This window comes from Vibrio spartinae (genome assembly GCF_024347135.1).
Lineage (GTDB): Bacteria > Pseudomonadota > Gammaproteobacteria > Enterobacterales > Vibrionaceae > Vibrio > Vibrio spartinae.
Window position 1 is genome coordinate 1,842,445 of record NZ_AP024907.1, and the last position, 57,671, is coordinate 1,900,115.

A 57,671-nucleotide genomic window follows, 5' to 3' on the forward strand; every position below is an offset into this window, starting at 1 on the left:
GAAGGTCTGGCGCTTGCACTGGCAAATATCGATGACATTATCGAGTTGATTCGTCGTGCACCAACACCGGCAGAAGCAAAAGCGGGTCTATTGGCGCGTGGTTGGTCTTTGGGGAATGTTGCAGCGATGCTGGAACGTGCGGGAGGGGATTCTGCACGACCTGACTGGCTGGAACCACAATATGGTATCCGTGATGGGCTGTATTTCCTGACTGAACAACAGGCGCAAGCGATTCTTGAGTTAAGACTGCACCGACTGACCGGTCTTGAGCATGAGAAAATTCTGGATGAGTACAAGGTACTCCTGGAGGAAATCGCTGAATTAATGTTGATCCTTTCCAGCACTGAACGTCTCATGGAAGTCATCCGGGAAGAACTGGAAACGGTCAGAAATGGTTTCGGTGATCAGCGTTTGACAGAAATTACAGCGGCCTCACATGATATTGATCTGGAAGAGCTGATTGCACGTGAAGATGTGGTCGTGACCTTATCTCATGAAAGATATGTGAAATATCAATCACTGAGTGATTATGAGTCACAGCGTCGTGGTGGTAAGGGTAAAAGTGCCACGAAGATGAAAGACGAAGATTATATCGAACGTCTGCTCGTGGCGAATACACATGATAACATTCTGTGTTTCTCGACACGGGGTAAAACTTATCGTCTCAAAGTGTATCAGTTACCTCATGCGACTCGGACTGCACGAGGAAAGCCAATCAATAATATCCTTCCGCTGGAAGAAAATGAGCGGATTACTGCTATTCTTCGAGTTGCTGAATATTCTGAAGATAAGTTTATCTTTATGGCAACCGGTGATGGGACGGTGAAGAAAACGCCGCTTGATCAGTTTGCCAATGTTCGCTCCAACGGCTTGATTGCTGTGAACTTGCGAGATGACGATTCATTGATTGGTGTCGATATTACGGATGGGAACAGTGAGATTATGTTGTTCTCTAAATTCGGTAAAGTCGTTCGCTTTAAAGAAGCAGAAGAAATCGCCGTCGTGGATGAAAATGGTCAACCAGTGCTGGATGAAGATGGCCAGCCGGAGATCAAATTCAAAGGCGTGAGACCAATGGGTCGTACTGCATCTGGTGTGCGAGGCATGAAACTGGCTGATGGTGATCAGGTGGTATCGTTAATTGTACCGAAGACCGATGGTGATGTACTCACAGTCACTGAAAATGGTTATGGTAAGCGCACCAGCCTGTCTGAATACCCAACGAAAGGCCGTGGTACTCAGGGGGTTGTTTCAATCAAAGTGTCTGACCGTAACGGTTGTGTCGTCGGTGCCGTACAGGTGGACTGCGGTGATGAATTTATGATGATCACCAATGCTGGCACACTGGTTCGAACCCGTGTCGGAGAAGTGAGTCAGGTTGGTCGTAATACTCAGGGCGTGACACTGATTCGTACATCAGAGGACGAAAAAGTTGTTGGCCTACAGCGAATTGAAGAAGTAGAAGTAGAAGTAGAAGACGCAGATATCGATATTGACGTCGAATCTGAAGGTGTTCTGACAGGTGAAGGTGATGCACCTGAGGAAGCATCTTCGTCATCAGAAGCGGTATCGCCAAATGAGGATAATGATTCAGATGAGCAAGATCTGTCTGAAGATGATTAATTCTGACTAATCGCGATAACTCTCATGAAACCGGGCTTTTTGCCCGGTTTTTTTATCCTATTGGCCGCTTGTTATAGCTCTGTCTGGGATTGACAGCGGAATGAATAATGAAATTAACAAGTTAATCAGTTGCTCTTAGCAAAGAAAAGTGACATTAAATGTGACGGTCATTCCAATAATTTAATTTTCATAGGACAATAAATGAGAAAGTGATAAAATTTTTTCACTTGTTACCGATAATGGATAGATGCAGTGGACTCTCAAGTAACTCAGTTGAAGAAAGACTTCTACCAGCAGATTATGTCGCAGCACGCGTATACATTTCCAGATACGTCTTCAACATTGTCACTTTTAACTGATGAAGAGCTGGAGCAGATTGAAAGAGTCTGGATCGAGCTTATCATGTGGAAGAAATCGCAGACGCATTAACAGGTAGCGACTCATGTATATAAGAAACCCGGTGAATCAATAGATTACCGGGTTTTTTATGTTGAAAACTTTCAGTGATGCAATATATGGTGCTGTTTATCAGTCGGTTCAATGGCGTTTGATGCGTATGATCTGAAAGGATTGCGCAGCAATATAGAATAATCTCTTTTTCTCTCGGACATCTAGTGGTATTTTCTATTTGTAATATTATAACGTCACCTCGGATTCGCGAGGGAGACGTAAATGCGAAATGTTTTGATTGTTATCGATATGAATATATCTGAGTAAGAGAGTACTGATATGGCGGATGTCCGAGCCAGAGTGGATTTAAAAGTTGGAGCAAAAAGTGATATTGATGCTGAGATCCTCTCTTTTAACGGTTTGAATACAGAGAAAGAACACGTTGCTTTGATTTTTAAATCTGCAGACTTAAATCAAGAAATTCCTTTAGTGAGAATGCATTCAGAGTGTCTGACAGGTGATGTGTTCCACTCATCAAGATGTGACTGTGGTGAACAACTAGAAGAAACTATCACGAAAATGGGAGAGCTGGGTGGAATTATCCTTTACCTTCGTCAGGAAGGACGAGGAATTGGTTTATATAATAAAATTGATGCGTATCGCCTTCAAAGTCAGGGGTTGAATACTTACGAAGCAAACCGAGAGCTTGGTTTTGATGACGACCTCAGAGAGTTTTCTGAAGCAGCCCAAATGCTGAAGGCACTGAATATCACTAAAATTCGCTTAGTCACGAATAACCCCAAGAAAGTGAATGATTTGAAAACATACGGCATTGAAATTGTCGAGATAGTCCATACGGCAGCCCATATAAAAGCAGGTAATGCCAACTATCTGAAAGCAAAAGTCAGTTATGGTAAGCATAAACTCTCATTGTAAGTGAGACCATTATCACTGATTATCCACCTCATCGCCTCATCGATGTTTATATGTTTTAGCGTTATTCCATCTCATGGAAATCATATTGCCTCTGCGTTCATTACGACAGGAAAGAGTGGCTCTCAGACTGGCGTTTGTGGTGAGTGCAGGAGGCATTTTGAATGTACGATTCGCTTCGTAGCCGCTCCTTGTCAAACCTATCTTGGAGTGTCATAGTTCACTGACATTGGGTTTTATAAGGAAAAATATGTCTCTTCAATATCAAATTGTCCCCGTAACGGCTTTTGCTCAGAATTGCTCAATTGTTTGGTGTGATGAAACAATGAAGGGCATCGTGATTGATCCCGGTGGTGATGAAAAGCATCTTGCAGAAGTGATTCAGGGGTTAGGTGTACAAATTGTACATATCGTTTTAACGCATGGACATCTCGATCATGTTGGTGGGACGCAGGCGTTGCAACAATCGCTTGGCGCTGTCGATATTATTGGCCCTCATCTGGCCGATCAATTTTGGCTACAAGAGCTGGAAAATCAAAGTCAGATGTTTGGTTTTCCCCGGACGATATCGTTTGACCCCGATCAGTGGTTGAATGAGGGAGATTCGGTTTCTTTTGGTCGGCAAGAGCTTCAGGTTTATCACACGCCGGGTCATACACCGGGTCATGTTTGTTTGTTCTGTGAATCAGCAAAGGTTGCTTTTGTCGGTGACGTTTTGTTTCAGGGAAGTATCGGAAGAACAGACTTTCCTCAAGGTGACTTCGAGACATTAATTCGTTCGATCAAAACTAAGCTTTGGCCATTGGGCAATGATGTTACGTTTATTCCCGGGCATGGTCCACAATCAACTTTTGGTCATGAACGTGCTTCAAATCCCTTTGTTGCTGATGAAATGCCACTCTATTGACGGGATTGCTCCGGTTCCGCTGCTGCAATATAGCGCCGGGCCATGCCAATCAGTTCATCTCCTTGAATGCCCAAATCACTCATGGGGATGAATATATCATACCCATGATAATTTCTTTGGTAGCTCATTCGGTTTGCCAGCATCGCCAGTAAACCGGAATATAGCTGTCCGTCTGCTGATTTATATACACTCGGATCCAAAACAATATCTTCAAACTCAGAGAGTCGGATATGATGTTGTTTCATGCCCAGATAGAGCAGTCCACGCTGAGACAGTAACATCTCACTGATAATACGTGGGCAAATACTGTTAAGATAAGGTGAGTAGGACTTCAAGCGGATACCAACCCATGGTAGCGGTTGATGCCAGCCATCAATATTATAGGTGCATTGGTTAATCTCTTGGATATTGTTCCATTTGACCACCCAACCGCCCCGAAACGTATGTTGTTGAAAGTGGGTTGCGGTCAGCGTATAGCGCACCTGACTTTTGCGGATCAGCCAATAGAGCAGCACTGCGGCTCCGGAGAATAATGCGGTATAAACCAAAGCCAGAGAGAATGTGTTTGCCGTCATGATGATAAGCAGGGCGACCGTGGCATACGCAATCATCATTAAACGTACAGATCGCTGCTGAAAATCAAATTCAAAATTCGAAAGATGAACTGTCTGCATATCTGTTCCACAATCATTTGGCTCTATGCTCTTTCTTCAGTCGGTGATTATCCAGAAGAAATAACGACTTGGGAGCTGACACTTGAAATTATCTGAACATAGTATCGCCAAGTATTCACAAGATACAATGCTCTTGCCTCATTGTTGTTTTATTCATGCCAATTTGCTTGGTTTTTAATCGCTTTCGGCCTAAAAGTGGACTTTTCATGCCAAATCATTTCTGCTGTCTATAAATTAAGACAAAATTTTGATATAAACCGCACTTTGTTTAATGAATACTGTCTCGGCAGTTGTAATGGAGAATATTCGATGAGACTTGCTCACAAGCGTAATGTGCAGAATAAACTGCAAAAGCGCATGAAAGCCTTTGCTGTAAAACCGACTTTAAAACAGTCTGAAACCAAGCCGCAGCTCCCCGTTTCTGCGAGTCAGCCAAAGGTAGCGAAAATCGTCAATGAAAATCTCACCCCGAAGCAGGCTCAAGTGCTAGACATTGTGACTCAATATGCGGATGGAATTAATCCGAAAAGCATAGGACTAGAAGCGGGCCAAGAAGAAACAAAAGCGGCTAGTTGGGCAACAGGGGCACTGAAAAAACTTTTAGAAGACAATCTTGTTGAGAAAGTGCAACTGGCGGGGAATAAGGTGCTTTATAAACGCACTTAAACCTGAGATATACTGAAAAGATCCAGTCATGATGTCATTGGCTGGATCTTTTGGGAAAATAAGTGGTTGTTCTACAAGTTATGCTTTACTCGTGATTCAAAATACTACCGATTTCTAACATCGGTGCTACATCTATATTATCTGCTTTCATCATTGCTGAAAGACGCTGAATCGAAGATAGTAGTAACGTCTGTTCCCATTCTTCCAACTGCTGAAACTGAGAAACAAAATTATCCTGCAAGGGTTGCGGTGCTTTATGTAACAGCTCCAGACCGAATTCCGTCAGATGAGCGTGAACTTTTCTCTTGTCTGTCACGCTACGAACGCGGCGCACATAACCATTTCTTTCCAGACGATCAAGAATAGTCGTTGCTGTTGCCTGACTCATATTCGTATTACGAGAAAGCTCACGTATTGTAACTTCACCTAACTGTTCGATAGAGCGCATCAGTATCAGTTGTGGTCCCGTGAGTCCTGCAATTTTGCTTAATTTCTTTGAATGAAGGTCAATAGCTCGGATGATCTGGCGTATAGCAACCAGTACTTCTTCATGTTTTTCCAAAATCAATACCCAGACTTTGAGTGATTTAATAATATAAATAACGCGGACATTACCTTACTTGTTTACAGAAGAAAAGTATTGATGTCATCGTTTTCTTTGCAATTTTCTCCAGAAAAGGAGGTTACTGAAAAGTATCTTGCTGAATTGTTCAGATAAAGGATGACATGAATGTCATTCTGTTGCAATGCAGTCGTTTGCGAAACTGTAGCATAAGATTTTTTACGATATTGTAATCTACATAAAATATTAGTGTACAAAACAATTTTGTCAGTGAAGCACGCTAGATGTGTTTTAGTTTTAACCATAAAACTCTGTATTATCTATTTTTTAGGCTATATTTTAACCATTTGATGGCGTTATTGATTTTTTTAAGATAAATTATTCTATGACCATTACGTATTTGTTTATGGCGTATTCAGATGATTTTTAGCTGATTTTCCTATGGATAGGTAATAATAATTTGAAGGCTAAATCATAAAGAGGGGAATTATGACCAAAGGTATTGATAAGTATAGTATCGACAGTACCGATTACACTGTCGGGCAGGATAATGTGCAGAAGTGGGGTTTTGATGTCCATAACCCTGTATTTGGCATTAGCGCGGGGCTGATCCTGTTGTTCCTTGTTGCAACACTAGTTGCTGATCCTGAAACTGCAAAATCTGTTTTAGACGGTATCAAATGGAAAATCATCGGTAACTTTGACTGGCTGTTTATTTGGGCTGGTAATATTTTTGTGGTTTTCTGTTTGATTCTTGTGGTTTCACCATTCGGCAAAATTCGTTTAGGTGGACAATCGGCAACGGCCGATTACTCTTATGTCTCTTGGCTGGCGATGTTATTTGCTGCCGGTATGGGGATAGGCCTGATGTTCTGGAGTGTTGCTGAACCTGTGGCATATTATACCGGATGGTATAATACACCGTTAAATGTTGCAGCATATTCACCGGAGGCTGCGAAGCTTGCTTTGGGGGCGACCATGTTCCACTGGGGTTTGCATCCGTGGGCCATTTATGGCGTTGTCGCTCTTTCTCTAGCATTCTTCTGCTATAACAAAGGGTTGCCGTTATCAATCCGCTCAATCTTTTATCCGTTGCTCGGGGACCGAGCTTGGGGATGGCCCGGACATCTGGTTGATATCCTTGCCGTCGTTGCAACGTTATTTGGATTAGCGACATCATTGGGACTTGGTGCACAACAGGCAGCAAGTGGTATTCATCATGTCTTCGGCATTGAAGCAGGTCTTGGGTTGCAGGTGATTGTCATTGTCGTCGTCACCATGTTAGCTGTTGTTTCAGTGGTTCGTGGTATTGATGGTGGTGTGAAAGTCATTTCGAATATCAATATGATAATCGCTTTGTTGCTGTTGGTTGCCGTGGGATTGATTGGCTACGCAGTAACGTTTGACTCCATTAAAACTACGTTACTCGCCTATATTGAAAATATTGTTTCCTTGAGTAACCCTCATGGTCGTGAAGACGAAGCATGGTTCCAAGGCTGGACTGTATTCTACTGGGCTTGGTGGATCTCTTGGTCACCATTTGTCGGTATGTTTATTGCCCGGGTTTCAAAAGGTCGTACTGTCAGAGAATTTATTACAGCGGTGCTTTTTGTTCCGACACTTGTCACAGTGGTTTGGATGTCTGTATTCGGTGGTATGGCAATTGATCAAGTGGTTCATCAAGTTGGTGAACTGGGGCATAAAGGGATTACTGAAGTTTCACTGGCTATGTTCCAGATGTTTGATGTCTTGCCTTACGGCAAAGTACTTTCTTTAATTGGTGTTGTATTAGTTTTGGTATTTTTTATTACCTCTTCTGACTCAGGTTCATTGGTTATCGATAGTATTACCGCGGGTGGTAAGGTTGATGCTCCTGTCCCTCAGAGAATCTTCTGGGCTTCGATTGAGGGGGCCATTGCGATTGCATTGTTATGGGTTGGTGGAACGGAAGCGGTTCAGGCATTGCAAGCGGGTGCCATTTCGACGGCACTGCCATTTACATTTGTCCTGCTGATGATGTGTGTCAGTCTGGTGATGGGCATGAGAACCGAACGATTAGATTAATTGATGGGTTTGGTTGTACTGAAAAAGCCGACGGATGTCGGCTTTTTTCTGTCTGGACAACGCCCCTTGGGCGAGGGGAGATATAAAAAGTGAACATGCGGCTTCGTGATTTTTGTACCCTCTTGATGAGATGAGAGTTTTATATCCAAAAATCACTAACCGGGCGAGAGCGATCATAGTGATTGGCGATCTGTGCCTGAAGAAGTTCAGCCGTAGCGAGTGCATCAAGCAGTGCATCATGTAGTGGATAGAGTGGTAATCCGTAGCGCTCTCTGGTATTTCCTAAGCGTACTGACGGCTTTTTCTTAAAACTATTCATGAGATTGAAAATGCCACCGGATTGCTGTGCCAAAATTCTTTCTTCGATATTCATGGTATCAACGACCGGAAACTCAATGCCTTCCTTAATTCTTTTTTTAAGTGCCTGGTCGAGAAACTGTCGTTCTATCGGATAGTAATGTACGACAGTTATTTTTCCCGCCATTAGATGGAGAATTTCATCAATAAAATCATTTAAATCAGGAGCATCCATGATATCCGTATGGGTGATGCCATGAATAATGATGGATGATTCTTTCAAAGGACGACGAGGTTTCACCAGCCAATGTTTACACTGACTCAGTTTAATTCGATCCAGCGTGAAAGGTACCGCGCCAATCGTCACGATTTCATCTTTAGCCGGATTTAACCCTGTGGTTTCAAAATCAAGAGCCAGAAACTCGATTTCCTCAATCGGGGTATCTGCATTTGGTAGTAATTGTTGATAAAAATAGTCGAGAGACGGGTGTGTAACCCGTTTCTGTTTGAGTTGATATTTCTTTTGCCAGTCAATGCTGGGGGCTTTCAATAGTTTTTTTAGCATTTTATGATGAACGTGGTGAACTGTTAGCTTTATAACGATATTTCAAAAAGTTTTGCGCATTGCTCAAAATTTGAAATGCATCTTTTAGGTTACGTCGTTCAAAATCTGAGAGATTTTCCGGCTCAATATTGTTGTCCGGCTCAATGCGATTCTCAACATCGTAGGCCTGATGACGAATACGCACCATTGAAATAAATTCAAGCGCATCTCTGAGGTTTTCACCACCGCCTTTCGGGAGCAAACCCGATTCGATAATATCATCCAATCGCTCAAATGAATTTTTCGCATGTGAGCCAATGGCAAGGGCGTGAACCCGGATGACATCGGCTAGCGGTGCCGTTCCTCGTCGTTTTAAGTTGATGGAGTTATTGTGGCGACCATCTTTTTCCATCACAAAGTTTTTGAAAAATCCCAGTGGTGGGGTGCGGTTCAACGCATTACGGGCTAGACAAGCGAGGAAACGCGGACTTCTTTGGGCGCGTCTGACAATAAACCGATTGAGTTGTTCTGCCCAGCGAGTTTGTCCATAGACGCCATCCAGATCGAAAAAAATCGATGCATTCAGCAGCGCTTTAGGGTTCGGATCATCAATCCAATCGGAGAAGCAAACTTCCCATTCCTGACGGGTCATCCGCCAAATCGGATTCGTTGCCATTATCCCACCGGTACAATAGCTGTAACCGCAGCGTGCGAGTGCGTCACAAACAAACTGAGAGAGTTTACTGAAATAGGTATCATGTTTGTTAGCATTATAACGATTGTCGAGAATAATCGCGTTATCCTGATCCGTGACCACCAGTTGTTCATCTCTTCCCATTGAACCCAGTGCCAGAAAACAGTAGGGGATCGGTGGCGAACCATATTCTACTTCCGCCAGCTCAATAATCCGTTGTTTAAAGCTTCTGCCAATCACTGACATCGCAGTGCCAATCATATGGGCATTTGCATCTTCATTAACCAGACGAACAAAACTCTCTTTCACCTGCTCGGCAATCGTAACCAAATCGTCCACACTATTTTGATGGAATATGCTACTGACTAATAATAGTGAGTTTTGCGACTGATAACGAACCAAATCGGTTGTTTCGAGTATGCCTAACGGTTTGTTCTCTTTCAGAATAGGGAGATGGTGAATTTTTTGACGCAACATCACCATCATGGCTTCATAAACATAAGCATTATGATCAAGTGTTAACAGCTCAGTTGTCATCACTTCACGAATCGGACGCTGTGGAGAAATGCCATTGGCCAATACTCGACTACAAAGGTCTCTGTCTGTAATGATACCTAACTGAGATTTGTCATCATGGCTGTCTACTGTGGGTTGCTCGGGATTCAATATCAGCAGGGCAGAGACATTTTCTTCGGCCATTTTTTGCGCTGTTTCATGGATCGATGTTTCAGGGGAAATCCAGATGGTTTCCCCTGTCAGTAAATTCTTAACTTTGGCGGTGGACAGATCATTGGTTTCTACGGTACTGGAAACCGCATGACGGAGCCTAGTTTTATCATTGACCTCAACAAAGTCGGCAAAGATCTCGTAATTATCATACAGAGACTGGAACAGCGATTCTGGAACTCGATAGACCAATGTATCTTCAATTGCAGTGACAGGAAAAACGACTTTGTTGTTGGTCAATAATCCCATTTGACCAAACAGATCGCCTTGTGAGAGACGGTTATAGAGTTCACCTTTGCGTCGATAAACCTCAACCGCGCCACTTCGGATCATGAACAGCTCCTGAATCGCACCACCGTTTTGAATGATCGGCGTTCCTTTTCGAAAATAGGTGATTTCTATCTGTTGAACGATCTCTTCAAGAACTACGTCTTCAAACTCGTTGAATGGTGGATATTGGGCAAGAAATTGTTTAATTTCCAATAATTCTGTATGCATGTAGGTTTCCCTATAACGAGATAACGAGCTTTTTTATCATCATAGCAGGAAGTTACGTGGGGTTCGATGGAAGAGAATGAAATTGTTAAAAAAAAGTAAATTCAGGAGTGATAAAAAAAGCCCGGCTTGTGCCGGGCTGTATATCAAATTCAAGAGTGATGTAATGCGGTTTTCCGTGTTTTCAGATGACTGAACATGGCACTGATAAATGGACTTATCAGTAACAAGACTGCCAGTGATGTGAATGCTAAAGTAATCGGTCTTTCCCAGAGAAAACTGAGTTCGCCATCATTGATCATCAGGGCACGCCGAAGATTTTCTTCCATCAACCCACCGAGAATGAATCCAAGTAATAATGGCGCCAGTGGAAAGTTCGCCAGTCGTAACAAGATAGCTCCGATCGCAATTAAAATCATGATGAAAACATCCATCGTATTGAATGATACGAGATAGACACCGGTAATAGAGAAAAACAAAATCATCGGTAGCAGAACGGTTCTTGGTACGGCAAGCAGGCGTGAAATATAAGGAATCAGCGGAAGATTCAAAATAATTAACACGATATTGCCAAAGTACATTGAAATAATCACTGACCAGAACACATCCGGATGGTCAACGAATAAGCGTGGCCCGGGTTGAATCCCATAAGCAATCAGTGCACCGAGCATGATCGCTGTTGTGCCTGAACCGGGAATACCAAGAGTCAGTAACGGTACGAATGAACCACTGGAAGAGGCATTGTTGGCCGATTCAGGCGCAACGAGCCCTCGAATTGAGCCATGACCGAATAATTCTTTCTTATCTTTAGGGGCCAGATTTCGTTCCATACCATAGCTGAGGAATGCCGCAATAGTGGCACCTGCACCGGGTAAAACACCGGTAAAGAAACCCAGAATCGAAGAGCGTATTGCAACCGGAGCCGCCTCTTTAAACTCTTCTTTACTGATTTTCATGCTCCCGAGGTCGCTCATTTTTTGGGTTTCAGTATGACTTGAATCAGCGTCTGGCTTCAGAATTCCCATTAACGTTTCGCCTAAGGCAAACGTTGCCATCGCGAGCATCAGAAAACTAAATCCGTCCATCAGATCCGTTAAACCAAAAGTAAATCGTTCAACACCGATCCCTTTATCAATTCCTACGGTAGAAAGCATCAGGCCTAAGACTGTCATCATCCACGCTTTCAAAACTTGTCCTTTGCCGGCAAAAGCAGCGACGGCTGACAGCCCCACTAACATCAGTGCAAAATAGTCGGCTGATTGAAAACTGAGTGAGACCGTGGCGAGTGCCGGGGCTGCAAACAGTAACATGATGGCGGAGAGTGTTCCCCCCGTAAATGAAGAGTAGGCCGCCAGCGCTAATGCTTTGCCTGCCTGTCCTTTTTGCGCCATCGGGTATCCGTCAAAAGCGGTAACGACTGTGGATGAGCACCCGGGGGCATTAATCAAAATGGATGAGGTTGAGCCACCAAAGATTGCACCGTAGTAGACACCGGCCATCAGAATCAAACCGGAAGAGGGTTCCAATCCATAGGTAATAGGGATCATGAGAGCAATCGCTGAAATAGGCCCTAATCCCGGTAACATCCCGATAAATGTACCGACAAAGCATCCGATAATCACCATCATCAGATTCATCGGTAGGACTGCAGTGCTGAGCCCCTGAAGAATTCCATCTAACATTGCAGTCTCCTTACCAGATGGTGAAAATGACACCGGGCTCCAGATAAATATCCAGACCTTGGGTCAGCAATAGATAAAAGCTTAAGACAAAGGGAAATGACGCCCCGAACAGGACTTTTTTACGTCGTTCGCCTAAGAGATAAAACCCGATAGCCAGAAAGAGTGTTGTGGCGATGACAAAGCCGACATAGGTCAGTCCAATGCCATAGAGCGTCATTAAAACTAAAAAGCTGATTAGTAATTTCCAGTTGAATTGGAGGACCGCACCACTTTTTTTATCGGGTTGTCCGGTAACGAGCAGTGCCACAGAAAGAATGGTGCCAATATAAGTGAGTAGTATCGGTAAGGTTCTGGCGGTAAAGGGTTCGTATTCGTCACCGGGAAACAGGGGAATATTGAATGTTTGATAACCATAAACCAGACAAAGTGCGAGAAAGATCAATGCACCGACTCTGTCTCGACATAACAAATATTGACTTGAGAGCATTGGATTTCTTTTAGTAGACATCTATCCGACTCCATTGGGGGTGAGGGGCGTCATATACAGGTAGCCTGGACGGGGGAACCTCAACAAAGGATTCAGCAAACCTGTATATGACAGTTTGTGTTCTTATTTAGGGAATTATTGAATAAAGCCTAATTCACGCATCAGGGTTCTCATCTGTTTTTCCTGTGCTTCAAGAAAAGCATTGAATTCTGGTGCTGGTTTATAGTTATCGACCCAGCCGTTGCGATCCCGAAGCGTTTTCCATTCCGGTGTTTGGTACATTTTTTCTAGAACTTTGTCCCATTCAGCTACTTTTTCTTTGCTCACTCCCGGCGCTGCAAAAAAGCCGCGCCAGTTGGCAAACACAGTTGGATTGCCATTCTCTGTTAATGTCGGAATATCCGGTGCAGAAGAGAGACGTTCCGGTGCGGTGACGGCCACAATTCTGATTTGTCCTGCTTTTGACATTTCAAGCACTTCACCTAAACCGGTTGAAAGGAGCTGTGTTTCTCCGGATAGCAGGGCCGCCATTGCTTTACCCCCGCCATCATATGCGATGTAACGAACTGCTCTCGGATTCAATTTTTCCCCTTTGAATGCTTCAGCAACGACCAGATGATCCGTGCTTCCCCGGGCTGAACCACCTGCAATCTTGATTTTCCGCGGGTTGTCTTGGAAATCGGCAACAATATCTTTCCAGGTTTTATATTTTGAATCGGCACGCACGACAATGGCACTGTAATCAGAAACAATTGATGCGACAGGGGTCATGTCTCGAAATGACTGAGGGAAAACCCCGGAAAGGGAGCGGACAACAATCGGACTTGAGTTGACCATCAGAGTATCTTGCTGCCGGTCTGCGGTTTCAATCAGATGAGCAATGGCTTTGCCGCCACCGCCACCGGACATATTTTGAAAAGAAACGTGATCAATCAGCTTGGATTTAAATAACACATCACCTGTTCCCCGTGCCGTCATGTCCCAGCCACCACCGGCACCACCGGGAATCAGAAAGTGGATATCCTCAATATCCGCAGCCAGTGTACTGATGGAAAAGCCAGCTGCGAGCATGGATATGATCAGGCGGGTTTTCAGTTGCTTCATAATTCACGTTCCTTTTGCAGTGTGCAATTAATGCTTTATCGGTTTTATGCTTGGTTTGTTTTATTGTTGTCCTTATGGGATCACTTCATCCGCGATGACATGGTAAAAGTTATACAAATGTTAATTATTTGTCCTGTTTGTGGTGATAAAAGTGAATAATGAGCATTAGTCATATTTTGTTCATATTGGTCACAGAATGTAATGCGTTGAATCAATCACAGTTATTCGTTATGTAACTCTTAACAATGTTAGATAAATGTTAATGTACAGCTTCGTTTCTGGAGGTGCATATGACATGGAATGAGATTAGTTTCCGTAAACGGATGTTGATCATCATGACGTTTTCAGGGCTCGTTGAGTTGCTGATTCTGGCATTGGCCGGTTTTTCTTATATTCGCCATCAGCAAGAAGAAGATATGGGGCAGAAGGCATTGCGTGTTGCCACGTTTTTGTCTGAATCCCCAGCGGTGATTGAGATGATTCGTCAGGAAGATACCAGTCAGCAACAGTATTACCGTGATCTGACTTATATGATCGGCGCAGCATTTATTGTCATTGGGAATCATCAGGGGATTCGGCTGGTTCACCCGCTAGAGCAGCGAATTGGTCTGCCGATGGTTGGCGGAGATAACCAGAAGGCATTGCGAGCAGGGCAGTCTTATATCTCGTTTGCCCGTGGTTCTTTAGGCCGTTCAGTCCGGGGAAAGTCCGCGGTGATTGATGCATCTGGCCATATCATTGGTGTCGTGTCGGTCGGCTATCTGATTGAGCGATTACAAGATAGGGTTCAACCCTATTTGCACTATCTGTTGATTATTGTGGTCTTGGTGGTGGTGGTGAATGGACTCATTTCTGGATATATCTCCCGACGTTTTCAAAAAGCAATTCTCGGCTTCGAGCCTGAAGAGATTGGTCGTCTCTACGGAGAACTCGATGTCACGATGAGCACGTTAAAGGAAGGCATTCTGAGTATCGATGAAAAGGGTTATCTTCGCTCTATCAACCGAAGTGCCTGCGACATTCTGGGGATTGATAAAGACACAGCACTGAACCATTTGTTAACGGATTCGTTGCACGACAGTAATCTCTATACTCTATTGGAAACCGGGGAAATCGATAGTGATATTGAATTATATCTCAATCACCAATGGTTGATCGCCAACCGGAGCCCGATTGTTGTCGATGGGCGGGTCGTTGGTGCGGTTGCCAGCTTTCGATTGCGTGATGAAATTAATGATTTAACCGAGCAGCTTTCCCAGACAAAAGCTTATGCGGAACTGTTGCGTTCGCAGACGCATGAACATCGGAATAAACTCAATACAATCAGTGGATTAGTTCAAATGGGAGAGCTGGAATCAGTTCAACAACTTATTGGTCAGGAGACCGAACATTATCAGACCTTGATCGAATTTTTGCGGGGGGCGATCAAAGATCCGTTGATTGCGGGAATGTTGCTGGGTAAAAGTGAACGGGCGCGGGAATTGTCGCTGGAGCTGCGGGTTGAAGAGGGAACGACGCTGGATATATTACCTGATCATCTCCATGCCGAAGATGTTGTGACAATATTGGGGAATTTAATTGATAATGCCTTTGAAGCGGTATTGACATCGGTGCGGCAAAGTAAACATATTGCTTATGAACGGCGTATCATTGATGTATCGATCAGTGACTATGGCAATGAGATTATTCTGGAAGTGGATGACCAAGGATGTGGCCTACCGGAAGGCGTCAGGGTTGATATGCTGACAGAGAGAGGGGTATCCAGTAAAAGCGCTCAGGGGCGAGGCGTCGGATTGTTTCTGGTGCAGCAGTTGACGGACAGATATCACGGACAGTTGGAAATGTTCGATAAAAAAGGAAATGGTACAAGAATGACGGTTTATTTGCCCAAGGAACCATTGATATGAATACCAGAGTCATGATTATTGAAGATGATCTGGTGATTGCTCAGCTTCATCAGCGTTATTTGGAACAAATCGGTGGCTTCGAGGTTGTCGGCATTGCAACCAATAAAGTCGAGGCTGAGATGCAATTGTCACTTCTTACACCGGATTTGGTTCTTTTAGATGTTTATTTACCGGATGGAACTGGATTGGATATTTTGCAGCAGTCGAGAAACAATCAGGATCAGTGTGATGTGATTTTGATTACGGCAGCTAGAGATGTCGGCACATTACAACAGGCTATGCGTTATGGTGTGGTTGATTATTTACTGAAACCTGTCGTGTTTTCCCGACTTGAATCCGCAATGCAAAAATATCAGCAACTGCGGCAACAGTTGACCGAAGCGGGAGGGCTTGATCAGGGGTTAGTCGATAAAATGCTTTCTAATTCAGTCAGGGCAGCAACGACATGTGTCGAAAAACTCCCGAAAGGCATTGATGCCGTAACTTTGGATAAAATCCGCAAGCTCTTTCAAGACAATGTCTCGCTGACCGCGGATGAGGCCGGAGAACAGATCGGAGCAAGCCGAACCACTGCCAGACGCTATCTGGAGTATCTGAATGGTACCGGAGAACTGCTCTCTGATGTCAATTATGGGACTGTAGGCCGTCCTGAACGGTGTTATCAGCGTAAGAGATAAAAGAGAAGAGATAAAAAGATAGTCATATGCAGTGAGCCGTTGACCCACTGCATATATTTACAAGATGAACTACAGATTTTTTAACCAAGGCAGAGCTGCGTTAAGAAATGGTCAATATGCTCTCCCACCTCTGCCGGCGTTGAAGCCCGTCTCATCTGTTCCATCGAAGGGAGCTGATTATTTTGATAATATTCCGCTGAAACAAAGGCATCACTGGCACGATAGCGTAATGTATCCTGATCAGCTGAGCCGTCACCAACAATGATAAACTTACCCGTGGTTTTATTCTGACTTTTCCATTGTTCAATGACCTGGACTTTCCCCTTTGAGGAAAGGAGTGGGGAAGGTCGTATACTGAGCACTCTATTTCCCAGCCAGATAAAACGATTCGCAGTGAGTTGATCATATTGAATGCCCCATGCATCTAATAACGGGGCGATCCATTCCGTATAACCGCCAGAAATCACATGGAGCTTGATACCTTTGTCGGTTAACGAACGGAATGTATCTTTTAATACGGGATCCAAAGCATCCACTCGGCTTGCAACATACTGATCGATTGTTTGCTTGGTGACAAACATCGCAGTTCTGAGCATGAGCAGTTTCTCTTGCCAAGTTGCACGTCCGGCAAATGCCCGCGGTGCGATTTCTGCCAGATACCGCATTGTTTCATCACCACCTTTTTTATGACTCAATGCAATTTTCAAGACTTCTACCGTACTCTCTTCCGGAAGTATCGTATTATCAAAATCAAAGATGACGTTCATAACTGCTTTAACTGCTCTCTGTAACTATATTTATCATCTCTGGTCCAGTGGGTTGCCGGTATCTTCAGATAATCGGCGATATCCTGTTGAACGGAGTCGGCAAATGCTTGCGGTGTCTGCTCCCGAGAGTAGTAATGAAGCTTATCCAAATAGGCCACTTCGAAATGGATATAGGGCATCATGAGAATGGTCATGAAGCGGATATACCCCGGAGACATCATTGGACTGGGAGACAATCCGAAAGGAAGCTTGACTTTTAAAGCGATCGGGACGACGGGTTGTCCTCGGATCATAAACTCAGGACGAAACCGGAATAGCGCTTGCCCGTTATTGAGCGTGGCTTCTGGCGTAATGTATAGCGCGTGTTTTTCCGGGTCTTTATGCCATTCCCTGAAACACTGCACTAACTGCCGTTGATTTCTGACGAGCCAATAACTGGAATTCGAGCCTTTAAATAAGATGTAGCCGACAAATTTACCGAGAGGACTATCCGCTTTATCAATCATCAGTGTCGCGTGCGGCATTGCCAGTCCGGGAATATGATCAAAAATACTGACGTGGGGGGATGCAACAACGCATCCTGCAGTATGATGCCCCACCGCTTCCGGTGTCATATTACAACGAACTCGTATGCCTAACAGGCGGATGAAGCCCCGGTATACAGACTTTCTTTTCGCACGAGGAAATATCGGAAACACCAGTCCGTAAGCGCCAATCAGCAACAGACGGAACAGCAGTAATAACAATCCAAATGGTATATATAGCACTGTCAACACTGAAAAGTGGTTCCATAGTTTCACATCACATAATGTCGAGATAGGGACATCCCGACATAACGTGGATTGCTCAATATTTTGCATGTACTGTTTCCCGTGTTTCTTGTTTCTGAATGTACTGATAAAGTTTTTGAGCAGTACTTTCGTTTTTGTCTCTGACCTTGAAGAAGTTATCTCGGTCATAGTCAATCTTGAGGTGATCACCGAATGGGGTGGAAATAATTCGGCACTGTTCACGGTCAAGGTTGAGGTATTTCAGATTCATCTGAATGGCACGGGTGTGTTTAATGTTCGTGAGTGTATAAACGGACGTGAATCCCAGTACATCAAAGGCCCAGCATAATGCTGTATGCCCTGCTAAATATGTCCAGGGCGTTCCCCAGTATTTTGGTAAATAACGCATTCCGAAGTTAATACCAAATTGTTTCTCTTCAAATCCAGCGTATCCCATGAAAGGGGCATTGGCTCCTTGAGAAACAACCCAGCGAGCCCATCCTTTTTGTTCTTGATTCTGTCTAAATCGTTCAACTTCATCGTTGATAATATCGATTGTTCTTACCTGCCCAGAAGAAATAAACTTCATATTTTCTTCATCGGAAGCCAATGTCGCATATCCCTGAATATCATCATCATTCCACTTACGCAGCGTGATGCCGTATTTGCTACATATTACGTTATTCATCATATTTACCTACCGCCAAACTTCAGTTGTTCAATTGTTTATTATCGCCACATTGTTCAATGTGATGTTTCTACATCTCGTTCTAATACGTTGTGTTTTCCGTCCTTCTGTGGGTTCATATAACTGAGAACAGATGGAAAAGCTATGAACACTGGGTGAGGAGCTGAACTCTCTTCATCTTAGTATGTTTTCAAACATACTTATTACATCAATTATTATTGATATATAAACATCAACTCATCCAACCAGTGACTAAGTGCTACATGAGAAGCGTAAAAGTGACGGAAAATTTTATTGAGTGAATAGTACTTCGTTAAAATATTCCTCTTTTTAATTATCAATATAAATTTAAGTTATTTGCTCTTTGTTTTAATGTAAATAGTTGCTTATCGTCATAATTATCAAAAGAGGGAGTCGTGATCTTGATACGGCTAGCAAATCGCTAGGAGGAGAAAGGCACAGTGGATAAAATATAAAATAAAATAAAATCATCTAAAAAAATAAAAAATATACTCTTTAGTCTCTAATATGAGAAATTTTTCTTAATTTTTCTTTTGTGAGACTCACACTGTAGAGCAGAGTTATATAAGAATGTTAGCGCTTTCATGTGAATCAATTGGACATATATGATGCTTAATAGTTTTAAATTAGGAAAAAATGTGGACATCGTGCTTTTCTACGATTTTCCATTTATAGATATCGATTTTATCAATATGATTGACACAGTTAATCAAACACCAATAGTAAGTTGTTATTTATCAGTATAATATACTTTAAAAAGGTTGTTATGGTATTCGTAACCGCAACGAAACATCTTATGACACATTGTGATTTCTAGTGTGACAACTTTGCAGTGATGATGATATCCAGGAGGAAGATATGACCCAAACGTTAGTGATCGTCGATGTTCAAAATGATTTCTCACCATCTGGCGCCTTACCTGTGCCTGATGGCGATTGTGTGGTTACAGTGATCAATCGGTTAATGTCTTGTTTTGAGCATGTTGTTGCGACGCAAGACTGGCATCCTGCTGGCCACGGTAGCTTCGCGTCCGTACATCATATGTCTCCCGGTGAGATGATTGAACTGAATGGCATTCAACAGCTTCTATGGCCCGATCACTGTATTCAATCATCTTGGGGATCCGAATTCATTCCCGGATTAGCACAGAACAATATTGAATATATTGTCTATAAAGGCAGCAATCCTGAGATTGATAGTTATAGTGGATTCTTTGACAATGGAAAACAGCAATCAACCGGACTTTTGGATTATTTGAAAAAAATCAATTCAGATGAATTGTATATTGTCGGACTTGCGACAGACTACTGTGTGCTATTTACAGCACTTGATGCCGTTGAACTTGGCTTTCAAACTTATGTTGTTCAGGATGCCTGTCGTGCTGTGAACCTAGCTCCTGATGACGAAGAGAAAGCGCTGGCGAAAATGGCGCAAGCGGGCTGTCAGATTATACAGTCAAGAGATGTGCTGAACGAATGATGATATATAGATAAATGATGATATATAGATAAATGATTGTATATAAAACCGCATTTATCAATGCTGCTGCTCAGCAAAACCGATGATGAAAGGTCAGGAGGCAACACGTCAGCGCATCGGTATGAAAAGAGCCAGTAACCAGACTGACCCATCCATGGTTTTACTTCCGACGGTATAGTCTTTCGGGCCTGCCAACTCGACCATGTTGGATAATCGCTTCAAGGAAGCTGGTGGAGGTGCAATATTCCAGATATCGGCGAGCGGTTGTTTTACTGATACCAACCAACTTACCCAGTGACTCAGCAGTGTGTGTCACATCTTCTTCTTGATAAATGACCTTGATCTTATCCAGTGTCAGTTCATCAATCCCTTTGGGGAGATTATCTTGATGGTATTGTGCTTTTGATTGAAAGTTGAGTAATTCATCGACATGCCTTTGATTGAAGTTATCTGCGGCTTTCAGTGAATTGTTATACTTTAAATAGCGTTCAAGTGAATCCTGTAGTCGGTCATAGGCAATCGGTTTGAGCAGGTAGTCAAAAACACCGCAGCGAACTGCCTCACGGACGGTTTCCATATCTGAGGCTGCGGTGACAAAAATGACGTCCGGCATGCTTCCGCCTGAAATCATCTCCTTCAGTAAATCCAGACCACATCCATCGGGAAGAAAGTTATCTAATATAATTAATTGTGGTTTTAAAAAACGGAGCATGCTACGCGCTTCAGCCAGAGAGCGGGCAACACCAACCGGACGAAACCTAGGCATTTGATTCAGGTAGTAAGTGTGAAAATCAGAGATACTGACTTCATCTTCAACAATCAATACATCAAATACATCCATTATTATGTACTCACGTTAGGGATGAAAATAGAAAAAATGGTACCTTTGGGTTCAGCATGGTCAATCAATATCGTGCCATTGGCCTGAGTGACCAGACGATGGACGAGATATAAACCGATACCATGTCCCGGCTGTTCCTTGCTACTGACGCCCTTGGTAAAAAGTGAATCAGAAATTGCTTCGGGGATACCAGTACCATTGTCCGCTACCTCAATGACGAGTTCATCTGAGGCATCGGTTAAAAGCAGTGTAATTGTTTTATTACTGCTATCGCTTTTTAAAGTAGCTTCAAAGGCATTGTCAAGTAGATTCCCCAAAATTGCGGCCAGTTCGTCGGATGACATACATTGTGGTTGTTTTTTCATCTGACAGAGTGGATCAAAATCCAATTGTAGGCCGAGTTCTTTTGCGCGGCTATATTTTCCCAGAAGGAGTCCGGCAATAATACGCGAGCAGAAAGTTTGGGTAATATAATCGATCAGTTGTTGTTGATTTTGGGTTTCTTTCTGAATGGCTTGAATGGCCTCATCATAAGCGCCAATTTGTACTAATCCTCCGATAGTGGATAACCGATTGGTATATTCATGACTGAGCACACGAAGGTTTTCCGTATGCTGGCGAATTTGTGAAATTTGTGATGTCAGGGTATTGATGTCATCGCGTTTCCGGAAACTCACAACCCAGCCAATATGTTTTTCGTGATCCCAAATGTTGATTCGGTTGGCAACCAATGTTTCACCGTTGCAGGTGATCAGCTCATCTTGTTGGTCATTGATGTCAACTTGACCATGTGGGTCGCTACCCATAAAAAATGAAGCGGGCGTGACGAATTCAGTAATGGATCTGCCAAGTAAATACTTGGGCGGATGTGCGATGCCCAATGTTTTGAGTGCGCGGCTATTGACCGATAAAATTTCGCCTTGAGTACTGACAGCGATAATGCCTTCATAAACACTTTGTAAGATTGAACTCTGTAAGCGCAGAGAGAGCGCAATTTCTTCTGGTTCCATTTCGAACATTTGTCGTTTGATATGTTTGGTAAATAACCAAGCACCGAGCATGGATAAAATCAGCAGGGCAAATAAGGCATAAAAAAGCGGATAGGAATATAATGCCATCCAATCACTGATGCTATTCATCAAGTAACCAACGGAGATGACACCGATAATCTCATTGTGTTGATTAATAATGGCGGATTTCCCGCGGATCGCAAAGCCTAAACTCCCTTTTCTTAAAGACGAATAATATTCCCCGTATTTTAACGCACGAACGTTATCCCCCCCTTGCATTGGAAAACCGACTTTATTTGAGTCAGGGTGTGCCAGCCGAATCCCTTTTTTGTTGCCGACAACAATGAAGTCTGCATCCGAGATCGCTTGTAGCTCATGGACGGTGTGCTGAATCGCTTCAATATTGTGTTGCTCGATGTTGTGAATCAATACCTTATTATGTGCAATCTCTCGGGCTTGGATGACAGCTTTGGTTCTAAACTGATGTTCGAGACTTTTAGTGAGTGTGAGATGAAAAAAGACAGTAACCAATATTAATTGAATCGAAATAACAAAGATAAGCAGAAGGGCAACCCTGAGCTGGAATGATAGCTTCTGACATATATGTGTATGAGCGGCTTGAAAAATCGGTTTGAGCATAACGGGTATATTAAGGCTAATTGTTATTCGTGATTATATCGATTCTATGGATGAATAGAATTGACGTGAGTGGTTCAATATCCATTTTTAGACGTTGAATATCTTGTGTTTCTTATAGCCGTGCGTTCTGCATCACAATTGTGAGATATCAATACAATGCAGTTTGTCAGTCGGCTGGTGATTATTATGTGATGATTGTTGTTATATTCATGAGTGATTTAAGATGAGCAGGCGGTCTGGTTAGAGCGCGTCGGATGACGCGCTCTAAGGAAAGGCGAATTACATAAATATCCCGAATACGACACTGGCGATGATGAGAACAATACCACCACCAAGACGCGAAGAGATTTGGGCATAAGAGAGTAAGTTCATTCGGTTAGAGGCGGCCAGCACTTCAAGGTCACCTGATCCCCCACGGTTTGCCATACACAGACCCGCCGTGATTGAAGATTCAACCGGATAAAAGCCCATCATCCAACCACCGAGTGCAGAGCCAAAAATTGCGCCCGTTACAATGAGTGTCGCAATAATGACATTGGTGAGCGTCAGTGCATTCATCACTGCACCCAGATCGGTGTAAGCAATACCGACACCGACCATCAAGACCCAAAGCAACTGTTTAGAAAAGAAGGAAGAAAGACGTTTTGCACCTTCTTTGATTTCATCCGAGCAAAGACCTGCACCGTTGATGATTGCCACAATAATGACCATGTAAGCGAATGTATGAATTTTGATATCACCAAATCCAGGGAGAATATGCTTGGAAAGTGAGGCTGAGAATGTATAAACACAGGCAGCAAGCATCAGACCAATAGCTATTTCACGAGGTGTAATCGTCAATGTCTTGGTTTCTTCGCTCACATTGAAATTTGATTTACGTATCAGTTCTCCGTTACCGGTTAGTGAAGGGATTTTATCGCCTAAACCATTTAGAATGGCTGCAGCAACAATTGCAACGATATTGGCAATCGTAAGAATTGCAATCGCAACTGAGTAGTACTGCTCTTTTGAACCGCCTGTGACGGACTCGTAAATTTCAGACAGCGGAATCGCGCCTGCGCCATTACCACCGCCCATAATTGGGAGTACATACAGCATCATAATCCGGTCCACCGGAATGCCGAAAATCATGCCCCCTAAGATACCAAGAATCGATGCCCCGGCCACTGCTGCGAGAATTGTTGGAATATAGCCAACTAATGAACGCAGCAGAAGTTTTCGATTGACTGCCAGAATCGAACCGGTAATCAATACCGCGATAAATAAGTCAAGGAAGTCCGTTTTTTTCATGACATCGGTGACCGCGGTAATTTCTCTTTGGGTCAACAATCCGGTATGGACGAACCAAGCTGCGACAAGAAAAATCATCACTGGCGCGCCACCTATATATTTATTGAATATCGGTAGACGCTTACCGAATTCACCAAATATTGCCCCGACGACAAACATAAAGCTGAAGCCACCAACAATATTGTTAGGCAGCGTATCTGTAATATGTGCAGTCAGAACTACAAGAAAGAGTAGGGCAAAAAGATGGAATGGTATGCCGAATATTTTTATTTGTGACAGCAATGAGTGAGATCCCTGAGCGTCACTTGTTATTCGTAACGTTTTTTCATTCATAATCAATTTCCGTAGGTTGATGTTCAATTTAACAATTTAGATAAAAAATTGATCCATAATTGTGAAAAAGTTCATTGAATGAAGTGACGTTAAAAACGTCAATGGCGTTAATGATTTTTATTGAATTTTATAATCTAAAAACAATGGGATAGATGATTTAATTCATTAAATTCATAAAGAGTTTTTAAGCTCGCATATAAAGTGATTCATATCATCATTTTATGAATACAAACACCGCAAACTATGTCGTGACAAATTGATTTATAGAGGCAGTACGGCATGTTAGACGAGGTGTTTTTTTCTCGAGTCCCAATTACGAATCGCTATAAAATGGGTAAAATTCAAACCTTTTTGACGCGTAACGGGTTGGATATTGATGATGATGTAGAATATTTCGTTGTCGGCAAGCATGTCTCTGGACCGATACTGGCATGTGGTGCCATTGCCGGGAAAGTTTTAAAGTCGGTTGCGATTGATAAGACACATCGGGGCAGTGGGTTATCACTGACACTCATGACTGAATTGACCAACTTCGCTTATGAGTTAGGACGCTACAATTTATTTTTATTTACCAAACCTCAAAACTTTAACTTATTTCGCCAGTCTGGTTTTTTCCCGCTTGCACAAGTCGATGATGCCATGGTTCTCATGGAAAATAGCCCCAATCGTTTTCAATCATATTGCCAGCAACTCAAACTGATGAAAGTTGCAGGTGACCGTATCGGTGGCATGATTATGAATGCGAATCCATTCACTCTGGGGCATCAATATTTAGTTGAAAAAGCCTGTGCCGAGTGTGATTGGGTCCATCTGTTTGTGGTTCGCGAAGAAGGTAAGGATTTTTCTTATCTTGAACGACTGAGCATGATTCGGGCCGGCACACAACATCTGAAAAATGTAACCGTCCATCCGGGGTCGGATTATATGATCTCCAGAGCCACATTCCCGACTTATTTCATCAAAGATCAGAAGAAAATCAATTACTGTCATGCTGCACTGGATTTACAACTGTTCCGTGACGGCATCGTTCCCGCTTTAGGGATCACCCACCGATATGTGGGCACTGAACCACTGTGTCCGGTCACCAATCATTATAACGAGTCGATGCATTACTGGCTGGCCTCAGCAGTTTCTCGACCAAATCGCATTGACATTATAGAAGTACCAAGAAAGGCCATTGGTGGTGAGCCCGTTTCAGCGTCCAGAGTCCGACGGTTATTATCTCAGCAACACTATGAGCAGGTTGCGAAACTGGTACCGACAACGACCTACCAAATCTTATTGAGCGATGATGTTCTGTGCAATCGACTAAAATCAGTTGCGGCCTGAACGCCATCCTATATAAAAATCAAAATCAGAAAGGCCCAATCCCATGGAAATTAAACAACCAGCGTTTGCAGGAACTCTGGAGTCCAGTGATCTTCAGGTTCGAATCTCTCCCAATAATGACGGAGGTATCATTATTCATCTCGATAGTACAGTTCAGCAACAATTTGGTGAAATTATCAGACACGTTGTGCTCGATGCGTTACAGCAACTGAAAGTGACCAATGCCATTTTAACGATTGAAGATAAAGGGGCTTTGGATTGTGTGATTCAGGCTCGGGTACAGGCTGCAGTGATGCGTGCTTGTGGTGTCGAACAGATTGATTGGAGCCTATTGTCATGAGTCGATTACGCAGAAGTATGTTATTTGTGCCGGGTGCGAATGCCGCAATGTTGAGTAATACGTTTATCTACAAGCCCGATGCGATTATGTTCGATCTTGAAGATTCGGTTTCATTACGGGAAAAAGATACTGCGCGCATGTTGGTGTATCGTGCATTACAACATCCGTTATATCAGGATATAGAAACCGTTGTCCGGGTGAATCCGATTGACTCTAAATTTGGTATCAATGATTTAAATGCCGTGGTCAGAGGTGGTGCGAATGTCGTCCGTCTTCCGAAAACCGATACTGCGCATGATGTGACGTTGATGGCGAACCAAATTGAAGAAATTGAAAAAGCCTGCGGCCGTGCTGTCGGTAGTACTCAATTGTTGGCCGCGGTTGAAAGTGCCCAAGGGATCAACAATGCTGTCGAGATCGCGCATAGTTCCCCTCGACTGATCGGGATCGCGCTGGGAGCGGAAGATTATGTTCGTGATTTGCGCACAAACCGCTCACCAGAAGGGACGGAACTCCTGTTTGCCCGATGTAGTATTCTTCAGGCTGCACGAGCTGCGGGGATTATGGCATTTGATACTGTCTATTCGGATGCGAACAATGAGGCCGGATTCCTTCACGAGGCAGAACACATCAAACAGCTTGGATTTGATGGTAAGTCACTGATTAACCCACGCCAAATCGATCTACTTCACAATGTCTATGCACCGACCCAGAAAGAGGTCGATTATGCTTATGCCGTCATTGAAGCGGCTGAAGAAGCAGAGCAACAAGGGTTAGGGGTTGTGTCTCTCAACGGCAAAATGGTCGATAGCCCAATCATTGAACGTGCACGCTGGACATTGCAACGTGCTGAATCTGGTATCAAACAATAGAAGGCAGTGTTATGAGTGTCAGTACGTTAAATAATCCAATTTCGCTTGATGAACTGGAAATCCATTCATTAACGCCTTATACAAGAGCCAATGCAATCACACCGCATCTGGTTGAAGAACGATTTAAAAAGGGAAGAAAACTCAAAAGTTCACTTGAACAGGCGATTAAAGAGTTAGGTTTGGCTGATGGTATGACGATTTCTTTCCATCATGCATTTCGTGGTGGTGATAAGACCATCAATGCTGTCATGGAAGTGATTGCCAAAATGGGGTTCAAAGACTTAACTTTAGCTTCCAGCTCTTTGACGTCGATTCATGCACCATTAATTGAACATATCCGCAATGGTGTTGTGCGTAAAATTTATACCTCCGGGGTACGGGGTGAGCTTGCTGAAGAGATCTCCCGAGGATTGCTGAAAGAACCAGTTCATATTCATTCGCATGGCGGACGGGTTCACTTAGTCCAAAGTGGTGAAGTTCATATCGATTTCGCATTTATTGGGGTTCCTTGTAGTGATGAGTTTGGGAATGCAAATGGTGTGCAAGGCAAGTCCCGTTGCGGTTCTCTAGGTTATGCACAGATAGATGCACAATATGCGGATCGAGTGATTATCCTGACGGAATCAATGGTTGATTATCCGAACTCACCTGCCTCAATTCGTCAGGACTGCGTTGATGCCGTTATACAGGTTGCAGAAGTCGGTGACCCAGATAAAATCGGGGGTGATGCAACGCGAATGACCTCCAATCCGCGTGAGTTACTGATTGCGAAACATGCGGCTGAGGTTATCGAACACTCTGGTTATTTTAAGTCTGGGTTCTCCTTGCAGACGGGCTCCGGTGGTGCATCTCTTGCGGTGACGCGTTTCCTGAAAGATAAGATGATCAAGCAAAATATTGTGGCATCTTTCGGTCTTGGTGGAATTACAGCCACGATGGTTGATTTACATGAGCAAGGTTTGATTGAAACATTACTGGATGTCCAGTGTTTTGATTTGGTCGCCGCTGAGTCTTTATCCCGTAACCCGAACCATCATGAAATTTCAGCCAATGAATACGCCAACCCTTCCTCAAAAGGGGCCGTGGTTGATCGACTTGATGTCGTGATTCTCAGCGCTTTAGAAATTGATATGCAATTTAATGTCAATGTGATTACCGGCTCCGATGGGGTGATCCGTGGTGCCTCTGGTGGTCATTGTGATACTGCCGCCGCAGCGAATTTAACGGTTGTTGTTGCACCATTGGTCCGGGGACGAATTCCGACGGTTGTTGAGCGAGTCACAAATGTCGTGACACCGGGAGCATCGGTTGACGTGTTGGTCACTGATCATGGTATTGCTGTGAATCCGAGACGTGAAGACCTGATCGAACGACTCAATGCGCTTTCAATCCCGGTTTATTCTATCGATGCATTGCAGGCTCGAGCTGAATTAATTACGGGTAAGCCCGAACCCATTCAATTTACTGACAGAACGATTGCCTTTGTGCGGTATCGGGATGGTTCTGTCATTGATGTGATTAAAGAGGTTGCTCAATGACACCGATAATAGAAGAAACACCCGTTCATTTGTGCGAGCTACTTGCGTGTAAAGAACACCGAGCAAAAACGCAATTATCATGGTTGAGAACTTACGGGGTCCCTTTGGTTTCGTTTAGCATCAATATGCCGGGCCCCGTCAAACTGAATCCAATCAGTGAACAAATTTTTGCTCAGGGATTAGCGGCACTGGAAGCGACTTGTCATGAGCAGGGCTGGACACTCATCGCACAGCAAATTCATCATGAGAAAACGGGACCAGAGGGCATATTTGCAGTGCAAGGGGTGAGTGCATCGATACTCAAAAAGCAGATGATGCACATTGAAAAGACGCATCCGGTCGGGCGATTGATGGACTTAGATGTGATTGATAAGCAAGGTAAAAGCATTAGTCGTAAAGCTTATCAAATCGGGCGAAGGAAATGCTTAATCTGTCAGGAAGATGCGGTCATCTGTGCTCGCTCCCGTCGGCATCCGCTTCAGGAGCTTTTGACGAAGATAGAGGAAATGGCTCATGCAGATGAGTGCTGTCATTAACTTGCTGTTTGACCCGAGTCTGAGTCCAGCAGATGCTGAAAATATCGATGTGTTACCTTGTCACACTAAAGATCAGGTTCCTTTCGATCAATTTGTCGGTCATCTGGCTTATCATGCCATGATGCTAGAGGTTCATTTAACACCGAAACCGGGGCTGGTTGATACTGTGAATCAAGGCGCCCACCATGATATGGATCTGGCGTTGTTTGTTCACAGTGCTGAAGTGCTTGCACCATACATGATTGGTTTTGTTCGAGCGGGCTGGTTGCATCACCACCAACCGCTCTCGTCTCTTTTAGCGGAATTACGGCCGATTGGGATTGATGCTGAAGTTGCTATGTTTCAAGCAACTTCGGGTGTCAATACCCATAAAGGGATGATCTTTTCCATGGGGATCATTTGTGGCGTCGTTGGCTGGCTGCAAGCCAATCAACGGAATATGAGTGCGTGCGCTATCAGTGATGCTGTGAGTCAGTGTTGTCAACATCTCGTTTGGGATGAACTTCAGGAAATAGAACGTCGGGCACCGGTGACACAAGGTGAAAAACTCTATCAACAATATGGCGTGACCGGTGCAAGAGGAGAAGCAGCATCGGGTTTTGAGACGGTCATGGTACATGCGTTGCCTGCCTATCAGTCGGCTATCGCGCAAGGGGTCTCGACAGAGCAAGCGCTATGGCAGACACTGCTGGTTTTGATGGCTCACAATCAGGATACGAATTTACTTTCCCGTGGGGGAATGACCGGATTGCTGTATGTTCAGCAATATGCGTCTAGCCTACTGGCGTCAGGGGGAATTGCTCATCCTGATATCGAAATGGCATTAAATCAGTTTGACCGTTGTTTGATCGAACGACATCTTAGTCCGGGGGGCAGCGCGGATTTACTGGCTGTGACTTGGCTGATGGCAGAATTGGAGAAACTATTTTCCCCAATCGATTAAGGATATGACGTTTTCGTCATTAATTGGGTCGAAAGCGGCTTCAAAACAATTTGGTGGTACTTTTTACTTCGGTAGATGACTGTCGCTACCGAAGTTTTTTTATTGGTGCATTATCAACAACTCGTTGTGAAATACACCGTTTTATCCGGGAAGTAATGAAACGTATTTTGTATGGCGTTTCTGACTGAGCATTGCTCAGGTGGTGACACAACATACGTTTCATGCTGGTTGGATTCAATGAATCAATCGTTTACTATTTTCCTAAATCGAAATATTTCACCAAGTCATCCAACTGCTGGGAAACATTATGCAGATGGGCGCTGGCATCTGTCAGTTGCTCAGAAAGCTTCGTTGTCTCATCAGTGAGCATACTAATATCTTCGATATTTTCACCTAACTCTGCCACGACAGACGATTGTTCTTCAGTCGCTGCCGCATTTTGGGTATTTTGATCATTTAACTGATGGATATGTTGATTAACTTCCTGTAGTGAATCACTGGTCGCCGTTGCATGCTCTACCACAAGCTGGCTTTTATCCTTCCCGAGTTGCATTGCGGAGACTGCGTGAGATGACTCATGGCGTAATTTTTCGATGACTTCCTGAATTTCATCGGTCGATGCGGCTGAGCGAGTCGCAAGATTACGCACTTCATCAGCCACAACGGCAAATCCACGACCTTGTTCACCTGCTCTCGCAGCTTCAATCGCAGCATTGAGTGCGAGTAGGTTAGTCTGTTCCGAAATCCCGCGAATCGTATCCAGTATGGTGCTGATATCATCCACTTGGTGACTGAGTGATTGGACGACATCACTTGATTGATTCAAGGTCTCAGTCAGCGCTTCAATCTCTTGCTGTGCCCGCATCACTATCTGATTACTCTCTGATGTCTGTTGCGTGGCTTGATGCGCTGTTTCAGCAGCGCTGGCAGCATTCGAAGCGATTTCACTGACGGTACTGCCCATTTCAGTAATCGCTGTCGCGACCTGAATAATCCTCTCACTCTGACGGGTACAGTTGTTATGAGTCAGGTTGGATTGTTTAGCTACATTCTGTGCGGTTGTTGCAAGTTCTCTGGCATTACTGGATACGTCCTGTATTGAATGATGAACTTTCTCGATAAAGCGATTAAAACTTTCGGCAATTTGGCTAATTTCATCCTGACCTGTGAGCGTGATTCGTGTATGTAGCGCAAGATTGTTCGCTGCATAAGTGATTGAGCTTTTAAGAGAGTCAACTCGTTTTCTGAGTTGGATGACGATCCATGTAGACACGACAATCGAGGCAAGCAAACCGAGAGAAATGGTAATGAGCATCATTCGCTGAGCCTGATGGTATGTATCAATGCTGATTTGATTGTGTTTGCGGGCTTGCTCAAGTAGGGTATCGAGTAATTTGGCCGATGCTTTACGCGTGACATTGTAATAGCCGGCATAGCGAGTTTTATAGATTTCTCGGGCACCTTCCAGATCATTTTTACGCAAAGCTTCTAGTAATGGTGTGATTGCCTGAGTGATCATCTCTTCATAATCTTTTTGCAGCTTAAGAGAATCACGCTTTATGTTCGGATCAACCTGAGCATCTACGGCAAGCTGCATCGCCTGGCGCATTCCAGGGATGTCTTCTTTATATGCTTCTTTCACGCGGGTCTGAATCCCTTTTTTATCTCTCAGAGAGGTATCTTGCATCAGCATCATATCGATACCGACTCGCATTCTTGGAATCCGAGACGCAGCCTCAGCCATTGCCCGTAGAGGTTCAGCCGTATTGACATAGAGCTGTTCGGATTGATATTGAATACTTGCCGTCTTTTGGAGGCTATTGATACCAACCAAAATGAGCGCCAGACAAGGAATTGCCACAGCAATGACCAGCCGTAATTTTAAGGTGAGACGGTTTTGAAACATTCGCGTTTCCTACTAAATGAAATCAAGTTCAAGTGATGGAAGGTCGGTACCCTAAAGAAATCATGTTGATTGGGTTCAATCTTGTTTTCACAAAATGAATCACTGGATACGTCAATTTCCGGTAGTTATCAATATAGTTGGTTTTATATGATCTATGTATAGGTGCCAACTGTTACATAATTTATTGTTTTGTAAAATAAAATCAAAAAAACACTGATGGTGATTGAAATCTTTATCTTATTTTAATTAGGTTATAAACATTCGTTAGTCAATACCAGAATATTTATTTTTGCTGGCATTTATGTTGAAAAAATATGAAGTGATATCTCATTTTGGGCTCATCACCACCCATTTGGTTACCAATAGAACTAGAACTTATTTTTTACCATTGAAAAACAGTGTGATTCATGCGGAGAGAAAGGATGAGTAGGAATAGAGCATTCCTACTCAGAGTGTTTTACAGCACCTTACAGGCGAGTCCTTTGAGATAGAAGCCTTCCGGATAGGCTGAGTCGATGGGATGATCGGCTGCCTGGCTGAAACGTTCGACAAACTTGACACTTCGGCCGGCATCCAGTGCTGCATCCGCGATAATTTTCTGAAATAGCATTTGATCCATGAGACCAGAACAGGAGTAGGTGAGTAACGTTCCTCCGGGTCTGAGAATCTGCATCGCTAACATGTTAATGTCTTTATATCCTCGGCAGGCGCCATTCAGCTGTGCTTTCGACTCGGCAAACTTTGGCGGATCCATAATGACAACATCAAATTGGGTGCCTTGATCGCGGTACTCGCGCAATAATTTGAAGACATCAGCGTTCAGAAAAACAGCCCGTTTTTTAGAGGTATCGAACTGATTTAATTGAGCATTCGTCTTTGCAGTGTCGAGAGCCGGTTGGGATACATCAGCATTGATAACGCGTTTCGCGCCACCTTTCAGTGCATAGAGTCCGAAACCACCGGTATAGGAAAAGCAATTCAGTACTTCTTTATTCTCAACATATTTCATGGCGTGTAAGCGGCTGTCCCGTTGATCCAGATAGAAGCCGGTTTTATGTCCATTGACGATATCAACGCTGATTTTTATGCCATTCTCTTCAATCACCACGGGGGCTATCGGTCGATCACCATGTAACACTCCGACTTGTTCTTGTAACCCTTCTTTTTTACGCACGGCAACATCTGAACGCTCATAAATATGACATTCGGGGAAGCAAGTTTTAAGGGCTTCGACAAGTAAGGTTTTTGAGAACTCGGCTGCGGCACTCAATACCTGACAGACCAGGTAATCCCCGTATCTGTCAATGGTGATGCCCGGTAAACCATCAGACTCAGCAGCAATGAGACGGTAACCCGTTAACTGACCTTGCTGAATGACGGGCTCTCTCAGTTGTTGTGCCTGACGGATACGTTGGATGAAAAAATCGGTATCAATATCGGTCGGTTCAAAGCTCCAGACTCGGGCCCGAATTTGTGATTGTGGCGAAAAACCGGCTTTCGCCAGCCACTTCCCGTTGTGGCTATAGACATCAACAGTCTGACCTGAAACGGGCTCACCTTTCACGTGTTCGATTGCTCGGGAGAAAATCCAAGGATGGTGGCGAAGGAGAGATTTGTCACGCCCTTTGGCGAGATAGATAGCGGCTGTCATAGATATATTCTGTAGCTTGAAAAACGGTATTGTCGATGATGTGAGGGGGAAAAGCAATTGATTGAGGTATTGAGATTTTGGACGGTAAGGTGTTTTGAATGGCGAATTATTGTTCAGCGTGAGTGTGGTATCTCTCACAATCGATAGGAATTTGGATATACTACCGTTATGAGCGAATCATCATTGCTTGATGAATTTTCTGATGCGAAAGAGGAGAAGCTGAATATGTCACAGAAGAGAGAAATCTTTACGGTGAAAGGTGTTGTCCAAGGGGTTGGTTTTCGTTATTACACCTCGCATCAGGGGTTGAAATTAGGGCTGACCGGTTATGCGAAAAATTTGCATAACGGTGATGTGGAGGTTGTGGCCTGTGGTGAGGCAGAGCAACTGGAATTATTTTATCAATGGCTCCATGAAGGTTCACCGGCAGCGCGCGTCGAAGCGGTTATGCGCAATGACTTTCATGGTGAGCAGTCATTTCGGGGTTTTTCAATCCATTCATAAGTACAATCCATTTATGAGTACAATTTGATTTATGAGTACAATCCATTCATGAATACAGTTTGATTTATAAGTACAATTTGGGGCCTGAATGTGGATAGTATTGAATATTCACAGACCTGAGCGCGTGATTATCTCACAGGCATTTTGCCGGTTTTGGCAGCCCTGCCAGTTTAGTTGCTTGCTTGGCCGGCCCTTTACGGAACAGCTTAAATAGATACTTGCTATTCCCTTTTTCCGGGCCATGGGCCTTTTCCATCGCCTTGACCAACATGCGAATGGCAGGTGAGGTATTGTATTCTTCGTAGAACGCTCTGACAAAGTGAATGACTTCCAGATGCGATGCCGTCAATTCGATCCCTTCTGATTCAGCCAGCAGTGGGATCATCCCTGCTTGCCATTGTGTGTGATCAAGTAAATAACCTTCGCTGTCGGTTTCAATCATTTGACCATTATATTCGAACATAAATGCTGTATTGCCTCATAGATTTGAACGCGGTAAGAGTAGCGGAGTGCTTGTGATGACACAATCATTGTTACAGAAAAAGATGTGCGGAAAACAGAAAAAAGCCCGGATACCGGGCTTTTTCTTTACTTTTTATTCAGAGCATCGTAGTTCATAACATTGTTGTCAGAACGCTCTGGCGTTTAATCGTCGTTCATGAAACCCAGAATACTCAGCAGGCTGATGAACAGGTTATAGATTGAAACATACAGCGTAATCGTTGCAGAGATGTAGTTGGTTTCTCCACCGCGGACAATTTGTTGAGTGGTCAGCAAAATCGCACCGGTTGAGAACAACACGAACAGTCCACTCATTGCCAGATACAGGGCTGGGAGTTGCAGGAAGATATTCGCTACAAATCCGACGAGCAGAACGACAAAACCAGCTAACAGCATTCCGGACAGGAATGAAAGGTCACGTTTGGTGGTCAGTGCATAAGCGGAAGCCGCCATAAAGGTAAGGGCTGTACCACCGAGCGCTGTTAAAACCAGATCACCGAGACCGGCGCTGATATATGCGTTCAGGATCGGGCCTAGTGTATAACCGAGGAAACCTGTAAACAGGAAGGTGAATACTAACCCCATACTGTTATCGCGGTTCTTCTCAGTCAGGAACAGTAAGCCATAGAAGCCGACCAGCATAATGATCAATCCTGGAGACGGAAGGTTCATCGCCATGGAAACGCCAGCAACAAGAGCAGACCACAACAGTGTCATCCCTAATAGCGCATAGGTGTTTCTTAACACTTTGTTTGTTTGAAGTGCACTATCTAATGTCGATGTGCGTGAATACATAGGACGGTTCATACGCTTCCTCGTATAGTGATTGTCTATTACTAATTAAGACTCTATATGGGGGTAAAAGTTCTCATCTTCAACCCTCATGGAATACTATGACCTTATCTTAGTCAAAAATGAACTGCAATACCGTGATGAAGTTGTAACACAATTTTTCTGATGAGAAACAAATGTTAACTTTGGGAGCCTTTGGTGGTGAAAACAAGGCACAGACGTGCCTTGTTCGTGAAAGACGCATTTTGGGAGCATTAATGCTGCAAAATCTGCGCAAGGAAGTTTTGGGTACGATCTGACTGGGGATTGGCAAAGAAATCTTGTGGGTTATTTTCTTCAATAATTTCACCTGCGTCCATGAATATGACTCGGTCTGCCACTTCTTTGGCAAATCCCATTTCGTGGGTGACACACAGCATGGTCATGCCTTCCTCTGCCAGTTCAACCATAACATCCAAGACTTCTCTGACCATTTCCGGATCCAAAGCAGATGTCGGTTCATCAAACAGCATAATATGAGGATTCATGCACAGTGAGCGGGCTATCGCCACTCGTTGTTGCTGTCCTCCGGACAATTGGCCCGGATATTTCTTGGCCTGATTGGGGATCTTGACGCGTTCCAGATATTTCATCGCAATGGCTTCCGCTTCTTCTTTTGGCATTTTCTTCACCCAGATTGGCGCTAGCGTACAGTTTTCCAGCACCGTTAAGTGAGGAAAAAGATTAAAATGCTGAAAGCACATACCGACCTGACGACGAACGGCTTCGATATCTTTTAAATCTTCAGTGAGTTCATGACCTGCGACGACGATTTGACCTTTCTGATGTTCTTCGAGCCGGTTAATGCAACGAATCATGGTCGATTTACCGGAGCCGGAAGGACCACAGACGACGATGCGTTCACCTTTGGTCACATTCAGGTTAATGTTCTTTAATACATGGAATTCACCGTACCATTTGTTCATGTCCTTAATTTGGATCACGGCTTCTTTATCTTGAGTATTTTGTAGCGTCATAATACGTTCCTTGAAATTTTTATCGTTTGTGACCCGTATGCAGTTTGTTTTCTAGCCAAATCGAATATCTCGACATGCCAAAACAAAAGACCCAGAACACTAACGCGACAAATGTATAACTTTCGGTGGAAAAACCAAGCCAATTCGGGTCGGTATTTGCTGCCTGACCGATACCAAGCACATCAAACATTCCGATGATGAGTACCAGACTGGTATCTTTAAATAGATCGATGAAGGTATTCACAATTGAAGGAATGGTAATTTTCAGAGCCTGCGGCAAAATGACTAAGCCCATTTTTTTGGAATAACTGAGCCCTAGTGAATCTGCGGCCTCATATTGTCCTTTGGGGATCGCTTGTAAACCACCGCGGATAACTTCAGCAATATAAGCAGCACTGAACAGCATCACCCCAATCAGCGCTCGGACTAACTTGTCACTTTCTGAACCGGCAGACATGAATAGCGGGAGCATGACGGATGCCATAAACAAAACGGTGATCAGCGGAACACCACGCCATACTTCGATATAAACGGTACAGAAGCTCCGGATGACCGGCATATGAGAACGTCGTCCGAGAGCAAGTAAGACCCCAATGGGTAAGGATGCAACGATCCCGACCAAAGCCAGCACGAGTGTGACCAGAAGACCACCCCATTTATAGGTTTCAACAATGGGTAAGCCAAACCAAGCACCATGTAGCAGCCCGGTCATTAATAGGGGGTAAACGGTTAGTGTGAACAGTGCCAACCAGCCACGTTTCGGTGTCTTCGGATAAGCCAGCAGCGCAACTAAAATCGCCAATGTGGCATAGAAAAGCTGTGGTCGCCATAATTCACTCTCCGGATAAAAACCAAACATAAACTGATTGAAGCGGACGTAAATCAATACCCAACATGCACCTTGCTTTGAACAGGCTTCGCGGCTTTGCCCGATCCAGTCGGCTTTAATCAGAGCCCAGTCGATGACATGGTATAAGCCGGTGAATGCAAAGTAAGCGAGAATGAGCGTCAAGACTGAACTAAACACATTGCTGAATAAATGTTTGCGCATCCAGGCAATCGGGCCGCTGGTATTTGACGGTGGCGGCAGATCCGGTTGAAATTGATGTACTTTCATTTTACCTCTCCACCAAAGCAACTTTACGGTTATACGTGTTCATTAAAAATGACGTGACCAGACTGATAGTCAGATAAACCGCCATCGTCATCGAGATCACTTCAATCGCTTGTCCCGTCTGGTTTAAAGTCGTCCCGGCAAATACATTGATGAGGTCCGGGTAACCAATCGCAACTGCGAGAGAAGAGTTTTTCGTTAAGTTGAGATACTGACTGGTTAATGGCGGAATAATAATGCGCATGGCCTGAGGAATTATGACCAATTTGAGTGTTCTCCGGCGAGACAGACCTAATGACATGGCGGCTTCGGTTTGACCATGGCTGACGGCATTGATACCCGAGCGCACGATTTCTGCAATAAATGCCGCAGTGTAGATACTGAGTGCAAGGAGTAGTGCAACGAATTCTGGAATGATTTCGATGCCACCCTGAAAATTAAACCGTTGCAGAACAGGGTATTCCGCTGAAATTGGCATTCCCATCCAGACGTAAACAATAGCAGGCAGGCCGATAAGCAGCCCGAGTGCAATACGGAGTGTTGGTGTTTGTTGCCCTGTCACTTTTTGGCGGTTGCTGGCCCAGATCTTCACACAGACAGTCGTTATTACGCCGAGAATGAATACGGTCAATACCAGACCACTTCCTGATGCAAAAATGGGTTTAGGAATAAATAAACCACTCACGTTAATAAAGACCGCATCTCCGATAGAAAGGCTTTGTCTTTTTCCGGGCAAGGCTTGTAAGACAGAGAAATACCAGAAAAGAATCTGTAACAGCAGCGGAATATTACGAAAGATTTCGACATAAATTGCGGCAAAGCGGCTGACAAGCCAGTTTGATGACAGACGGGCAATCCCAATAATAAACCCGAGTACCGTCGCAAAAAAGATACCGATGACCGAGACATACAAGGTATTCAGTAGTCCGACAACAAAGGTTTTGCCATACGTATCTTGATCGTTGTAATCGATCAGAGACTGACTTATCCCGAATCCTGCTGGTTGATCGAGAAAATCAAACCCGGTGGTAATACCGCGAGACTCCAGATTTGTCAGGGCATTATTCACAATCGTGTAAATAAAGAAGAGCAGTGCGAAGATAGCAACTATCTGAAAGACGACTGACCGAAATGTGGGATTATAAAATAAGTGTGTCACTTTTTTTGGGGCAGATGTGTTGCCTGTTGAGGACACCGCGTTATTTTCAGGCTTCATATAACAATAACCTCAAGTCCATTTCCGACAAAGGGCGGATTGAACCGCCCGTTTTTAATATAATGATTAGCGGATTGGTGGGGCATACATGAAGCCGCCCGCATTCCATAGTGCATTGACACCACGGGCAATTTTAAGTGGAGAACCTGAACCCACGGAGCGCTCAAATATTTCGTCATAGTTTCCGACTTGCTTGACGATTTGATAACCCCAGTCGTCGCGGATACCCAGACCGGAGCCTTTTGGTCCGTCTAAGCCGAGAATACGCGTAATGTTGGCATCCGTTGATTTCTTCATCTCATCAACGTTTTTCGATGTAATGCCATATTCTTCTGCATTGACCAGCGCGAATAGTGTCCATTTTGCGACGTTAAACCACTTGTCATCATCTTGGCGGACAACGGGGCCTAGGGGTTCTTTAGAAATAATTTCCGGAAGGACGACAGCAGAACTTGGATCTTTGAGGTTGACACGGAGTGCATAAAGTTGGGACTGATCGGATGTCAGCACATCGCATCGGCCAGCATCGAAACCTTTAGCGGTTTGAGCGGATGTATCAAAGACGACCGGCTTGTAAGACATCCCATTTTTACGGAAGTAGTCGGCAAGGTTCAGCTCAGTGGTGGTCCCTGACTGAATACAAACGGAAGCACCATCAAGCTCTTTGGCACTTTTGACACCGAGATCCTTTTTGACCATGAATCCCTGACCATCATAATAAGTCACGCCAACAAAATTGAGACCTAAAGCTGTATCGCGTTGCAGTGTCCATGTTGTATTACGAGAAAGGACATCAATTTCACCGGATTGTAGTGCGGTGAAACGCTCCTTCGCGGTTAATGGTACAAATTTGACTTTTGTTTTGTCACCGAGAACGGCTGCGGCCAATGCTCGACAATATTCAACATCAATACCTTCCCATTCTCCTTTAGCATTGGGGCTGGAGAAACCGGGAAGTCCCGTACTGACACCACAAGTGACAACGCCATTTGAGAGCACTTTATCAAGCGTGCTTTCTGCTGCTGAAGCAGACTGAGCTGCAACCATTGCCGCTGATGCGACAGTGATTGAAGCAAGAATTTTGAGTGTGTTTGCCATGAGTTTGTATCCTTCCAGTATGAACCATTCAGATGTCATCAGAGATTCCTGACACAAGTAATTCATTTTGTATTTATTTGTTCTGGCGGTTGAAACAGCTATTTGTCAGAACGCTATTCCATTTTCAGTAACAATCATCTGTAAGCGTCGGTAGAGGTTAGGTTTTTCTCTAATTTCTAATCAAAGGAATTATCATGTAATCTCAAACCGAGCCTGCGTTTAGCATGGTCAATTGTTATTTAAATGTAAATAGTGCAATCAAGTTCAATCATAGTGCAATTGTGTATGTATATATTTATTGAATGTTTTTTTGAATTTTTATGCCTTGTTTTTGTTTGTACTTGGATTTTTAATCTAATATTGGATGTTAATTTAATCAATAATTTCCACATATGCATTGGATTTAATCAGGGTTGCACTTTTTTGGGGCGTATTGTTTGTTATAGTTGTTAATGTAAGGTTGCTAATGTTATGCGATATTTTCCACTGTTTATGGATTTAACCGAAAGAGCCGTTTTAGTCGTTGGAGGAGGAGAGGTTGCCAGCAGAAAAACAGAAGCTTTAGTCAGAGCTGGTGCACGAGTGACTCTCTTGTCGCCAGAGATTTCCGAATCACTCCAAGTGTTGTGGCGCGATGATGCGCTGCAATGGATTGAGCAACGTTATGATAGTGCGTTTCTGACTCGCAATTATGTTCAGGTTTGGGCAACAACGGATCATGCTCCGTTGAATCATCAGATTTATGCGGATGCCAAATTACTCGGATTACAGGTTAATGTTGTTGATGATCAGCCTTATTGTGATTTTATTACGCCAGCCATGATTGATCGCGGCCAAATCCAAGTGGCAATTTCAAGTGGTGGTGCGTCTCCGGTATTGGTGCGTAATATTCGTGAGTCAATTGAAGCGGTTTTAGCGCAGAACTTACGCGTTCTTGCGCAGTTTTGTGGTGAAAAGCGAGAGCACCTGAAAGTAGAACGGCCGGATGTCAGCGCCCGTCGCCGTTTCTGGGAGTCTTTCTTGGCTGATCCTTGTGTTAAAGAAACACATGATCCAGCGGTATTAGAGCAAATCTATCAACGTTATATTGCAGCACCGATGCTTAGGGGGCGAGAAGTCATATGGGTGGTTTGTGATACGGATGTGGAATTGCTGCCGATGAAAGCCGTACGTTTTATGCAGCAATCTGAGCTCGTGTTTTATCATCGGAATATTCCCGCGGAAGGGCTTGATTTATGTCGCCGTGATGCAGAAAGAGCAGTGTTTGATAGCCGGGCTCAATTACAAGGTTTACTGACGAAGGCCAGAGAAGAAAGCCTCAATCTTTGTATCTTGGTGACCGTAGCTGATTTTCAGGTCGTGGCTGATCTGAAAATGAAAGGGGAACGTCAGTTTGGGAGTGGATTGTATCAGAGTGAATGACCGTTGAAATTCACTGTGATCGGCTCAATCAAAATCTAACGTGCTTGTGATATACTGCGGCGCAATTAACAAGTGAGAGTTATTTCCTATGAGTGTAAAAGAGCAAAGCCAGCAATTGAATAATCGATTGGACAAATGTAAACATAAGCTGGAAGCAGCCAAATCTCGGGGGGATAATGAGATGATCACCCAGTTTACTGATGAAATTGACGCGTTGAGTAAACAGATCAACTCATTGAAGAGTAAGCAGGAATACGATTTAAATAAAGAACGCAAAAGATTATCGGATTTACCGTTTTCCCGGGAAATTACGAGTGAGGAACAAGCCGATATCGGTAAGCTGAAGAAATCCGTTAAGGGGCTGGTCCTTGTTCATCCGACCACCAAATTAGGGAAGGCGATGCGTGTTGAAGTGATGACCGGTTTTGCGCCGCGTCAGTTTTAATGGCAGCGGCTGTTTTGTCGAGAAATACAGGACTCGTGATACGCGAGCCCTGTACGATTAAACCACTTGAACATTGTTAAACCCATCGGGTTTGGTTAGTCTCTGAAGTTGTCGAACTGAAATGGCTGACCAAAATCTTCTGAGCGAATAAAGGCAATGACACTCTGTAGGTCGTCTCGTTTCTTCCCTGTGACACGAATTTTATCCCCTTGAATTGAGGCCTGAACTTTGAGTTTCTGATCTTTAATACTTTTGACAATTTTTTTGGCCAACAGTGTCTCGATCCCCTGTTTGAATAGAATATCCTGATGCCAGTGTTTACCCGATTGACTGGCTTTTTGACTTTCCATCGCATTCCCGTCAACCTCACGCTTTGCCAGATTCGCTCGTAAAATATCGCGCATCTGCTTCAACTGAAAGTCACCTTCAGCAGACAGGGTGACGACTTCATCTTTCAAGGCAAAACTGGCTTCAACATTTCGGAAGTCGAAGCGAGTCGATAGTTCACGGTTTGCATTATCAACAGCATTTTTTAATTCAACGGTGTCAATTTCTGACACAATGTCAAAAGAAGGCATGGGGAAAACTCCTTATTTTTATCGTTTGTCGTTATTTCTGTCGTGTACAGCAGCGTTCAGTTGAGAAAGCATCAGCTCGGTATCTGACCAGCTCAGGCATGGATCGGTAATCGACATGCCGTATGTCAGTTGGTCTAGCGGGGCAATTGGCTGCTGACCTTCCTCGATGAAACTCTCTGCCATCACTCCCGCAATTTGATCACTTCCCCGACGAATTTGCTGGCAAATATCTTCAGCAACGCTTAACTGACGTTTATGCTGTTTCTGACAGTTCGCATGGCTGAAATCGATGACAATCCGAGGGGATAGGTGGTGTGATTCTAATTGAGCACAAGCCTGTTGAACAGACTGACTGTCAAAGTTTGGTCCATTTTCACCGCCGCGAAGAATGATGTGTCCATCCGGATTGCCACTGGTTCGATAAACGGTCATTCGACCTTGTCGATCCGGCGAGTAAAAATAATGAGATGCTTTGGCGGCTCTGATCGCATCAACGGCCACTTTGACATTGCCGTTGGTCGCATTTTTGAAACCGACAGGGCAGGACAGTGCTGAAGCCATTTCCCGATGAATTTGAGATTCAGTCGTTCTGGCTCCGATTGCTCCCCACGCGATCAGATCGGCAATGTATTGACCGGTTATCATATCCAGAAATTCAGTAGCGGTTGGTAATCCCAGTTGATTAATCGCCAGCAAGACTTCACGGGCTTTGCTTAATCCTTCTTCGAGTGCATAACGGCCATCCAGATACGGGTCGGTGATTAATCCTTTCCAACCGACGACAGTCCTCGGTTTTTCAAAGTAAGTCCGCATCACAATCAGTAAATTATCTGCATAACGTTCGCGAAGAACATTCAAGCGTTTTGCGTAATCCAGCGCGGCCTCCGGATCATGAATCGAGCATGGGCCGGTGATGACTAAGAGCCGGTGATCTCTGCCATGTAAAATAGCTTCAATCTCATGGCGACTTTGTGAAATATGTTGGCCAACGGAAGCACTGACAGGAGACTGTGATCGCAATTGTTCGGGGGTTGGCATATGCCCTAAAGGCTCTGTTCTTAATTCGTCAGTTTTCATGGTTTAATTTTATTCCAGTTCGTTAGATGTAAGCTCAATTGGTTCAATCGCGACTATCTTGCTACGGTTGAGTACCACCTTCCAGCGATAGTAAATTGGCTCATCAATATGATTATCCTGTTTGATAATGAGGTTAAACAGGTGACGTTTTTCAATTTTTTCACGGCTGACTTGGCCGTTGTTTAAGCGATAAACACGATATGTATCTTTATCGAAAAGCCGCGTAATTTCACGAAAGTCAAAATAGATGATTTCACGAGTCTCTTCGTAACCGCTCATAAAGCGTGATGTTGACATTTCCGTTTCAGAGCGATAACTAATGACTTGCTCTTCCCGTTGAACAATCCGTTTCTTACGAATGCGCTGAATACGATCGGGGAGATTGCTAATCGTCTGATAATTCAACCACTCATATTTTTGGCCGATCTGGTTCCCGGTACTGGGATCGTAGTAACGTCTTTTCCATTTCGGTTTGCCTTTCCGGAGCCAGCGCCAGAGCATATCTTTCAAATCATCTTTAAATATTTCTCTCAGCGCATAAAGGAAAGACATCGCAATAACAAATGAAGCGGTAATTTCTCCCCAGTAATCACGGGCAAAAACAACGATCATCGTGACAAAAAGCATGACGAAACCTGTGGCAATACCTTTCACGGCACGGCGAATATTATTGCCCAAGGCGATCAATGTTTCTTTCAGAATGACAGGGTGTTCAATCAGGCGACGTAACAGACGCATTTTATTACTAATACGCGTAATGTCCTGAGCGGCTTGCGTCGAGTTATAGTGATGCAGTGCCCGGTGTGCCTGTTCCTTCTCTGCCAGAATGATCAGACGATCTTTAATGGTTTTGTACTCACTATCCCGGGTTAAATGAGCGACCAAAGAAAGAAATTTTTGTTCGGTATACCAAGAGAGATAGTTATCAATATTGGTGTAATACCGTTTGAGCGTTTCTTCATAAGGAATGGTACGTCTGAGTCTGCGCAGGATGTCTAACGTCAGTTCAACAACATTATCAATCTCAGTTTCAGTGACGTTGTCACTATCATGAAGTAGGTCGTCGACCGCATTGTCGAGCGCCATCACATACTGGTAAGCAAACAGACTCAAACTAATTCGATATTGAGTGGATGACAGTCTGCCTCGCTGAGCAAGACGGCTGTGAATCAACGGCAGGAGGTGTTTATCACTGTAATAGGCGCGTTTTTGGGTCAGACAATTGTAATATAGGTCTGTCTCAGGCATCAGGTTTTGATTGAGTCCGATCTCTCCCGGTACGAACAGATACATTTCCAGACTGGAAAGTTTACTTTTTGACATTGCATGGGATATTCTCAACGTAATTGCATCATGTTTGCTAACCTTGATCAAATTTGTCCCTCCGGTAAACGCGTCTTTATTCCTGAATCAGCGTAATCCTGAATCTGCCTAGGTGGCATCAATCCTGACGTTGACTGAGTATATATTTGTAAATGGTAGAGAAAGGATATCAGAGATCGCGTATAATCTCTGCAAATTTGAGATGAGAGCTATTTGATGATTAATATTGGACAAATCAATCAGCTAGAGATTTTGCGGGAAACGGACTTTGGGGTGTTTCTCGATGCAAAAGATTATGGCACGGTGATGCTGCCGAAGAAACTGATGCGTCAACCAGTTGAAATCGGTGCAGCAGTGGATGCTTTTTTGTATTTCGACTCTGACAGTCAGCTTGCAGCGACAACGGAAACTCCGATTGCTTGTGTTGGTGAATGGGGCATGATGAAAGTGGTTGGTGTCAATCAAACAGGTGCTTTTGTCAATTGGGGAATTCATGAGAAAGATCTATTGATTCCTTTCAGCGAACAGCGTGGACGATTCACGGCTGAACAATCCATTTTGGTTTATGTCTATATCGATAAAGCCTCCGGACGTATTGTCGGGACAACAAAATTCAATAAGTGGCTGGATAAAACACCAGCGCAGTATACCTTGAATCAGAAAGTCGAGCTGTTGGTCGCAGAACGTTCCGCTTTGGGATACAAAACGATTATCAATGGCGAGCATTGGGGAATGCTGTTTCAGTCGGATGTTTTTGGCAAAGTGTTTGTCGGTAAAAGACTGAAAGGATTTGTAAAGCAGATTCGTGATGATGGTAAAATTGATGTTTCCTTGCAAAAGCTGGGTGTCGCAAAACTCGATGAGTTGAGTGAAAAAATTGTAGCGCAGCTCCGTCAAAAAGGTGGTTTTTTGCCGCTGGGGGATAAATCTTCACCAGAAGCCATTTTTGACGCTTTCCGAACCAGCAAAGGGACGTATAAGAAGACAATTGGCCTGCTTTATAAACAAGGTATCATTGTGATTGAAGCCAATGGTATTCGATTGGTCGATGACGCTGAATAACACATCAAATATAAAGAACTTGCGGTAAAGATTAGCCCGAATCCAAAATTGGTATCGGGCTTTTTATATGGGACTGGGTATATGGGACTGATGTGAGCTAAAGTGAATGTCAGTTAAAACAGATTTCCATCTCTCACCAGTTCTCTTGGCAGGTTATTTTTAATCCGGTTACCGACCCATTTCCCCAGTCCCAGGAATACACCTTGATACTGAACCAAAACTTCGCCTTGTCCGACTTCCGTCTGTTCCGGGCGAATATCTTTACCCATAAACCACTGGCGAGCATCTTCCAATGAGAGTGTGATAGCTTTGGTTTCATGGCCTGATGTCAGGGCGGTCACAACCTGATGTTGCCAGCGATAACCTTTTTTGTGTGCTTCAGCCAGCTTTATGCCCATCCGGGAGAATTTGAATCGGCCGATCATCGGCTCTAAAGCTTCAGGAAAGAGCCATACTTCATTATCACGAAGCCAGATCTGACTGTGTGCCGGAAGATCGATATCCAGTGATTGCTTTAACGCCTCACTGATACTCTGGCACTGTTTGTGTGTCGCTTTACTGAAGGGAAACTTCCCGAGCCGTTTTGTGACTTGAGGTGCTGGTACGGAAGCCACTTTACGGATGCGAGCAACAAAGAAACCCTCACAGTCATAAATTTGCGGAAAAATATGCAGGAAGCCTTCTTCGGTCAGCGCAGATTGAGCTTGTGGGAAGAGGGATGCTAAAGATTCGAATGTGACCGCGTCACCAAAAGTCTGTTTCAGGTGATAACAGATGTTCTGGTTTTCCTCACGGCTCAGTGTGCAGGTTGAGTAGACCAGTATCCCTCCCGGTTTTAACGCGTAAAAGGCACTTTCAATCAACGCCTTCTGCGTTTCAGCTATCGCTGCGATCGACGCCGGACTCCAGTTTTTCATCGCATCCGGATCTTTGCGTACCGTTCCTTCTCCGGAGCAAGGTGCATCAATTAACACGGCGTCGAACTGTTCGGGAAGCCATTCACCGAAAACCCGGCCGTCAAATGTTGTGAGGGCACTGTTTCGGACACCACATCGCTCAATGTTTGAGTAGAGGGCTTTGGTTCGACTGGCGGAGAACTCGTTGGCAACGATAATGCCTTCATTATTCATCAGGGCAGCGATCTGAGTTGTTTTTGATCCCGGTGCCGCCGCCATATCTAATACCGATTCAAGCCCCATTTCCTGCTGATGAAATAATGCACTGACAGGCATCATGGAACTGGCTTCCTGAATATAAAATAAGCCAGTCATATGTTCGAAAGTATTGCCTATTGGTGTGGTGAAATCTTCTGGCTCAACCCAAAATCCCTCTGGACACCAAGGGATCGGTGTTAGGCGCCAGCTATTTTTTTCGGCACGCCGGCAAAAATCGACGACAGATATTTTCAGGGTATTGACGCGAATACTCTTGCGCAGCGGGCGCTGACAGGCGGCAATAAAATCATCCATCGTTAGTTGAGATGGCAGTATCTGTTCGATCGTCCGCAGAAATTCATCCGGCAAATAAATATTCGTGTGCAAAATAACTCTCTCAATTTAACGTTCAATTGCAGGGAAGCGCAGCATTATATACACAAGTCATATTAAGATACAGAATCAGACGTCTTCTCGTCTGCTTTCTAACTTGTTTACCGGTGAGGCAACCTCCGGTTGAGGTGGAAATCTTGTCTTCGGATATGGATGTATTTGCATCAATACAACATGAATGTTAGTTTTTGCTTGTATTATCAGTCATTCAGCGATAGAACGGCTCGTTTAAACGCTATTTTTACAGCAATGATTGAATAGATTGCATGACAACGGAAAGATTTATGGAACTTGAACAGTATCGACTTTTAACAAAACAGGCCGTGACATTCATTGGTTCTGAAACCAATCTCGTGGCTAATTTGGCAAATTTATCAGCACTTCTGAATATGGAAATGACCGACATCAACTGGGTGGGGGTTTATCTGTTAGAAGGCGATGAGCTCGTATTAGGGCCATTTCAAGGCAAACCTGCTTGTATTCGAATCCCTGTCGGTCGTGGTGTCTGTGGGACTGCGATTGAGACCAATCGTGTCCAGCGGATTGATGATGTGCATTCATTTGACGGACACATTGCTTGTGATGCCGATAGCCGTTCCGAGTTGGTGATCCCTTTTTCGGTTAATGGTCAATTGCGTGGTGTATTGGATATTGATAGCCCGAGCAAAGGACGATTCTCTGAAGTTGACGAACAAGGTTTAACAGAAATGATGGCTCAGGTAGAAAAGCTGTTTAATTCACAGACTAACGAGACATTATTTACAGTCTGACGGTGGTTTTTCCGATTCAGAACACTATAATACCCGAACATTGATATCTTCATGTCTTACGGAATGAAACCGTAGTAACCAGGAACCCACATGGAAAACACTGAAAAGTTAAAAAACAGCAAAGAAGTCATTGCATATATTGCTGAATGTTTCCCAAAATGCTTCACACTAGAAGGTGAAGCTCAGCCACTGAAAATTGGTATTTTTCAAGATCTTGTTGAACGTTTGGAAGGTGATCCGAAGGTGAGTAAAACTCAACTTCGTGCAGCATTAAGACAGTACACCTCTTCATGGCGTTATCTGCATGGTGTAAAACCCGGTGCCGAACGAGTTGACTTAGATGGGAATCCATGTGGTACATTAGAACAAGAACATGTCGAACATGCCCAGAATACGCTGGCCGAGAGTAAGGCAAAAGTTCAGGCTCGACGTAAAGAAAAACAGAAACAAGAAAAAGAAAAAGAAAAAGAAAAGAATAGTGCACAGCCTAAAACTAGGAAGCCAAATCCTAAGGCACAGACGGCAAAACGTGCTCAGGAAAAAACTGTACAAGCCCGGGCGTTGAATGCTGATGAACTAAGTGTGGGTCGTCAGGTCAAAGTCAATATGGGTAAAGGCAACATGGCTGCGACCATTGTTGAGATCAATAAGGAAGATGTGCGCGTACAGCTTGGTAATGGCCTGCAAATGGTCATCAAAGCGGAGCACTTAAGCGCATAAAGGAGAGCCTCCTACGCATGAAATGCCGTTCAAAACTGACACTAATTACTGCTGGCCTTTGGCTGGCAGTCTCTTCTGTTCAAGCCTCTGCACCTTCAATCCGTGAATCGGATCTCCCTGTTCTTACTCCCGAAAGTCAACATTCGCTTGCTACGGAACGGGTTAAGAATAAGTTTGTGCAGTCTCACTATAAGCATATTTATTTGGATGATGCTTTTTCCAAAAAGATATTTCAGCGTTATCTTGGTCTGCTTGATTACAACCGTAATATTTTTACTCAGAAAGATATTGATGGGTTTAAACAGTGGTCAGTTGAATTGGACGACCAACTCAATGCAGGCAATGACCAAATTGCGTTTGATGTATACAACATCTCCGTTAAAAAACGCTATGAGCGATTTCAATATGCACTTTCATTGCTGGATCATAAGATAAAATTTGATACCAAGGAATCGATCGAGTTAGATCGCTCGAAAGAGGCATGGCCGAAGAATCAGCAGGAATTGGATGATTTATGGCGTAAGCGGGTGAAATATGATGCGCTGAATTTGAAACTGACCGGGAAAAAATGGCCGGAAATCAAAGAGACGCTGACGAAACGCTATAATAATGCAATCAAACGCTTAACTCAGACCCACAGCGAAGATGTATTCCAACTGTTTATGAATGCTTTTGCGCGTCAGATTGACCCGCATACCAGCTATCTTTCCCCTCGTAGTGCAGAGCAGTTTAAGTCTGAAATGAATCTGTCGTTGGAAGGGATTGGTGCCGTGTTACAAATGACGGATGATTATACAGTGATTCGTTCATTAGTCGCTGGCGGACCGGCAGATAAAAGCCACAAACTTGCTGAAGGTGACCGTATTGTCGGGGTCGGTCAGGAAGGTAAGGCGGTCGTTGATGTGATCGGGTGGCGTTTGGATGATGTCGTCCAACTGATCAAAGGGCCGAAAGGCACTGTGGTCAAACTACAAATTCTGCCTGAAGGAAAGAACGCTAAAAGTCACGTTGTCACAATTACACGAGATAAAATTCGTCTGGAAGATCGGGCAGTTAAATCGAAAGTGATTGAGCGAGACGACAAGAAAATCGGGGTGCTTGAAGTCCCTAGTTTTTATGTCGGACTTTCCCGGGATACCAATAAGCTGTTGACTGAATTTAAGCAGCAGCATGTTGATGGTGTGATTGTTGACCTGCGTAATAATGGGGGAGGCGCGCTGACTGAAGCGACTGGATTAACGGGTCTGTTTATTAAAAAAGGACCGGTGGTTCAGGTACGTAATAGTCGCGGGCAAGTAAACATCAATAGCGATACGGATGGCAAGAGTAGTTATGATGGTCCTTTAACTGTATTGATTAACCGTTATAGTGCTTCGGCTTCTGAAATTTTTGCCGCAGCTATGCAGGATTATGATCGCGCGGTGATTCTCGGAGAAAACTCCTATGGTAAAGGGACGGTTCAGCAACATTATTCGTTGAATAGTATTTACGATTTATTCAGTGAGCCACTGGGATATATCCAATATACCATTCAGAAGTTTTACCGCATCAATGGCGGTAGCACTCAGGATAAGGGCGTTGCCCCTGATATAGCATTCCCGACAGCGGTTGATCCGAGCGAGACCGGTGAAAGCATTGAAGATAATGCATTACCTTGGGATAGCATTAATCGCGCTGATTACACGCAAGTTCATCACTATCAAAAGCTGATTCAGGCGCTGAAAAAACGTCATGAAAAACGCATTGTTAAAGACATGGAGTTTCAGTTTATCGAGCAAGATATTGCGAAGTATAAACAGGAGAAAGAAAATGAGAATTGGCTTTCTCTGAATGAAGCGGTCAGACGTCAGGAAACTGATGCGGCAGATGCGCTGAAATTAAAACGGATCAATCTGCGCCAGAAGCAAGAAGGTCATAAGCCTTATGCCAAATTAGACGATGTTCCGAAGGACTATGTTGCTCCGGACGCTTATTTGGATGAAGCCGTCGCAATTACCGTTGATATGGTTAATATCGGCTCTTAATTTCATCATTTTCTGAGCTCTATAGGATAAACGCGCTGTTGAACAGCGCGTTTTTTTATCTGCTTCATGCTGTCAATCTCTGCCTTTTTGCATCTTTAGACAATCATGGAATTGTTCGCTTTATCAGTATATGGATTCTAAGCTTAAAGAAAAAAGTGAGGAGAATATCTGATGCGCAATGTGAAATGGTATGTTGCTATCCTCAGTTTCGTGTGTTCTGGCAGTGGATTTAGTGCCAGTCATAAGAGCGATCTCACTCAGTTCGACTTTCCTTTTTTGATCGGTGAGTGGTATCTGATGAATCCTGACCCCGAAGATCCGCATCAGGATTTTATGTCTATCCATCTGACTCTGAGCTCCAGTTATACATTTGCTGTTCAGGTTAAAAAGCGGGATAGTTCCATCGAATATTGGGAAGGTGGATATACAGCGAGTCAAGACACATTAATGCTTGGCACTCACACGATTGAACCACAAATTTATACTTATCAGACAACCCATAATCGACTGATGTTAAATGGGGTCACTTTCTTTAAAGCACTTTCTCGCACTTTGGTCGGCTATTGGCAAAGTGAGTATCTATCGGGAACGGAGGTCGGTGTGGTTGGTGTGACACAGATTCAGCTGATTCTACAACCTGATTTCTTATTTTTTATTCGTTCTGTTGATGAACAAGGCAATGAAGCGGTCCACCGTGGTGTCTATTATACCGAAAACGACCATCTGGTTTTATTGTATGATCAGGGAGAACACGATACCCGTTTTCAGGTCAGTGCTGATCAGCTCACGGTTAATTTTGAAAATGGTGCAATGGTCGCGGTATTGAATCGGGTTGAGTGAGTCTGGATGCTTGTCGATGAGTATCGAATTGTATTACCGCACAACAAGATAACAACATCGTACATCGACAGATAATCTCGTTCGGTCATTGAGAATTACATGAGAATCGCCTAGAGTAGCTTTATCTGTAGACGTGAAAGACGTTCTCTATCTCAGACAAACTATTTCCATATATTTTGGAACAGTTTTATATCGTTAACGCAAAAGGATTCAAGATGGCAAGTATGCTTCAAGCCAAATATCGTAAAGATTATCAATCGCCTTCTCATACGATCACTGATCTCAATCTCACGTTTGACCTTCATGAAAACCAAACCCGCGTCGTGGCTGTATCCCAGGTTAAACAGTTACAAGAAAGCAATCAATTGACGCTCGATGGTGAAGCCATTGAGTTGGTGAGTGTTCAGGTCAACCAGCAACCGTGGACTGATTATCAGGTTGTCGAAGCCAGCTTAGAATTGAGCAACCTTCCTACTCAGTTTGAACTACAAATAGAGACGCTCATTAATCCGGCAGAAAATACAGCGCTGGAAGGTTTATATTTATCTGACGGTGCATTCTGCACACAATGTGAAGCCGAAGGGTTCCGCCGAATCACTTATTATCTTGATCGCCCAGACGTGCTGGCACGATATACCACGACAATTATTGCCCCACAGAATTATCCTTATCTGCTCAGCAATGGTAACAAAGTTGCGCAGGGAACCACTGATGAAGGGAAATCTTGGGTTCGCTGGGAAGACCCGCATCCCAAACCATCATACCTGTTTGCGCTGGTAGCCGGTGATTTTGATGTGCTTCGCGATTCTTACCAAACCGTGTCCGGTCGAGAGGTTGTGCTTGAAATTTTCGTTGATAAAGGCAACTTAGACCGTGCACATCATGCGATGCGTTCACTGATCAACGCGATGAAGTGGGATGAACAGCGATTCGGGCTGGAATACGACCTTGATATCTATATGGTGGTGGCCGTTGACTTCTTTAATATGGGCGCGATGGAGAATAAAGGGTTAAATGTCTTTAACTCCAAATTTGTCTTAGCGAATGATCAAACAGCGACCGATACTGATTATCTCGGTATTGAGGCGGTGATTGGACATGAGTATTTTCATAACTGGACAGGGAACCGCGTCACTTGTCGGGATTGGTTTCAACTCAGCCTGAAAGAAGGGTTGACCGTTTTCCGCGATCAAGAGTTCTCTTCAGATTTAGGCTCTCGGGCGGTCAATCGCATTCATAATGTCCGAATTATTCGCGGACCACAGTTTGCCGAAGATGCTTCACCGATGTCGCACCCGATTCGTCCGGAGCAAGTGATTGAAATGAATAACTTCTATACCTTGACGGTCTATGAAAAAGGCAGCGAAGTGATTCGTATGATTCATACCTTATTGGGTGAAAGCAATTTCCAGAAGGGGATGAAGCTCTACTTCGAACGTCATGATGGTACCGCCGCAACTTGTGAAGATTTCGTCGCGGCCATGGAAGATGCATCGGGTGTTGATTTGCAACAGTTCCGTTTATGGTACAGCCAATCGGGAACACCGGAACTTCGAGTGAGTGGTGCTTATGATCAGGCCGCGCAGACATTTACTCTCTCAGTGAAACAACATACGCCATCGACGACCGATCAAAAAGAAAAACAGCCGCTTCATATTCCTTTTGCTGTCGAACTCTATGATGCAACGGGAGATATCATTGGGTTACGTTGTAACGGTGAAGAAGTATCAAATGTCCTGAATATCACCCAAGAAGAGCAGACATTTGTGTTCGAATCGGTCACCAGTGAGCCAATTCCTTCGCTGCTGCAAGAATTTTCAGCACCAGTGAAATTGGTTTATGACTATCAAGATGAAGCGTTAGCATTTTTGATGATCCATACGAGAAATGAATTTGCTCGCTGGGATGCAGGACAAATGCTGATTGCGAAGTACATTCGCGCCAATATTGAGCGAGTGCAACAGGGACAGCCAGTGGAGTTGCCTGAATCGGTGATGGATGCTTTCCGTGGGGTATTGCTTGATCCAGCTTTGGAACATGAATTTATTGCCGAAATGTTGGCCCTGCCAAATCATAATGAAGTGTCAGGTTGGTTTGAAACGGTTGATGTTGATGCTATCTCGCTGGTATTGAAAGCGATCAAAAATGCTTTGGCGCAAGCGCTACAAGATGAATTCTCTGCATTTTATCACTCGTTGAAGCAAGATGAGTACACCATTGAGCACGCAGCGATTGGCCAGCGTTCTCTGAGAAATACCTGTTTGTCCTATTTAGCATTGACAGAACAAGGTGATGCGTTGGTGCGTCAGCAATACCAAAATGCCAACAACATGACCGATACAATCGCTGCAATGACAGCGGCAAATCAGGCTGAACTTCCTTGCCGTGAAACATTAATGGCTGACTATAGCCGTCAGTGGAAACACAATGGTCTGGTGATGGATAAATGGTTTGCATTACAAGGAACCAATCCGGCAGAAGATGCATTGGTGGTGATTCAGGAAACCATGAATCACGAAGCATTCACGCTGAAAAACCCGAATCGTATCCGGAGTTTGATCGGTTCATTTCTGAATCAGAATCCTGCGCATTTCCATAACCAGTCGGGGAGCGGCTATCGTTTTGCCGGTGAAATATTACAGCAACTGAATGCGATGAACCCGCAAGTCGCTTCACGTTTGATTGATCCGTTACTGAAATATAAACGGTATGATGCTGTCCGTCAGAAATTGATGAAGCAACAGTTAGAAGCGTTACTCAATATGGATAATCTAGCAAAAGATCTATATGAAAAAGTGACCAAAGCGCTGGAAGCTTAGTCGTATTATCATTAGTTAAGATGAGGAAAGACCGTAGCCTAGCTACGGTCATTATTCACTGATGAAATATTTTTATTTTTCGCTTTATATTCCCTATCAGGAATACCTTGCACATTATTCCGGTTCGGCAAGTCACCTTGTTGTGAAAACCGACAATGGACTCACACTTCAACTTCCCGCAACACATTTTCGTCCTTATTTGACTCAGTTTGGTTTGAAGGGCAGGTTCCGTCTTACGACTGATGCACAACATAAATTCCAGCGTCTTGAATTAATTTGACATTTACGTAACACATTCTCTCTTTTGTGATGCGAATTAGTTAATTTTTATCAAAATTACTTCACAATTCAGTTGTTTCTTTTACAAAAATATTCTCTTTAACGCATAAACTAATAAGAATAACAGGCAATCCAGTAATAGATGAGGTTTCTATGGGCTCCCACGATACATTACAGCCAGTTTTAGTTGAGAAAGTATACCAACTGATCCAATCGAAGTTCGATTCTGAACAACATTCGGTCGTCAAGCAGTTGGCGCAGCATCTTTTTAATAACGTTTCACAGGATGACCTGATTGATCGAACGGAGTCCGATCTCTATGGTGCGGTAATTAGTCTTTGGCATCATTTGAATGAAGCCAAAGTCACGGAACAATCTGTCAAAGTTTTTAATCCGGTGGTCAGCAAACATGGATGGCAATCCACACATACGATTATTGAAATCGTTGTTCCTGATACGCCTTTTTTGGTCGATTCGATAAAAATGGTTTTGAATCGCCTTGATTTGGCTTGCCATATCATGTTGCATGGTCCCGCTCAGATTCAGCGTGATGAGAATCATAAAATTACTTCAATTGGTCAGCGTAAGGGCGAGCTGCATTCGATGTTTCACATTGAAGTTGATCGATTAACGGATAGTCAAAAGATAAAAAATCTGCGCGATGAAGTCATCCGAGTCATTGCAGATACGGTATTGGTTGTCAGAGATTGGACACCGATGGTTGAACAACTCAATCGTGTCATTCAGCAACTGGAAACACAGAAAGAGCAACTGCCAGTTGATGAAGGACGCTTCTCTGAAACGATGGAATTCTTACGTTGGTTAGCCAACCATAATTTCACTTTCATGGGTTACAAAGAGTACGATTTGATCGATACCTCAGATGGTGGGGAGCTCAAACCAACCGATGATGTTGGACTGGGACTTTTTTCCAATCCAAAGCGGGTCAGAGGTGTCAAGCTTGCCGATTTTTCTGATTCCGCGCGTTTGGAAGCAACCAAGCCATTCTTGTTGATCATGACCAAAGGAAATGGTCAGTCCCGGATCCACCGTCCGGCTTATACCGATTATATCGGGATCAAAAAGTTTGATAAAAACGGCAAAGTGATCGGGGAGCATCGTTTTACCGGCTTATACACTTCAGCGGTCTATAACCAAACGGTCGAAAGTATTCCGCTGATCCGTGATAAAGTCCGCCGGATCCTTGCAGGCAGTGGTTATCGTGAGGGCGCTTATTCTTATAAAGCGTTACACAATATTCTCGAAAACTATCCACGGGATGAACTGTTACAGGCCAATGAGGAAGAGTTACTCGAAGTCGGTATGGGCGTGGTTCAGATGCAGGATCGGGATTTGTTACGGTTGTTTGTCCGCAAAGACCCGTTCGGACGCTTCTTCAGTTGTATGGTTTATGTCGCGAGAGACCGACATACGACTGAGCTGAGGAAAAAAACACAATCGGTGCTTGCTGATTATTTTGAATCAAAGCAACCCGTTGATTATACGGTATATTTCTCAGAGAGTCCGTTAGCCCGAACGCATTATATTGTGCGGGTTGATAACAATAATATGGATATTGATGTGAAACGAATAGAGCAAAACTTGATGGAAGCATCGACCAGTTGGGATGATCGATTATCTGAAGCCATTGTTGCGGATTCAGGTGAGAGTAAAGGACTACCACTTTCAAAAGAGTATATGCGAGCTTTTCCGCGATCTTATAAAGAAGCCATGATGCCAAGTACGGCTGTTGCGGACATCGAACGACTGGAATCCTTAAGCGAATCCCATAAATTAGATATGCTGTTCTATCGCCCACAGGAAGAAGATCGTCATTCCAAAGTGGTCAAACTGAAACTCTACCATCGGGATGAACCGATTCATTTATCCGATGTGATGCCGATGCTTGAAAATCTCGGACTTCGAGTGATTGGTGAGTCTCCTTATGAGGTGGATAAAACCAATGGGCAGACTTACTGGATTCTTGATTTCTCCATGCTACATAAAACAGACATGGCGATTGATATTCGCGAATCAAGGGATCGTTTCCAACAGGCTTTTGCTGCGATTTGGCGAGGAGAACTCGATAATGACGGATTTAACCGGTTAGTATTGAGCGCTTCACTGACGGGAAGAGATGTTTCTATTCTGAGAGCTTATGCCCGGTATATGCGGCAAGTCGGTTTCCCGTTCAGCCAACAATATATTGAAGATACACTCAATCATTACCCTCAGTTGGCTAAGGGACTTGTTGCTCTGTTTACCGCGCGTTTCAATCCGGCTTTGGATGAACAGAAACGTATCCGGGCATTTGAGAAATTGGTGAATGAGCTGTCAGCCCAGCTTGAAGATGTTGAAAGTCTTGATGATGATCGGATTTTACGTCGCTATATGGAAATGATTCAGGCCACACTCCGGACGAATTACTTCCAGACTGATGAGCAAGGACAGCCGAAACCCTGGTTGTCGATGAAACTGAGTCCGCGGGATATTCCTGATATTCCTGCACCGGTACCTGCTTATGAGATTTTTGTTTATGCTCCCGATGTTGAAGGCGTCCATTTACGTGGCGGCAAAGTTGCCCGGGGCGGATTGCGCTGGTCGGATCGACTCGAAGATTACCGCACAGAAATTCTGGGATTGGTGAAAGCCCAGCAAGTGAAGAATACCGTGATTGTTCCCGTGGGAGCCAAAGGCGGTTTCATCTGTAAGAAACAATATTTGTTCAGTAACCGCGATGAAATTTTTGTGGAAGGACAACGGTGTTATCGCCAGTTTATTCAGGGACTACTGGATATCACCGATAATATTCAAGAAGGAAACGTTGTGCCACCGGCTCATGTGGTTCGACATGATCCTGATGACCCGTATCTGGTGGTCGCGGCAGATAAAGGGACGGCAACATTTTCTGATATTGCTAACTCTGTTTCGGAAGCGTATCGCTTTTGGCTAGGGGATGCATTTGCATCCGGTGGCTCAAATGGCTACGACCACAAAGTGATGGGGATCACCGCGAAAGGCGGTTGGGAATCGGTTAAACGTCATTTCCGAGAGTTAGGGATTGATTGTCAAACCTCCGAGTTTTCCGCGATAGGGATTGGTGATATGGCCGGTGACGTATTCGGTAACGGTATGTTGT

51 protein-coding genes (2 of these 51 only partly in view) are annotated in these 57,671 nt (G+C 44.0%); 26 read left to right on the top strand and 25 right to left on the bottom strand.

Going from position 1 to position 57,671, the window contains the following annotated elements; genetic code table 11:
• The 4 genes from gyrA to OCU60_RS08190 all read left to right on the top strand — a co-directional run.
• A protein-coding gene (gyrA, locus tag OCU60_RS08175; protein ID WP_074372406.1) for a DNA topoisomerase (ATP-hydrolyzing) subunit A crosses the window boundary here: on the top strand, positions 1-1,623 show its 3' portion. 1,137 nt of this gene lie to the left of the window's left edge; 1,623 of the gene's 2,760 nt are visible here — the last part of the coding sequence; its start codon lies off the left edge, out of view; the stop codon is at positions 1,621-1,623.
• A 252-nt stretch (positions 1,624-1,875) separates the two neighbouring features.
• Positions 1,876-2,052: a hypothetical protein gene (locus tag OCU60_RS08180; RefSeq protein ID WP_095533279.1), complete on the top strand. Its 177-nt coding sequence runs from the start codon at positions 1,876-1,878 to the stop codon at positions 2,050-2,052.
• Positions 2,053-2,352: 300 nt separating this feature from the next.
• Positions 2,353-2,949 carry a GTP cyclohydrolase II gene (locus OCU60_RS08185; RefSeq protein WP_074372407.1) on the top strand — a complete coding sequence of 199 codons (597 nt, stop codon included), beginning with the start codon at positions 2,353-2,355 and terminating at the stop codon, positions 2,947-2,949.
• Positions 2,950-3,196: 247 nt separating this feature from the next.
• A complete protein-coding gene (locus OCU60_RS08190) occupies positions 3,197-3,853 on the top strand; it encodes an MBL fold metallo-hydrolase (protein WP_074372408.1) in 657 nt (218 codons plus the stop codon).
• Here the strand turns inward: OCU60_RS08190 and OCU60_RS08195 are convergent.
• Positions 3,847-4,527, bottom strand: coding sequence for a DUF2982 domain-containing protein (locus tag OCU60_RS08195; RefSeq protein ID WP_074372409.1), 681 nt, complete (start codon positions 4,525-4,527; stop codon positions 3,847-3,849). The genes OCU60_RS08190 and OCU60_RS08195 overlap by 7 nt on opposite strands.
• A gap of 309 nt (positions 4,528-4,836) precedes the next feature.
• Here OCU60_RS08195 and OCU60_RS08200 point away from each other — a divergent pair, with 309 nt between their 5' ends.
• Positions 4,837-5,193, top strand: coding sequence for a MarR family transcriptional regulator (locus OCU60_RS08200; RefSeq protein WP_074372410.1), 357 nt, complete (start codon positions 4,837-4,839; stop codon positions 5,191-5,193).
• An 85-nt stretch (positions 5,194-5,278) separates the two neighbouring features.
• On the opposite strand, the gene OCU60_RS08205 is transcribed toward OCU60_RS08200, so the two are convergent.
• Positions 5,279-5,755 (bottom strand): MarR family winged helix-turn-helix transcriptional regulator, encoded by a 477-nt coding sequence (locus tag OCU60_RS08205; RefSeq protein ID WP_074372411.1) that lies wholly within the window; start codon positions 5,753-5,755, stop codon positions 5,279-5,281.
• Positions 5,756-6,244: 489 nt separating this feature from the next.
• Here OCU60_RS08205 and OCU60_RS08210 point away from each other — a divergent pair, with 489 nt between their 5' ends.
• A complete protein-coding gene (locus tag OCU60_RS08210; protein WP_074372412.1) occupies positions 6,245-7,819 on the top strand; it encodes a BCCT family transporter in 1,575 nt (524 codons plus the stop codon).
• Between the two features lie 139 nt (positions 7,820-7,958).
• Here OCU60_RS08210 and OCU60_RS08215 read toward each other — a convergent pair whose 3' ends face one another.
• From OCU60_RS08215 to OCU60_RS08235, 5 genes are all read right to left on the bottom strand, one after another.
• Entirely contained in the window at positions 7,959-8,681 is a 723-nt protein-coding gene (locus tag OCU60_RS08215) for a 3'-5' exonuclease (RefSeq protein ID WP_074372413.1), read from the bottom strand.
• Position 8,682: 1 nt separating this feature from the next.
• On the bottom strand, positions 8,683-10,578 hold the full coding sequence (locus OCU60_RS08220) for a putative nucleotidyltransferase substrate binding domain-containing protein (RefSeq protein ID WP_074372414.1): 1,896 nt from the start codon (positions 10,576-10,578) through the stop codon (positions 8,683-8,685).
• Between the two features lie 149 nt (positions 10,579-10,727).
• A complete protein-coding gene (locus tag OCU60_RS08225; protein WP_074372415.1) occupies positions 10,728-12,257 on the bottom strand; it encodes a tripartite tricarboxylate transporter permease in 1,530 nt (509 codons plus the stop codon).
• Between the two features lie 10 nt (positions 12,258-12,267).
• Entirely contained in the window at positions 12,268-12,765 is a 498-nt protein-coding gene (locus OCU60_RS08230) for a tripartite tricarboxylate transporter TctB family protein (RefSeq protein WP_074372416.1), read from the bottom strand.
• 114 nt (positions 12,766-12,879) lie between these two features.
• Positions 12,880-13,851, bottom strand: a complete 972-nt coding sequence (locus OCU60_RS08235; RefSeq protein WP_074372417.1) for a tripartite tricarboxylate transporter substrate binding protein — start codon at positions 13,849-13,851, stop codon at positions 12,880-12,882.
• A 287-nt stretch (positions 13,852-14,138) separates the two neighbouring features.
• On the opposite strand from OCU60_RS08235, the gene OCU60_RS08240 reads away from it, so the two are divergent.
• Positions 14,139-15,755: an ATP-binding protein gene (locus OCU60_RS08240; protein ID WP_074372418.1), complete on the top strand. Its 1,617-nt coding sequence runs from the start codon at positions 14,139-14,141 to the stop codon at positions 15,753-15,755.
• Positions 15,752-16,432, top strand: coding sequence for a response regulator (locus tag OCU60_RS08245; RefSeq protein WP_074372419.1), 681 nt, complete (start codon positions 15,752-15,754; stop codon positions 16,430-16,432). Before OCU60_RS08240 ends, OCU60_RS08245 begins: the two co-directional genes overlap by 4 nt.
• 80 nt (positions 16,433-16,512) lie before the next feature.
• Here OCU60_RS08245 and OCU60_RS08250 read toward each other — a convergent pair whose 3' ends face one another.
• The 3 genes from OCU60_RS08250 to OCU60_RS08260 are packed head-to-tail and all read right to left on the bottom strand — an operon-like array spanning position 16,513 to position 18,660.
• A complete protein-coding gene (locus tag OCU60_RS08250) occupies positions 16,513-17,199 on the bottom strand; it encodes an HAD family hydrolase (RefSeq protein ID WP_074372420.1) in 687 nt (228 codons plus the stop codon).
• The gene (locus OCU60_RS08255) at positions 17,196-18,059 is read right to left on the bottom strand and encodes a lysophospholipid acyltransferase family protein (protein WP_083602605.1); all 864 of its coding nucleotides are present in this window, start codon (positions 18,057-18,059) and stop codon (positions 17,196-17,198) included. Before OCU60_RS08255 ends, OCU60_RS08250 begins: the two co-directional genes overlap by 4 nt.
• Positions 18,046-18,660: a GNAT family N-acetyltransferase gene (locus tag OCU60_RS08260; protein WP_095533282.1), complete on the bottom strand. Its 615-nt coding sequence runs from the start codon at positions 18,658-18,660 to the stop codon at positions 18,046-18,048. Before OCU60_RS08260 ends, OCU60_RS08255 begins: the two co-directional genes overlap by 14 nt.
• An 876-nt stretch (positions 18,661-19,536) precedes the next feature.
• Here OCU60_RS08260 and pncA point away from each other — a divergent pair.
• The gene (gene pncA, locus OCU60_RS08265; RefSeq protein ID WP_074372422.1) at positions 19,537-20,157 is read left to right on the top strand and encodes a bifunctional nicotinamidase/pyrazinamidase; all 621 of its coding nucleotides are present in this window, start codon (positions 19,537-19,539) and stop codon (positions 20,155-20,157) included.
• 160 nt (positions 20,158-20,317) lie between these two features.
• Here pncA and OCU60_RS08270 read toward each other — a convergent pair whose 3' ends face one another.
• The 3 genes from OCU60_RS08270 to citS form a co-directional block, all read right to left on the bottom strand.
• Positions 20,318-21,001: a response regulator gene (locus OCU60_RS08270; RefSeq protein ID WP_074372423.1), complete on the bottom strand. Its 684-nt coding sequence runs from the start codon at positions 20,999-21,001 to the stop codon at positions 20,318-20,320.
• The gene (locus OCU60_RS08275; protein ID WP_083602606.1) at positions 21,001-22,647 is read right to left on the bottom strand and encodes an ATP-binding protein; all 1,647 of its coding nucleotides are present in this window, start codon (positions 22,645-22,647) and stop codon (positions 21,001-21,003) included. Before OCU60_RS08275 ends, OCU60_RS08270 begins: the two co-directional genes overlap by 1 nt.
• Before the next feature lie 279 nt (positions 22,648-22,926).
• Positions 22,927-24,270 (bottom strand): citrate/sodium symporter CitS, encoded by a 1,344-nt coding sequence (gene citS / locus OCU60_RS08280; RefSeq protein WP_074372424.1) that lies wholly within the window; start codon positions 24,268-24,270, stop codon positions 22,927-22,929.
• A 279-nt stretch (positions 24,271-24,549) separates the two neighbouring features.
• Between citS and citC the strand changes: the two genes are divergently transcribed.
• Genes citC through citG form a run of 6 tightly spaced genes read left to right on the top strand, consistent with a single transcriptional unit; the run spans position 24,550 to position 29,828 of the window.
• Positions 24,550-25,599, top strand: a complete 1,050-nt coding sequence (gene citC, locus OCU60_RS08285) for a [citrate (pro-3S)-lyase] ligase (RefSeq protein WP_074372425.1) — start codon at positions 24,550-24,552, stop codon at positions 25,597-25,599.
• Between the two features lie 43 nt (positions 25,600-25,642).
• Complete coding sequence (citD, locus tag OCU60_RS08290) at positions 25,643-25,939, top strand: citrate lyase acyl carrier protein (protein WP_074372426.1); 297 nt, start codon at positions 25,643-25,645, stop codon at positions 25,937-25,939.
• Positions 25,936-26,811 (top strand): citrate (pro-3S)-lyase subunit beta, encoded by an 876-nt coding sequence (gene citE, locus OCU60_RS08295; protein WP_074372427.1) that lies wholly within the window; start codon positions 25,936-25,938, stop codon positions 26,809-26,811. Before citD ends, citE begins: the two co-directional genes overlap by 4 nt.
• Before the next feature lie 11 nt (positions 26,812-26,822).
• Positions 26,823-28,349 carry a citrate lyase subunit alpha gene (gene citF / locus OCU60_RS08300; RefSeq protein WP_074372428.1) on the top strand — a complete coding sequence of 509 codons (1,527 nt, stop codon included), beginning with the start codon at positions 26,823-26,825 and terminating at the stop codon, positions 28,347-28,349.
• The gene (gene citX / locus OCU60_RS08305) at positions 28,346-28,885 is read left to right on the top strand and encodes a citrate lyase holo-[acyl-carrier protein] synthase (protein ID WP_074372671.1); all 540 of its coding nucleotides are present in this window, start codon (positions 28,346-28,348) and stop codon (positions 28,883-28,885) included. The genes citF and citX overlap by 4 nt, the downstream gene beginning before the upstream one ends.
• Positions 28,863-29,828, top strand: coding sequence for a triphosphoribosyl-dephospho-CoA synthase CitG (gene citG / locus OCU60_RS08310; protein WP_074372429.1), 966 nt, complete (start codon positions 28,863-28,865; stop codon positions 29,826-29,828). The genes citX and citG overlap by 23 nt, the downstream gene beginning before the upstream one ends.
• A gap of 253 nt (positions 29,829-30,081) precedes the next feature.
• Here citG and OCU60_RS08315 read toward each other — a convergent pair whose 3' ends face one another.
• Both OCU60_RS08315 and OCU60_RS08320 read right to left on the bottom strand, forming a co-directional pair.
• Positions 30,082-31,734, bottom strand: a complete 1,653-nt coding sequence (locus OCU60_RS08315) for a methyl-accepting chemotaxis protein (protein WP_074372430.1) — start codon at positions 31,732-31,734, stop codon at positions 30,082-30,084.
• A 457-nt stretch (positions 31,735-32,191) separates the two neighbouring features.
• Positions 32,192-33,385 (bottom strand): class I SAM-dependent methyltransferase, encoded by a 1,194-nt coding sequence (locus tag OCU60_RS08320; protein WP_074372431.1) that lies wholly within the window; start codon positions 33,383-33,385, stop codon positions 32,192-32,194.
• Positions 33,386-33,610: 225 nt separating this feature from the next.
• Here OCU60_RS08320 and yccX point away from each other — a divergent pair, with 225 nt between their 5' ends.
• Positions 33,611-33,889 carry an acylphosphatase gene (gene yccX, locus OCU60_RS08325; RefSeq protein ID WP_074372672.1) on the top strand — a complete coding sequence of 93 codons (279 nt, stop codon included), beginning with the start codon at positions 33,611-33,613 and terminating at the stop codon, positions 33,887-33,889.
• Positions 33,890-34,022: 133 nt separating this feature from the next.
• Here yccX and OCU60_RS08330 read toward each other — a convergent pair whose 3' ends face one another.
• From OCU60_RS08330 to OCU60_RS08355, 6 genes are all read right to left on the bottom strand, one after another.
• The gene (locus OCU60_RS08330) at positions 34,023-34,352 is read right to left on the bottom strand and encodes a TusE/DsrC/DsvC family sulfur relay protein (protein WP_074372432.1); all 330 of its coding nucleotides are present in this window, start codon (positions 34,350-34,352) and stop codon (positions 34,023-34,025) included.
• Between the two features lie 182 nt (positions 34,353-34,534).
• Positions 34,535-35,197: a Bax inhibitor-1/YccA family protein gene (locus tag OCU60_RS08335; protein ID WP_074372433.1), complete on the bottom strand. Its 663-nt coding sequence runs from the start codon at positions 35,195-35,197 to the stop codon at positions 34,535-34,537.
• 239 nt (positions 35,198-35,436) lie between these two features.
• On the bottom strand, positions 35,437-36,198 hold the full coding sequence (locus OCU60_RS08340; protein ID WP_074372434.1) for an amino acid ABC transporter ATP-binding protein: 762 nt from the start codon (positions 36,196-36,198) through the stop codon (positions 35,437-35,439).
• 19 nt (positions 36,199-36,217) lie between these two features.
• Complete coding sequence (locus OCU60_RS08345) at positions 36,218-37,315, bottom strand: amino acid ABC transporter permease (protein ID WP_074372435.1); 1,098 nt, start codon at positions 37,313-37,315, stop codon at positions 36,218-36,220.
• 1 nt (position 37,316) lies between these two features.
• Complete coding sequence (locus OCU60_RS08350; RefSeq protein ID WP_074372436.1) at positions 37,317-38,528, bottom strand: amino acid ABC transporter permease; 1,212 nt, start codon at positions 38,526-38,528, stop codon at positions 37,317-37,319.
• A 66-nt stretch (positions 38,529-38,594) separates the two neighbouring features.
• The gene (locus OCU60_RS08355) at positions 38,595-39,626 is read right to left on the bottom strand and encodes an amino acid ABC transporter substrate-binding protein (protein WP_074372673.1); all 1,032 of its coding nucleotides are present in this window, start codon (positions 39,624-39,626) and stop codon (positions 38,595-38,597) included.
• 471 nt (positions 39,627-40,097) lie between these two features.
• Here OCU60_RS08355 and OCU60_RS08360 point away from each other — a divergent pair, with 471 nt between their 5' ends.
• Together OCU60_RS08360 and OCU60_RS08365 are read left to right on the top strand one after the other, a co-directional pair.
• Positions 40,098-41,048 (top strand): precorrin-2 dehydrogenase/sirohydrochlorin ferrochelatase family protein, encoded by a 951-nt coding sequence (locus tag OCU60_RS08360; RefSeq protein ID WP_074372437.1) that lies wholly within the window; start codon positions 40,098-40,100, stop codon positions 41,046-41,048.
• Between the two features lie 88 nt (positions 41,049-41,136).
• Positions 41,137-41,493: a YibL family ribosome-associated protein gene (locus tag OCU60_RS08365; protein ID WP_074372438.1), complete on the top strand. Its 357-nt coding sequence runs from the start codon at positions 41,137-41,139 to the stop codon at positions 41,491-41,493.
• A gap of 95 nt (positions 41,494-41,588) precedes the next feature.
• On the opposite strand, the gene OCU60_RS08370 is transcribed toward OCU60_RS08365, so the two are convergent.
• From OCU60_RS08370 to OCU60_RS08380, 3 genes are read right to left on the bottom strand one after another with little or no spacing between them, the layout of a single operon-like run.
• Positions 41,589-42,071 carry a YajQ family cyclic di-GMP-binding protein gene (locus tag OCU60_RS08370; RefSeq protein WP_074372439.1) on the bottom strand — a complete coding sequence of 161 codons (483 nt, stop codon included), beginning with the start codon at positions 42,069-42,071 and terminating at the stop codon, positions 41,589-41,591.
• An 18-nt stretch (positions 42,072-42,089) separates the two neighbouring features.
• On the bottom strand, positions 42,090-43,148 hold the full coding sequence (locus OCU60_RS08375) for a 3-deoxy-7-phosphoheptulonate synthase (protein ID WP_074372440.1): 1,059 nt from the start codon (positions 43,146-43,148) through the stop codon (positions 42,090-42,092).
• Positions 43,149-43,157: 9 nt separating this feature from the next.
• Positions 43,158-44,522 (bottom strand): hypothetical protein, encoded by a 1,365-nt coding sequence (locus tag OCU60_RS08380; RefSeq protein WP_074372441.1) that lies wholly within the window; start codon positions 44,520-44,522, stop codon positions 43,158-43,160.
• Between the two features lie 165 nt (positions 44,523-44,687).
• On the opposite strand from OCU60_RS08380, the gene OCU60_RS08385 reads away from it, so the two are divergent.
• On the top strand, positions 44,688-45,533 hold the full coding sequence (locus OCU60_RS08385; RefSeq protein ID WP_074372442.1) for a CvfB family protein: 846 nt from the start codon (positions 44,688-44,690) through the stop codon (positions 45,531-45,533).
• Positions 45,534-45,646: 113 nt separating this feature from the next.
• Here OCU60_RS08385 and rsmF read toward each other — a convergent pair whose 3' ends face one another.
• Positions 45,647-47,074 carry a 16S rRNA (cytosine(1407)-C(5))-methyltransferase RsmF gene (gene rsmF / locus OCU60_RS08390; protein ID WP_074372443.1) on the bottom strand — a complete coding sequence of 476 codons (1,428 nt, stop codon included), beginning with the start codon at positions 47,072-47,074 and terminating at the stop codon, positions 45,647-45,649.
• Positions 47,075-47,364: 290 nt separating this feature from the next.
• Between rsmF and OCU60_RS08395 the strand changes: the two genes are divergently transcribed.
• The 7 genes from OCU60_RS08395 to OCU60_RS08425 all read left to right on the top strand — a co-directional run.
• Positions 47,365-47,850: a GAF domain-containing protein gene (locus tag OCU60_RS08395; protein WP_074372444.1), complete on the top strand. Its 486-nt coding sequence runs from the start codon at positions 47,365-47,367 to the stop codon at positions 47,848-47,850.
• Positions 47,851-47,940: 90 nt separating this feature from the next.
• Positions 47,941-48,570 (top strand): RNA chaperone ProQ, encoded by a 630-nt coding sequence (proQ, locus tag OCU60_RS08400; RefSeq protein ID WP_074372445.1) that lies wholly within the window; start codon positions 47,941-47,943, stop codon positions 48,568-48,570.
• 17 nt (positions 48,571-48,587) lie between these two features.
• Complete coding sequence (prc, locus tag OCU60_RS08405) at positions 48,588-50,594, top strand: carboxy terminal-processing peptidase (RefSeq protein WP_074372446.1); 2,007 nt, start codon at positions 48,588-48,590, stop codon at positions 50,592-50,594.
• Between the two features lie 180 nt (positions 50,595-50,774).
• On the top strand, positions 50,775-51,434 hold the full coding sequence (locus OCU60_RS08410; protein ID WP_074372674.1) for a hypothetical protein: 660 nt from the start codon (positions 50,775-50,777) through the stop codon (positions 51,432-51,434).
• A gap of 215 nt (positions 51,435-51,649) precedes the next feature.
• Positions 51,650-54,253, top strand: coding sequence for an aminopeptidase N (gene pepN / locus OCU60_RS08415; RefSeq protein WP_074372447.1), 2,604 nt, complete (start codon positions 51,650-51,652; stop codon positions 54,251-54,253).
• A 61-nt stretch (positions 54,254-54,314) separates the two neighbouring features.
• Positions 54,315-54,533 carry a DUF2835 domain-containing protein gene (locus tag OCU60_RS08420; protein WP_021020330.1) on the top strand — a complete coding sequence of 73 codons (219 nt, stop codon included), beginning with the start codon at positions 54,315-54,317 and terminating at the stop codon, positions 54,531-54,533.
• Between the two features lie 152 nt (positions 54,534-54,685).
• Positions 54,686-57,671 carry the 5' portion of an NAD-glutamate dehydrogenase gene (locus OCU60_RS08425; RefSeq protein WP_074372448.1) on the top strand. 1,862 nt of this gene lie beyond the right edge of the window, so only the first 2,986 of its 4,848 coding nucleotides appear in the window; its start codon is at positions 54,686-54,688; its stop codon lies off the right edge, out of view.

What these genes read in the sequence shown, in the direction of transcription:
- OCU60_RS08395 (WP_074372444.1), top strand. Translation starts at nt 47,365, where the DNA reads ATGGAACTTGAACAGTATCGACTTTTAACAAAACAGGCCGTGACATTC.
- OCU60_RS08330 (WP_074372432.1), bottom strand. Translation starts at nt 34,352, where the DNA reads ATGTTCGAATATAATGGTCAAATGATTGAAACCGACAGCGAAGGTTAT.
- OCU60_RS08335 (WP_074372433.1), bottom strand. Translation starts at nt 35,197, where the DNA reads ATGAACCGTCCTATGTATTCACGCACATCGACATTAGATAGTGCACTT.
- OCU60_RS08260 (WP_095533282.1), bottom strand. Translation starts at nt 18,660, where the DNA reads ATGATGAATAACGTAATATGTAGCAAATACGGCATCACGCTGCGTAAG.
- OCU60_RS08375 (WP_074372440.1), bottom strand. Translation starts at nt 43,148, where the DNA reads ATGAAAACTGACGAATTAAGAACAGAGCCTTTAGGGCATATGCCAACC.
- OCU60_RS08320 (WP_074372431.1), bottom strand. Translation starts at nt 33,385, where the DNA reads ATGACAGCCGCTATCTATCTCGCCAAAGGGCGTGACAAATCTCTCCTT.
- OCU60_RS08365 (WP_074372438.1), top strand. Translation starts at nt 41,137, where the DNA reads ATGAGTGTAAAAGAGCAAAGCCAGCAATTGAATAATCGATTGGACAAA.
- OCU60_RS08360 (WP_074372437.1), top strand. Translation starts at nt 40,098, where the DNA reads ATGCGATATTTTCCACTGTTTATGGATTTAACCGAAAGAGCCGTTTTA.
- OCU60_RS08385 (WP_074372442.1), top strand. Translation starts at nt 44,688, where the DNA reads ATGATTAATATTGGACAAATCAATCAGCTAGAGATTTTGCGGGAAACG.
- OCU60_RS08200 (WP_074372410.1), top strand. Translation starts at nt 4,837, where the DNA reads ATGAGACTTGCTCACAAGCGTAATGTGCAGAATAAACTGCAAAAGCGC.
- OCU60_RS08340 (WP_074372434.1), bottom strand. Translation starts at nt 36,198, where the DNA reads ATGACGCTACAAAATACTCAAGATAAAGAAGCCGTGATCCAAATTAAG.
- OCU60_RS08195 (WP_074372409.1), bottom strand. Translation starts at nt 4,527, where the DNA reads ATGCAGACAGTTCATCTTTCGAATTTTGAATTTGATTTTCAGCAGCGA.
- OCU60_RS08185 (WP_074372407.1), top strand. Translation starts at nt 2,353, where the DNA reads ATGGCGGATGTCCGAGCCAGAGTGGATTTAAAAGTTGGAGCAAAAAGT.
- citS (WP_074372424.1), bottom strand. Translation starts at nt 24,270, where the DNA reads ATGAATGAAAAAACGTTACGAATAACAAGTGACGCTCAGGGATCTCAC.
- OCU60_RS08225 (WP_074372415.1), bottom strand. Translation starts at nt 12,257, where the DNA reads ATGTTAGATGGAATTCTTCAGGGGCTCAGCACTGCAGTCCTACCGATG.
- prc (WP_074372446.1), top strand. Translation starts at nt 48,588, where the DNA reads ATGAAATGCCGTTCAAAACTGACACTAATTACTGCTGGCCTTTGGCTG.
- OCU60_RS08220 (WP_074372414.1), bottom strand. Translation starts at nt 10,578, where the DNA reads ATGCATACAGAATTATTGGAAATTAAACAATTTCTTGCCCAATATCCA.
- OCU60_RS08215 (WP_074372413.1), bottom strand. Translation starts at nt 8,681, where the DNA reads ATGCTAAAAAAACTATTGAAAGCCCCCAGCATTGACTGGCAAAAGAAA.
- citF (WP_074372428.1), top strand. Translation starts at nt 26,823, where the DNA reads ATGAGTGTCAGTACGTTAAATAATCCAATTTCGCTTGATGAACTGGAA.
- OCU60_RS08315 (WP_074372430.1), bottom strand. Translation starts at nt 31,734, where the DNA reads ATGTTTCAAAACCGTCTCACCTTAAAATTACGGCTGGTCATTGCTGTG.
- citG (WP_074372429.1), top strand. Translation starts at nt 28,863, where the DNA reads ATGCAGATGAGTGCTGTCATTAACTTGCTGTTTGACCCGAGTCTGAGT.
- OCU60_RS08230 (WP_074372416.1), bottom strand. Translation starts at nt 12,765, where the DNA reads ATGTCTACTAAAAGAAATCCAATGCTCTCAAGTCAATATTTGTTATGT.
- OCU60_RS08240 (WP_074372418.1), top strand. Translation starts at nt 14,139, where the DNA reads ATGACATGGAATGAGATTAGTTTCCGTAAACGGATGTTGATCATCATG.
- citC (WP_074372425.1), top strand. Translation starts at nt 24,550, where the DNA reads ATGTTAGACGAGGTGTTTTTTTCTCGAGTCCCAATTACGAATCGCTAT.
- OCU60_RS08355 (WP_074372673.1), bottom strand. Translation starts at nt 39,626, where the DNA reads ATGGCAAACACACTCAAAATTCTTGCTTCAATCACTGTCGCATCAGCG.
- citD (WP_074372426.1), top strand. Translation starts at nt 25,643, where the DNA reads ATGGAAATTAAACAACCAGCGTTTGCAGGAACTCTGGAGTCCAGTGAT.
- pncA (WP_074372422.1), top strand. Translation starts at nt 19,537, where the DNA reads ATGACCCAAACGTTAGTGATCGTCGATGTTCAAAATGATTTCTCACCA.
- pepN (WP_074372447.1), top strand. Translation starts at nt 51,650, where the DNA reads ATGGCAAGTATGCTTCAAGCCAAATATCGTAAAGATTATCAATCGCCT.
- yccX (WP_074372672.1), top strand. Translation starts at nt 33,611, where the DNA reads ATGTCACAGAAGAGAGAAATCTTTACGGTGAAAGGTGTTGTCCAAGGG.
- OCU60_RS08190 (WP_074372408.1), top strand. Translation starts at nt 3,197, where the DNA reads ATGTCTCTTCAATATCAAATTGTCCCCGTAACGGCTTTTGCTCAGAAT.
- OCU60_RS08250 (WP_074372420.1), bottom strand. Translation starts at nt 17,199, where the DNA reads ATGAACGTCATCTTTGATTTTGATAATACGATACTTCCGGAAGAGAGT.
- OCU60_RS08370 (WP_074372439.1), bottom strand. Translation starts at nt 42,071, where the DNA reads ATGCCTTCTTTTGACATTGTGTCAGAAATTGACACCGTTGAATTAAAA.
- citX (WP_074372671.1), top strand. Translation starts at nt 28,346, where the DNA reads ATGACACCGATAATAGAAGAAACACCCGTTCATTTGTGCGAGCTACTT.
- OCU60_RS08245 (WP_074372419.1), top strand. Translation starts at nt 15,752, where the DNA reads ATGAATACCAGAGTCATGATTATTGAAGATGATCTGGTGATTGCTCAG.
- OCU60_RS08420 (WP_021020330.1), top strand. Translation starts at nt 54,315, where the DNA reads ATGAAATATTTTTATTTTTCGCTTTATATTCCCTATCAGGAATACCTT.
- OCU60_RS08255 (WP_083602605.1), bottom strand. Translation starts at nt 18,059, where the DNA reads ATGCAAAATATTGAGCAATCCACGTTATGTCGGGATGTCCCTATCTCG.
- citE (WP_074372427.1), top strand. Translation starts at nt 25,936, where the DNA reads ATGAGTCGATTACGCAGAAGTATGTTATTTGTGCCGGGTGCGAATGCC.
- proQ (WP_074372445.1), top strand. Translation starts at nt 47,941, where the DNA reads ATGGAAAACACTGAAAAGTTAAAAAACAGCAAAGAAGTCATTGCATAT.
- OCU60_RS08350 (WP_074372436.1), bottom strand. Translation starts at nt 38,528, where the DNA reads ATGAAGCCTGAAAATAACGCGGTGTCCTCAACAGGCAACACATCTGCC.
- OCU60_RS08210 (WP_074372412.1), top strand. Translation starts at nt 6,245, where the DNA reads ATGACCAAAGGTATTGATAAGTATAGTATCGACAGTACCGATTACACT.
- OCU60_RS08275 (WP_083602606.1), bottom strand. Translation starts at nt 22,647, where the DNA reads ATGCTCAAACCGATTTTTCAAGCCGCTCATACACATATATGTCAGAAG.
- OCU60_RS08345 (WP_074372435.1), bottom strand. Translation starts at nt 37,315, where the DNA reads ATGAAAGTACATCAATTTCAACCGGATCTGCCGCCACCGTCAAATACC.